The 57671-nt window shown below is 40.9% G+C and carries 53 protein-coding genes and 2 tRNA genes (1 of these 55 running past the window's edge); 9 read left to right on the top strand and 46 right to left on the bottom strand.

The window, feature by feature from the left end; all coding sequences use genetic code 11:
* The 19 genes from nusA to EKM65_RS00175 all read right to left on the bottom strand — a co-directional run.
* Positions 1-1020: the 5' portion of a transcription termination factor NusA gene (nusA, locus tag EKM65_RS00265; RefSeq protein WP_125604342.1), read on the bottom strand. The gene continues 99 nt to the left of window position 1, outside the view; only the first 1020 of its 1119 coding nucleotides appear in the window; it begins with the start codon at positions 1018-1020; its stop codon lies off the left edge, out of view.
* 20 nt (positions 1021-1040) lie between these two features.
* The gene (rimP, locus tag EKM65_RS00260; protein ID WP_125604340.1) at positions 1041-1514 is read right to left on the bottom strand and encodes a ribosome maturation factor RimP; all 474 of its coding nucleotides are present in this window, start codon (positions 1512-1514) and stop codon (positions 1041-1043) included.
* Positions 1515-1649: 135 nt separating this feature from the next.
* The gene (locus tag EKM65_RS00255) at positions 1650-5990 is read right to left on the bottom strand and encodes a PolC-type DNA polymerase III (RefSeq protein ID WP_125604338.1); all 4341 of its coding nucleotides are present in this window, start codon (positions 5988-5990) and stop codon (positions 1650-1652) included.
* Positions 5991-6093: 103 nt separating this feature from the next.
* A complete protein-coding gene (locus EKM65_RS00250) occupies positions 6094-7812 on the bottom strand; it encodes a proline--tRNA ligase (protein WP_125604336.1) in 1719 nt (572 codons plus the stop codon).
* A 24-nt stretch (positions 7813-7836) separates the two neighbouring features.
* Positions 7837-9105 carry an RIP metalloprotease RseP gene (gene rseP, locus EKM65_RS00245; protein ID WP_125604334.1) on the bottom strand — a complete coding sequence of 423 codons (1269 nt, stop codon included), beginning with the start codon at positions 9103-9105 and terminating at the stop codon, positions 7837-7839.
* A gap of 15 nt (positions 9106-9120) precedes the next feature.
* Positions 9121-9915 (bottom strand): phosphatidate cytidylyltransferase, encoded by a 795-nt coding sequence (locus tag EKM65_RS00240; protein ID WP_125604333.1) that lies wholly within the window; start codon positions 9913-9915, stop codon positions 9121-9123.
* A gap of 25 nt (positions 9916-9940) precedes the next feature.
* Positions 9941-10666, bottom strand: a complete 726-nt coding sequence (locus EKM65_RS00235; RefSeq protein ID WP_225420351.1) for an isoprenyl transferase — start codon at positions 10664-10666, stop codon at positions 9941-9943.
* Between the two features lie 10 nt (positions 10667-10676).
* Positions 10677-11234 carry a ribosome recycling factor gene (frr, locus tag EKM65_RS00230; RefSeq protein ID WP_125604329.1) on the bottom strand — a complete coding sequence of 186 codons (558 nt, stop codon included), beginning with the start codon at positions 11232-11234 and terminating at the stop codon, positions 10677-10679.
* A complete protein-coding gene (gene pyrH / locus EKM65_RS00225) occupies positions 11234-11962 on the bottom strand; it encodes a UMP kinase (protein WP_125604327.1) in 729 nt (242 codons plus the stop codon). The genes frr and pyrH overlap by 1 nt, the downstream gene beginning before the upstream one ends.
* Positions 11963-12117: 155 nt before the next feature.
* Positions 12118-12996 (bottom strand): translation elongation factor Ts, encoded by an 879-nt coding sequence (tsf, locus tag EKM65_RS00220; protein WP_125604325.1) that lies wholly within the window; start codon positions 12994-12996, stop codon positions 12118-12120.
* Positions 12997-13135: 139 nt separating this feature from the next.
* Complete coding sequence (gene rpsB, locus EKM65_RS00215; protein ID WP_125604323.1) at positions 13136-13924, bottom strand: 30S ribosomal protein S2; 789 nt, start codon at positions 13922-13924, stop codon at positions 13136-13138.
* A gap of 285 nt (positions 13925-14209) precedes the next feature.
* On the bottom strand, positions 14210-14785 hold the full coding sequence (locus tag EKM65_RS00210; protein WP_125604321.1) for a sigma-70 RNA polymerase sigma factor region 4 domain-containing protein: 576 nt from the start codon (positions 14783-14785) through the stop codon (positions 14210-14212).
* Positions 14786-14904: 119 nt separating this feature from the next.
* On the bottom strand, positions 14905-15819 hold the full coding sequence (rlmB, locus tag EKM65_RS00205; RefSeq protein ID WP_125604319.1) for a 23S rRNA (guanosine(2251)-2'-O)-methyltransferase RlmB: 915 nt from the start codon (positions 15817-15819) through the stop codon (positions 14905-14907).
* Positions 15806-16216 (bottom strand): Mini-ribonuclease 3, encoded by a 411-nt coding sequence (locus EKM65_RS00200; RefSeq protein WP_164506748.1) that lies wholly within the window; start codon positions 16214-16216, stop codon positions 15806-15808. The genes rlmB and EKM65_RS00200 overlap by 14 nt, the downstream gene beginning before the upstream one ends.
* The gene (cysS, locus tag EKM65_RS00195; RefSeq protein WP_125604315.1) at positions 16213-17619 is read right to left on the bottom strand and encodes a cysteine--tRNA ligase; all 1407 of its coding nucleotides are present in this window, start codon (positions 17617-17619) and stop codon (positions 16213-16215) included. Before cysS ends, EKM65_RS00200 begins: the two co-directional genes overlap by 4 nt.
* A gap of 140 nt (positions 17620-17759) precedes the next feature.
* The gene (gene gltX, locus EKM65_RS00190; protein ID WP_125604314.1) at positions 17760-19250 is read right to left on the bottom strand and encodes a glutamate--tRNA ligase; all 1491 of its coding nucleotides are present in this window, start codon (positions 19248-19250) and stop codon (positions 17760-17762) included.
* A gap of 113 nt (positions 19251-19363) precedes the next feature.
* Entirely contained in the window at positions 19364-20515 is a 1152-nt protein-coding gene (locus tag EKM65_RS00185; RefSeq protein WP_125604312.1) for a PIN/TRAM domain-containing protein, read from the bottom strand.
* 111 nt (positions 20516-20626) lie between these two features.
* A complete protein-coding gene (radA, locus tag EKM65_RS00180; RefSeq protein ID WP_125604310.1) occupies positions 20627-22018 on the bottom strand; it encodes a DNA repair protein RadA in 1392 nt (463 codons plus the stop codon).
* A 34-nt stretch (positions 22019-22052) separates the two neighbouring features.
* Positions 22053-22589 (bottom strand): dCTP deaminase/dUTPase family protein, encoded by a 537-nt coding sequence (locus tag EKM65_RS00175; protein WP_125604308.1) that lies wholly within the window; start codon positions 22587-22589, stop codon positions 22053-22055.
* Positions 22590-22843: 254 nt separating this feature from the next.
* Here EKM65_RS00175 and EKM65_RS00170 point away from each other — a divergent pair, with 254 nt between their 5' ends.
* The 3 genes from EKM65_RS00170 to EKM65_RS00160 all read left to right on the top strand — a co-directional run bounded on the left by EKM65_RS00170 (position 22844) and on the right by EKM65_RS00160 (position 25324).
* Positions 22844-23143: a GNAT family N-acetyltransferase gene (locus EKM65_RS00170; RefSeq protein ID WP_125604306.1), complete on the top strand. Its 300-nt coding sequence runs from the start codon at positions 22844-22846 to the stop codon at positions 23141-23143.
* Positions 23143-23829, top strand: coding sequence for a ribose-5-phosphate isomerase RpiA (rpiA, locus tag EKM65_RS00165; protein WP_125604304.1), 687 nt, complete (start codon positions 23143-23145; stop codon positions 23827-23829). The genes EKM65_RS00170 and rpiA overlap by 1 nt, the downstream gene beginning before the upstream one ends.
* 148 nt (positions 23830-23977) lie before the next feature.
* Positions 23978-25324: a C1 family peptidase gene (locus EKM65_RS00160; RefSeq protein WP_125604302.1), complete on the top strand. Its 1347-nt coding sequence runs from the start codon at positions 23978-23980 to the stop codon at positions 25322-25324.
* A gap of 1027 nt (positions 25325-26351) precedes the next feature.
* On the opposite strand, the gene EKM65_RS00155 is transcribed toward EKM65_RS00160, so the two are convergent.
* Both EKM65_RS00155 and EKM65_RS00150 read right to left on the bottom strand, forming a co-directional pair.
* On the bottom strand, positions 26352-27035 hold the full coding sequence (locus EKM65_RS00155; RefSeq protein WP_125604300.1) for a 2,3-bisphosphoglycerate-dependent phosphoglycerate mutase: 684 nt from the start codon (positions 27033-27035) through the stop codon (positions 26352-26354).
* Positions 27036-27048: 13 nt separating this feature from the next.
* Positions 27049-28752, bottom strand: coding sequence for a M3 family oligoendopeptidase (locus EKM65_RS00150; RefSeq protein ID WP_125604298.1), 1704 nt, complete (start codon positions 28750-28752; stop codon positions 27049-27051).
* 202 nt (positions 28753-28954) lie between these two features.
* Here EKM65_RS00150 and spxB point away from each other — a divergent pair, with 202 nt between their 5' ends.
* A complete protein-coding gene (spxB, locus tag EKM65_RS00145; RefSeq protein ID WP_125604296.1) occupies positions 28955-30691 on the top strand; it encodes a pyruvate oxidase in 1737 nt (578 codons plus the stop codon).
* Positions 30692-30803: 112 nt separating this feature from the next.
* Here spxB and EKM65_RS00140 read toward each other — a convergent pair whose 3' ends face one another.
* The 12 genes from EKM65_RS00140 to EKM65_RS00085 all read right to left on the bottom strand — a co-directional run bounded on the left by EKM65_RS00140 (position 30804) and on the right by EKM65_RS00085 (position 39810).
* Positions 30804-31037, bottom strand: coding sequence for a DUF2187 domain-containing protein (locus EKM65_RS00140; RefSeq protein WP_125604294.1), 234 nt, complete (start codon positions 31035-31037; stop codon positions 30804-30806).
* A gap of 89 nt (positions 31038-31126) precedes the next feature.
* The gene (locus EKM65_RS00135; RefSeq protein ID WP_125604292.1) at positions 31127-32851 is read right to left on the bottom strand and encodes an ABC transporter ATP-binding protein; all 1725 of its coding nucleotides are present in this window, start codon (positions 32849-32851) and stop codon (positions 31127-31129) included.
* A gap of 1 nt (position 32852) precedes the next feature.
* Complete coding sequence (locus tag EKM65_RS00130) at positions 32853-34601, bottom strand: ABC transporter ATP-binding protein (RefSeq protein ID WP_125604290.1); 1749 nt, start codon at positions 34599-34601, stop codon at positions 32853-32855.
* Positions 34602-34871: 270 nt separating this feature from the next.
* A tRNA-Gln gene (locus EKM65_RS00125) sits at positions 34872-34944 on the bottom strand.
* 5 nt (positions 34945-34949) lie between these two features.
* Positions 34950-35021 (bottom strand) — tRNA-Glu (locus EKM65_RS00120).
* 75 nt (positions 35022-35096) lie between these two features.
* The gene (locus EKM65_RS00115; protein WP_125604288.1) at positions 35097-35279 is read right to left on the bottom strand and encodes a hypothetical protein; all 183 of its coding nucleotides are present in this window, start codon (positions 35277-35279) and stop codon (positions 35097-35099) included.
* Positions 35272-35598 carry a hypothetical protein gene (locus EKM65_RS00110; protein ID WP_125604286.1) on the bottom strand — a complete coding sequence of 109 codons (327 nt, stop codon included), beginning with the start codon at positions 35596-35598 and terminating at the stop codon, positions 35272-35274. Before EKM65_RS00110 ends, EKM65_RS00115 begins: the two co-directional genes overlap by 8 nt.
* Before the next feature lie 210 nt (positions 35599-35808).
* Positions 35809-36438 carry a superoxide dismutase gene (locus tag EKM65_RS00105; protein ID WP_125604284.1) on the bottom strand — a complete coding sequence of 210 codons (630 nt, stop codon included), beginning with the start codon at positions 36436-36438 and terminating at the stop codon, positions 35809-35811.
* A gap of 167 nt (positions 36439-36605) precedes the next feature.
* Entirely contained in the window at positions 36606-36989 is a 384-nt protein-coding gene (locus EKM65_RS00100; RefSeq protein WP_125604282.1) for a DUF956 family protein, read from the bottom strand.
* A gap of 47 nt (positions 36990-37036) precedes the next feature.
* Positions 37037-37960: a PTS system mannose/fructose/sorbose family transporter subunit IID gene (locus EKM65_RS00095; protein WP_125604280.1), complete on the bottom strand. Its 924-nt coding sequence runs from the start codon at positions 37958-37960 to the stop codon at positions 37037-37039.
* 17 nt (positions 37961-37977) lie between these two features.
* Entirely contained in the window at positions 37978-38799 is an 822-nt protein-coding gene (locus tag EKM65_RS00090; protein ID WP_125604278.1) for a PTS mannose/fructose/sorbose transporter subunit IIC, read from the bottom strand.
* 39 nt (positions 38800-38838) lie between these two features.
* Complete coding sequence (locus tag EKM65_RS00085; RefSeq protein ID WP_125604276.1) at positions 38839-39810, bottom strand: mannose/fructose/sorbose PTS transporter subunit IIA; 972 nt, start codon at positions 39808-39810, stop codon at positions 38839-38841.
* A 567-nt stretch (positions 39811-40377) separates the two neighbouring features.
* Here EKM65_RS00085 and EKM65_RS00080 point away from each other — a divergent pair.
* From EKM65_RS00080 to EKM65_RS00070, 3 genes are all read left to right on the top strand, one after another.
* Positions 40378-41574 carry an aminotransferase class I/II-fold pyridoxal phosphate-dependent enzyme gene (locus EKM65_RS00080; protein WP_125604273.1) on the top strand — a complete coding sequence of 399 codons (1197 nt, stop codon included), beginning with the start codon at positions 40378-40380 and terminating at the stop codon, positions 41572-41574.
* 178 nt (positions 41575-41752) lie between these two features.
* Entirely contained in the window at positions 41753-42034 is a 282-nt protein-coding gene (locus EKM65_RS00075; RefSeq protein ID WP_125604271.1) for a type II toxin-antitoxin system Phd/YefM family antitoxin, read from the top strand.
* The gene (locus tag EKM65_RS00070) at positions 42034-42303 is read left to right on the top strand and encodes a Txe/YoeB family addiction module toxin (RefSeq protein WP_125604269.1); all 270 of its coding nucleotides are present in this window, start codon (positions 42034-42036) and stop codon (positions 42301-42303) included. Before EKM65_RS00075 ends, EKM65_RS00070 begins: the two co-directional genes overlap by 1 nt.
* A 302-nt stretch (positions 42304-42605) precedes the next feature.
* Here the strand turns inward: EKM65_RS00070 and EKM65_RS00065 are convergent, their stop codons facing one another.
* The 3 genes from EKM65_RS00065 to EKM65_RS00055 all read right to left on the bottom strand — a co-directional run bounded on the left by EKM65_RS00065 (position 42606) and on the right by EKM65_RS00055 (position 45897).
* Complete coding sequence (locus EKM65_RS00065) at positions 42606-43946, bottom strand: glucose-6-phosphate isomerase (protein ID WP_125604267.1); 1341 nt, start codon at positions 43944-43946, stop codon at positions 42606-42608.
* A gap of 325 nt (positions 43947-44271) precedes the next feature.
* Entirely contained in the window at positions 44272-45153 is an 882-nt protein-coding gene (gene fba, locus EKM65_RS00060; protein ID WP_125604265.1) for a class II fructose-1,6-bisphosphate aldolase, read from the bottom strand.
* A 129-nt stretch (positions 45154-45282) separates the two neighbouring features.
* Complete coding sequence (locus tag EKM65_RS00055; protein WP_125604263.1) at positions 45283-45897, bottom strand: VanZ family protein; 615 nt, start codon at positions 45895-45897, stop codon at positions 45283-45285.
* Positions 45898-46191: 294 nt separating this feature from the next.
* Between EKM65_RS00055 and EKM65_RS00050 the strand changes: the two genes are divergently transcribed.
* Positions 46192-48378, top strand: coding sequence for an LTA synthase family protein (locus EKM65_RS00050; protein WP_125604261.1), 2187 nt, complete (start codon positions 46192-46194; stop codon positions 48376-48378).
* Positions 48379-48494: 116 nt separating this feature from the next.
* Here EKM65_RS00050 and EKM65_RS00045 read toward each other — a convergent pair whose 3' ends face one another.
* From EKM65_RS00045 to EKM65_RS00035, 3 genes are all read right to left on the bottom strand, one after another.
* Entirely contained in the window at positions 48495-49991 is a 1497-nt protein-coding gene (locus tag EKM65_RS00045) for a sensor histidine kinase (protein WP_125604259.1), read from the bottom strand.
* Positions 49988-50725, bottom strand: coding sequence for a response regulator transcription factor (locus EKM65_RS00040; RefSeq protein ID WP_125604257.1), 738 nt, complete (start codon positions 50723-50725; stop codon positions 49988-49990). The genes EKM65_RS00045 and EKM65_RS00040 overlap by 4 nt, the downstream gene beginning before the upstream one ends.
* Before the next feature lie 98 nt (positions 50726-50823).
* Complete coding sequence (locus EKM65_RS00035; RefSeq protein ID WP_125604255.1) at positions 50824-51177, bottom strand: hypothetical protein; 354 nt, start codon at positions 51175-51177, stop codon at positions 50824-50826.
* Positions 51178-51354: 177 nt separating this feature from the next.
* On the opposite strand from EKM65_RS00035, the gene EKM65_RS00030 reads away from it, so the two are divergent.
* On the top strand, positions 51355-52131 hold the full coding sequence (locus tag EKM65_RS00030) for a Cof-type HAD-IIB family hydrolase (RefSeq protein WP_125604253.1): 777 nt from the start codon (positions 51355-51357) through the stop codon (positions 52129-52131).
* A 362-nt stretch (positions 52132-52493) separates the two neighbouring features.
* Here the strand turns inward: EKM65_RS00030 and EKM65_RS00025 are convergent, their stop codons facing one another.
* The 7 genes from EKM65_RS00025 to EKM65_RS00005 form a co-directional block, all read right to left on the bottom strand.
* Positions 52494-53330 (bottom strand): N-acetylmuramoyl-L-alanine amidase, encoded by an 837-nt coding sequence (locus EKM65_RS00025; protein ID WP_125604251.1) that lies wholly within the window; start codon positions 53328-53330, stop codon positions 52494-52496.
* Positions 53330-53533 carry a phage holin gene (locus EKM65_RS00020; protein ID WP_125604250.1) on the bottom strand — a complete coding sequence of 68 codons (204 nt, stop codon included), beginning with the start codon at positions 53531-53533 and terminating at the stop codon, positions 53330-53332. Before EKM65_RS00020 ends, EKM65_RS00025 begins: the two co-directional genes overlap by 1 nt.
* A 13-nt stretch (positions 53534-53546) precedes the next feature.
* Entirely contained in the window at positions 53547-53855 is a 309-nt protein-coding gene (locus EKM65_RS00015) for a dsRNA-binding motif domain-containing protein (RefSeq protein WP_125604248.1), read from the bottom strand.
* A gap of 48 nt (positions 53856-53903) precedes the next feature.
* Complete coding sequence (locus EKM65_RS11090; protein WP_164506747.1) at positions 53904-54047, bottom strand: hypothetical protein; 144 nt, start codon at positions 54045-54047, stop codon at positions 53904-53906.
* On the bottom strand, positions 54040-54171 hold the full coding sequence (locus EKM65_RS11515; RefSeq protein ID WP_263853594.1) for a CD1375 family protein: 132 nt from the start codon (positions 54169-54171) through the stop codon (positions 54040-54042). The genes EKM65_RS11090 and EKM65_RS11515 overlap by 8 nt, the downstream gene beginning before the upstream one ends.
* Entirely contained in the window at positions 54168-54482 is a 315-nt protein-coding gene (locus EKM65_RS00010; protein WP_125604246.1) for a hypothetical protein, read from the bottom strand. The genes EKM65_RS11515 and EKM65_RS00010 overlap by 4 nt, the downstream gene beginning before the upstream one ends.
* A gap of 8 nt (positions 54483-54490) precedes the next feature.
* Positions 54491-57671, bottom strand: a 3181-nt coding sequence (locus EKM65_RS00005) for a phage tail spike protein (protein ID WP_125604244.1), incomplete at its 5' end; no start/stop codon positions are given.

The following is a 57671-nucleotide window of genomic DNA, read 5'->3' as shown; positions in this document are numbered from 1 at the left end:
CTCTGGCTTAATATCGATTTTGTAGCCGGTTAATTTTGCAGCTAAACGTGCGTTTTGACCACGCTTACCAATTGCTAAAGATAATTGATAATCAGGAACAATTACCATGCACTCGCGTTGTGCTTCGTCAAATTGAACGGCAATCACTTGAGCAGGATTAAGCGCATTGGCAATATAGTCAGATGGATCTTCTTCCCACTTCACAATATCCATATTCTCACCATCTAATTCGTTGACAATGGCTTGAACACGTTGACCTTTAGGACCAACACAAGTACCGACTGGATCAACATTAGGATTAGTTGAGCGAACAGCAACTTTAGAACGATCTCCTGCTTCACGAGCAATCGAAACAATCTCGACCGTACCATCGTATACTTCAGGTATTTCTTGTTCAAACAAACGCTTGACCAGCTCAGGGTTGGTCCGTGAAACAAAGACTTGTGGCCCCTTCGTTGTGTTTTCAACTTTGCTAACAAACACTTTGATCCGATCGTGAGTTTGATAATCTTCATTAGGAATTTGATCTTGGCGACCCATAACTGCTTCAATATCACCTAAGTCGACATAAATATATTTATTATCCCGACGTAAAACGGTACCTTGAATGATCTCATGTTCATATTGCGTATATTCATTATAAACTTGTGAACGTTCAGCCTCACGCAAGCGTTGCATAATAACTTGTTTAGCAGTTTGTGCAGAAATCCGACCAAAGTTAGCTGGTGTGACTTCAACTTTAAAATCATCGCCAATTTCGTATGCGCGATTCTTAGCTAACGCTTCTTTTAAGCTAACTTCTAAACGTGCATCAACAACATCATCAACAACTTTTTTAACGGCATAAACATGGATGTTACCCGATTTTTGATCAAATTCAACTTCAACGTTTTGGGCTTGGTTGTAATTACGCTTATAAGCAGAGACTAACGCAGCCTGAATCGCATCAATGACAACTTCTTTTTTAATACCCTTTTCCTTTTCTAGTGCATCTAATGCACCTAACATTTCCTCATTCATGACGTGTTCCCTTCTCAATTCTAAAATTCAATTGCTAATCGCGCTTTGGCAACGTTTTTGCGTGGAATTGTAATCTGTTTAAGGCGACCTTTGTCCTTATAATCCAAAGTTAGTTCATCAGCAGAAAGCTGCCGTAAATATCCTTCGTAGAATTTCTTCTTAGCAATCGCCGCATACAGTGAAACGTGAATATATTGGTTAATAGCAGTTTGATAATCCGCTTCATTTTTTAACGACCGTTCTGCACCTGGTGAGGATACTTCCAACACGTAGGCTTGTGGAATTGGGTCAGGATCAGCCTGATCCAACTGTTCGCCTAACAGATCACTAACTAACGCACATTCTTCGATGTTGATACCACCTGGTTTATCAATATAAACGCGCAGGAACCAACTTTGTCCCTCTTTAACATATTCTAAATCGACTAGTTGAAAATGGTTAGTATTGAGAATCGGCATGACCAGCTCTCGAACGGTTTCAATGACTGAACTCAAAACCAAACCTCCCTTCAGTAAATCGGCCAATAAAAAGAGTGAGCATTTCTGCTCACTCAAACCAATTCTTATTGTCATTATAACATCTTTGCCACCCTTTGCCAAGTCAAGGCTAACCGGCTTAGCAACAGCAGATTAAAATAAAGATAATTGATTCTCATCGGGTAAATCATCTAAAACGCCGTTGACTGTCATATAATCAATAATTGTCTTCGAAACTTTACCGCGTGTCGCCAAATCTTCTTTAGATAAGAATGGTCGTTCAGCACGAGCCGCAACGATTTGTTTGGCAACGTTGGCGCCTAAACCTGGAATTGCATTAAATGGTGCTAGAATCGAATGATCATCAAGAATTTGGAAGTTATCAGAGTCAGACTTCTCAATATCAACCATCTTAATTTCGATTCCTCGTTCCAAACATTCATTAGCTAATTCCAAGACAGTCACTAAGTTTGCTTGTTTAACGGCACGGCCTTTGCCTTTTTCATTGATCTCATCGTTCAGCGCTTTAATACGCGCTTTAACGGCCTCTTTGCCATGAGCCATGGCGACTAAATCAAAATCATCAGCACGAACACTGAAGTAAGCCGTGTAATAAATGATTGGGAAGTAAACTTTAAAGTAAGCAATCCGTAAGGCCATTAAAATATAAGCTGTCGCATGAGCCTTCGGGAACATATACTTAATCTTCAAGCAAGAATCAATATACCAATCTGGCACTTGTTCATTGCCACGTAAGACTTCCTGCCATTCATCACGTATCCCTTTACCTTTACGCACACTCTCCATGATCTGGAAACTTAATTGGGAATCAACACCCCAGTGAATTAAATCCATCATGATATTATCACGACAACCAATGACATCTTTCAGCGTCACAATCCCTTGATTAATCATTTCTTCAGCATTACCCAACCAAACATCTGTCCCGTGAGACAAACCAGAAATCTGCAATAATTCGGCAAAGGTTGAAGGGTGGGTTTCTTCCAGCATGCCGCGGACAAAAGCCGTGCCAAATTCTGGAACACCTAACGTCCCCGTCTTGGAATTAATCTGTTCTGGGGTCACGCCCAGAGAATCCGTTCCTGAGAATAGGGCCATTACCCCCGGATCATCAGTTGGAATGGTAACAGGATCAATTCCGGATAAATCTTGTAACATCCGGATCATCGTCGGATCATCATGCCCCAGAATATCAATTTTCAAAATGTTATCATGGATCGAGTGGAAATCAAAATGTGTCGTTTTCCAGGCTGCATCAGTTTTATCAGCGGGAAATTGAATTGGTGTAAAGTCATAAATATCCATGTAATTAGGGACAACGATAATTCCGGCCGGATGTTGCCCAGTGGTGCGTTTAACCCCAGTTGCACCGGCAGCTAAACGATCCACTTCAGCACCACGTAACTGCGTGTTATTAACCTCTTCATAGTGCATCACGTAACCATAAGCAGTCCGATCAGCAACCGTACCAATCGTACCAGCTCGGAAAACATACTGTTCCCCGAATAAGACCTTTGTATAGTTATGGGCAATCGGCTGATAGTCGCCAGAGAAGTTCAGATCGATATCCGGTACCTTATCACCCTTAAAGCCCAAGAACGTTTCGAAAGGAATATCGTGACCATCTTTAACTAAATCAGTACCACAATTTGGGCAAACTTTATCCGGTAAGTCAAAACCCGAACCATACTCACCCTTTGTATAAAATTCACTGTACTGACACTTGGGACAACGATAATGCGGTGGTAAAGGATTGACCTCGGTGATACCGGTCATGGTGGCAACTAAACTAGAGCCGACCGATCCCCGCGAACCAACTAAATAACCATCTTTATTACTCTTAAATACTAACTTTTGGGCGATTAAATAAATGACCGAGAAACCATTCCCAATTACTGACTTCAACTCTTTTTGTAAACGTTCATCAACAATCCTGGGCAGTGGATTACCATATAATTCGTAAGCCTTATTCATTGCTAAAGAGCGAATTTCCTCTTCGGCACCCGGCATCTTAGGCGTGTATAACTTATCTTTGACTGGGGTAATGCCATCGTCAATCATCTCAGCAATTTTGTTGGTGTTTGTCACGACGACTTCTAGCGCCTTCTCTTCACCGAGGAAAGCAAAATCTGTCAGCATTTCCCCAGTCGAACGGAAATGGGCGTCAGGCAAGACTTGGCGATTCAACGGATTACCTTTATCAGCACGAATGAGAATTTCCCGATAAATGGCATCATGTGGGTCTAAATAATGAACATCACCAGTGGCAACCACTGGTTTATTCAAATCTTCACCCAGTTTAACGATATTTTGAATAATGTCTTCTAGAGCTTGGTCATCGTTAATCAATTCACGCTGAATCAACGGCTGGTAAATGGCTTTCGGCATAATTTCCAAATAATCATAGAACTGCGCTTTTTGTCGCGCCTCTTCGTAGCCTTTTTGCATCATCGCTGTGAAGACCTCACCAGATGAACAAGCGGAGCCAACTAAAATACCTTCACGATATTGGTTCAACAGCGAGCGTGGTACCCGCGCAATCCGGTAGAAATAATCAACCATCGATCCCGAAATGATTTTAAAGAGATTCTTCAAACCAGCCTGAGTTTCCGCTAACAAAATTGCATGATGAGGTCGCGACAACCGATAAGCGTTACCGCCACCGACATGATCATTCAATTCAGAAATGTTTGTTGTGTTAAACCGCTCATTAAATTCTTTGAGCAACGCATAGTACAACAAGCCAGTTGCTTCAGCATCAGCATCGGCGCGGTGATGATGTTCCAATACAATGTTGTAACGTTTCGCCAAGGTATCCAACTTATGATTCGTATTCTCCGGATGAAGCAAGCGTGACATTTCCAAGGTATCAATCACCGGGCTATGCACAGCGCCATGCCCCATTCGACCTAAGGCTGCGTTTAAGAAGCCGATATCAAACGTGACGTTATGACCAACAATATCGGCTTCGCCAGTGAATTCGATAAACTTATTAATAATTTCAGTTTCACTACCACCAGACTGCACCATGTCATCAGTGATATTCGTTAAATTGATTGTCGTTGCTGACAAGGGATGCCCCGGGTTAATGAACTCATCAAAGCGGTCCACGACTTGACCGTCTTTCATTTTAACCGCGCCAAGTTCAATAATGGTATCGTAAACAGCTGACAAACCAGTTGTTTCCACATCAAAAATTACATATTCGGCATCAACCGCATTTTCGTCGCGTAAGTTATAGGCAACTTGATTACCGTCATCAACTAAATTGACTTCAACACCGTAAATTAATTTTAGGCCAAACTTTTGACTGGCAGCATTGGCATCCGGAAATGACTGGGCGCCAACATGATCCGTTAACGCCAAAGCAGTCATTCCCCAAGACTTAGCACGCTTCGCAAAATCACCGATTGCATTAGTGGCGTCCATTTGACTCATATTGGTGTGCAAATGTAGCTCGACGCGCTTCTGCTCGCCTTGATAACTATCTTGTGGTTCTGGATGATTGAACTCTTCAACTTCATTAGCGTTTAAGGTTAATTCATGAGTGAACGTATCGTTTTGAACGCTCCCTTGAACGCGGACCCACATTCCTTTGTGGAATTGCTCAAATAACGGTGTATCTTCACCATTTTTTCGAGAGAACCGTTTAACAATCATTGATGACGTATAATCAGTGATCTTCAGTGTCAACAACGAACGACCAGAATTAAAGGTTTTAACTTCAGTGTCAAAGACATATCCCTGGACATAGACAGAACGCTCTTCTTGTTCAATCTTGTCTAACGTGATCATGTCAGTCTTGGGTTTCAATTGGCCACCAATTGTCAGCGGACCATCGGGAATAACTGCATCGGCTTTGGCGGCTTGATTCAATTGTTTCTGTTCTTGTTGTTTAGCCGCCTGCTGGGCAAATTGTTGCTCATGCTGAGCTTGATGTGCTTTCAAGTCTTTGATCTTCTCTTGAACTTGCGATTCATCCACATTGATTCGAAAGTCTAGCTTAGGAAAACCAGCGCGTTGATAAGCTTCCTCAATCGGGCCGAGTGCCTGTTTGACCATGAAACTTTTGACAATCTCGTTATCAACGTTTAAGAAGATTAAGCCATCTGCCAATTCTGGGGACTGATTGGCACAAACTTCAACAATCATTGGCGACTTAATCCCGGTGTCTTGAACGACCGAATGCCAATAAGCCTGTAAATCAGTCGCATTAAAATCAGCGTTAACTGCAGTTAGCACCAGATTAACCGTTGCAATTCCAGTAAACGTCTGATTTAATTGCTGCAAAAACTGATTATAAATTGCAAACGGTAAAATCTGGGCAATTTTAATCTTAAAGGTCCAACTTTGTGAGACTTGATGGACAACTAGTTCTGACAATTCGGCATCTTGGAAATAATCTTGCTGACTCTTCGGCCACTGAATCTGCTCTAAAAGCTTTTCTAATAAATTTTCTTCCGCCAAAAAAATCCCTCTTTAAACTAAATCACTGTTGATCTGCAACATGATCCGGACTAAATACTAAAAGAACTGGGACAAAAAATCCCGGTTCTTTCTTTAACGAACCATTTAATTAGTCGGTTGTTTTAGAAAGTAAAATTGGAATCACATTAACCAACTCATCTTTCTTAACTTCTAGCTTCTCGCCAGTTGCACGTAATTGTACTTCGACGATATCGTCAGCCGCCTTCTTACCAATCGTAACACGAACTGGCAAACCAATTAAATCTGAATCTGCAAACTTAACCCCTGCTCGTTCGTTCCGATCATCGGTTAAATAAGTCAGGCCGATTTTGCCAATTAACGCTTCAACTTCTGCGGTCACACGCGCCTGATCTTCATTTTTAAGATTAATTGGGACAATATGAAGATCAAAAGGTGTAATCGAACGTGGCCAAATAATGCCATGATCATCGGAATGTTGCTCAACAATCGCTGAAAGTAACCGAGAAACACCAATGCCATAGCAACCCATAATTAACGGTTGCTCACGGCCATTATCATTTAAGAAGTTGGCTCCCATTGCTTTGGTATAGCGAGTGCCTAACTTAAAGATATGCGCAATTTCAATGCCACGAGTGAATTTCAATTTACTCTTGCCATCTGGCGCAAGATCACCTTCACGAACTGTCCGCAAATCAGTAATATCTTCAGCGGCAACTTGGAAGTCACGACCAAAGTTAACGTTCAAGAAATGGAATTCTTGTTCATTAGCACCAGTGACACCGTTAATAATTTTAGTAACCGTCTCGTCTGCGACAATTCGCAAATCTGTGGGTGCATGAACAGGACCGATTGAACCAACTGGTGCGTTGAATAAATCTTTAACTTGTTCATCACTTGCTAGTTCCAAGAAATCAGCATGTAAGAAGTTCGTTAATTTAACTTCATTGATCTCATAATCACCGCGAATTAAAACCAAGACTGGTTCTTCATCAGCCATGAATAACACACTCTTAATTAATTTCTGTGGTTCAACTTTGAGGAAGTCAGTCACCGAATTAATTGAGCCAACATCAGGTGTGGCAATCTTTTTTAATTCAGACATATCTTCTTGAATTGAAATATAGTTGTCAATATTCTTAGCCATTTCCAAATTAGCAGCGTAGTCATTGTTGTCAGTGTAGGCAATCGTATCTTCACCAATTTCAGCGACGGCTGAGAATTCGCGAGAGTCATTACCACCCATCGCCCCAGCATCACCAACAATCGTTCGATAATCTAAATTCAAGGCATCAAAAATATTACGATAAGCTATTTCCATGTCATGAAAAATATCATCTAACTGGTCTTCATTAGCCGAGAATGAGTAACCGTCTTTCATCAAAAACTCGCGCCCACGTAACAAACCATAACGCGGACGATCCTCATCACGGAATTTCGTCTTAATCTGGTAAAGTGTCACCGGTAATTTCTTATAAGAATTCAATTCATGACGCACTAAATCAGTGATTGTTTCTTCGTGAGTTGGTCCTAACACAAAGTCACGATCATGGCGATCTTTTAATTTGAACAAGTTATCACCATAAGTAGCGTAGCGACCAGTTTCTTGCCATAAATCAGCAGGGATTAATTCTGGCAATGAAACTTCAACGGCACCGATTTGCTCCATTTCTTGACGAATAATTGCTTCGATCTTCTGTAACACGCGTACCGCTAATGGCAAGTATGAATAAATACCGGCAGAAGTTTGTCGAATATAACCTGCTCGCAACATTAATTGATGACTGCGTGCTTCTGCATCAGCCGGTGTCTCTTTTAAGGTTGGAATAAACATGCGTGATTGTTTCATTAAGTAGCTCCTCCAAAAACGAACTTATTTAAAAAAGTAGCGAGAAATATCGTTCCAAGTGACGGCGATGAAGAGTAACAACAAGAATCCGGCACCGATTAACGTAATGATGCCCTCTTTTTCAACCGGAATTGGTTTGCGCCGGATGACTTCGACGAGATTCAACAGGATTTTGCCGCCATCTAGACCAGGGATTGGTACCAAGTTGACGAGACCGAGATTGACAGACAACATTGCTAAGAACCAAACAATATTAGTAAACCCAGCATTAACAACTTCTGAAGTTCCCTTATAAATTCCCACCGGACCAGATAATTTATTCAAGCTAAAACCACCTGTGAAGAAAGAACCCAACACTTTTAGTATTTGTTGGCCAGTTGACCAAGTTGTCGTGAACCCGTATTTGATTTTACCTAACACACTATGGTCAACTTGATTCGTAATCCCAATTTGTCCATATTTCTGACCATTTGTCTTAACGGTTTTAGGTGTTAGCTTGACGGTAAAATCTTTAGACCCGCGTTTAACAGCCAATGTTGTCTCTTGACCATATTTAGCTTGCAACGCACTAACTAACGTTGTCCAATCAGTCGTCTTCTTTGAACCAACCTTGGTAATTTGATCATTAGTCTTTAACCCGGCCTTGGCAGCAACAGAATCAGGTTGCACACTACCAATGACATTCTTAGTCGATAAGACCCCGCCTTGCAAAAAAGCGACAATCATAAACCCAACGATAGCCAGTAAGAAGTTATTAAATGGGCCGGCGAAGTTCGTTAAAATCCGTTTACCAACAGAAACAGATTGAAATTGTACATCGCGAGGGGCAATTTGTACTTCCGTCCCATCAGTTTCAATAATCAACGCGTCGTGATCAACTTTAAACGTTCGTGCTTGATCAGGATCAGCATTCTCATTACCAGTAATTGTTAAGGCATCAACTAAATCGGCCTTAGCGATTTGAATTGGAATACCCGATAAACTGTTATTGTGCTCGCTAATATCAATTCTGTTGACAACACCAGCAGCATTAACTTGGAGCGTCCCCATTGTTCCTGGTTCAATTGTGGAATCATCGTCTTCTGCACCGGCCATCCGCACGTAACCGCCAATCGGCAGCCAACGAATGGTAAACGTTGTATGATGACGACGCCAACTAACCATCTTCGGTCCAAAACCAATGGCAAATTCACGCACCAAAATTCCCGACTTGCGTGCGACAATGTAATGTCCAAATTCATGAAAGACAACTAAAATACTAAAAATAATTAGGAACGAAATAACTGCTTTCAAATGGTTTCTCCTTAATTAGAGTAAGCCAAACCAATGCAACATTGGTAAGACAAATAATAAGCTATCAAATCGATCTAAGATACCACCATGTCCTGGTAAAATCTTACCAGAATCTTTGACACCATAGTAACGTTTATAAGCCGATTCAACTAAGTCGCCTAATTGACCGCTGATTGAGAATAGCAAGGTAATCATAATCATATAAGCGGTATGTGCATAGCCAACTGGGAAGAAATGCAAATAAATAATCGCACAAACTAACGCACTTAATGTTCCCCCAATACTACCTTCCCAAGTTTTATTCGGACTGATGACTGGCCAAAGTTTATGCTTCCCGAAAGAACGTCCGAATTGATAAGCACCAATATCCGTCGCCCAGATTACCACGAGAATATAGCCTAACAACGCTAAGCCATTTTCCGTGCCACGAACCGCGATCAAAGAATGAAAACCGTTGCCAATATAGACCATGGCCAACGTGTTTATCCCGATATCATCAACGTTGGTTTTGTTCTTAGATGTCACGGTTACTAACAATAACAAAGCAACCGTAATGGCAAAAATATCGAAACGAGTTAAGTAAGATGGTAAATTCGTAAAGAAGCCATCAGGTAAAACTAGCGCCGTGATACCTAAACAAGAAATGAAGAAATCAGGTGCGACAATGATTCGTTTGCGCATAATAAACATTTCGGACAAACCAATTAAAGCCAATACAATTGCTGCAATATCGAGCCAAATACCACCTAATAAGATGATGGGGATAAAAATCAGTAAGGCGACAACCGCCGTAATTACTCGTTGTCTCATAAAATGAACCTCAGCTTCCTAACCATTATTTTAAGCCACCAAAACGCCGATCTCGATGGTTATATGAATCGATCGCCTGATCAAATTCTTTCTCAGTAAAGTCAGGCCAGTGAACATCAGTAAAGAAAAATTCACTGTAAGCAACTTGCCATAACAAGAAATTAGACAAGCGTAACTCGCCACTCGTTCTAATCAATAAATCCGGATCAGCAAAATCACCGAGTGTAGCCGTCATTAAACGCGACGAAATTAAATCATCAGTTACTTGATCAACCGTCAATTCACCAGCTGCGACATCAGTAGCAATCGTCTGAACTGCCGCAGTGATTTCAGCACGCGAACCGTAATTTAAAGCAAAGTTTAAGACCATTCCCGTATTATGGGCCGTTTCTGCCATTGCTTTTTTCGTAACGGCTAAAGTTTTCTCCGGCAACGCATCTAAAAAGCCCATGACATTAACTTTAACATTTTGTGCCATTAATTCAGGAATAAAAGTGTTAAAGAAATCAATCGGCAATTGCATTAAATAATTCACTTCATCTGTCGGTCGACGCCAATTTTCTGTCGAAAAAGCATAAAGGGTCAAGACTTTGACCCCTAGTTTGCTCGCTACTTTTGTAATTGTCTTAACATTATTCATTCCCGCCTTATGCCCAAAAGCACGCGGGCGGTGATGAGCTTTCGCCCAACGTCCATTACCGTCCATAATGATGGCAACATGCTGAGGAATCACACGTTCTGTTTCTACCAAGTCGACGCCACTACCCTTCAGTAATTTCAGTTTCCTTAGTCTTGGCGATTGCATCGACTTCCTTGATTGCCTGATCAGTTACCTTCTGTAACTGACCTTCCAAATCATGCATTTCGTCTTCAGAAAGATCGCTATTCTTTTGTTGCTTGCGAATGACATCCAAAGCGTCACGGCGAATATTACGCACAGCAATTTTCGCACTCTCGGCATCTTTGCCAACTTCTTTGGCTAATTCTTGACGACGTTCACCAGTTAATTGGGGAATGACTAAGCGAATAACCTCACCATCATTAGCCGGATTTAACCCTAAGTCTGACGCTAAAATCGCCCGCTCAATATCATTTAAGGTCGTTTTGTCATAGGGTTTGATTAAAAGAACGCGCGGTTCTGGTACATTAACTGAGGCCATTTGCGTCAATGGTGTCGGTGCACCATAATAATCAACTGAAATTCTGTTCAATAAGCTAGCATTAGCACGTCCAGCGCGAATATTTGATAGATCGCGTTTTAAAGAATCCTGTGACTTGATCATATTCTCTTGTGCTTTAGCAATTATTTCATTAGCCATTATTTCTTACCTCCACTAATTGTGGTACCAATTTTTTCGCCTTCAACAACACGTTTGATATTGCCATTTTGTGCCATATTAAAGACAACAAAAGGAATATTATTATCCATTGACAAACTACTTGCTGTTGAATCCATAACTTTCAAGCCCTTGTTAATAATATCTAGCTGTGTTAATTCATCGAACTTCTTAGCATTAGGATCTTTATTAGGATCAGCGTTATAAACACCATCAACATTGTTCTTCGCCATTAAAATCACATCCGCATCGATTTCGGCGGCGCGTAATGCGGCAGCAGAATCGGTTGAGAAGTAAGGATTGCCAGTTCCACCGGCAAAAATAACGACCCGGCCTTTTTCCAAGTGATGAATCGCTCGGCGACGAATATAAGGTTCCGCAACTTGACGCATGTCAATCGAAGTTTGGACACGAACCTCTACACCCAAATGTTCCAAACCATCTTGCAAAGCTAAACCATTCATAATCGTGGCCAACATACCCATTGAATCAGCTTGAGCCCGGTCCATTCCTAACTCTGCACCAGTTTCACCACGCCAAATATTGCCACCGCCAACAACAACGCCAATTTGAACGCCCAAATCGTGAACTTGCTTGATTTGAGCAGCGATTTCTTTAATTACTGGGGGATGAATACCGAAGCCAGTGTCACCTGCTAATGCTTCACCACTTAATTTAAGTACAACTCGATGATATTTTACGTTTGTCATATTAGTTCCTCCGTTGTTTGCTAAGTATCATTCTACCATATGTTTGATTTCCACCAACGTTTTTTGGCTAAAAATAACGTAATTTTCACGTTAAAGTCCTCATTCGACTATTTCAAGGCACAAAAAAAGGGCCAAAAATGACCCTTTTATTTTGACTAGTCTTTGATTTGACTCATAACTTCTTCAACAAAGTTATCTTCTTGCTTTTCGATACCTTCGCCGACTTCATAACGAACAAAATCAACTAACCTGCCGCCCTTGCTTGCTACGAATTGGGCAACAGTTTGATCGGGATCTTTGACAAATTCTTGGTCAGCTAAGCTGATTTCAGATAAGAACTTGTTCAAACGGCCTTCGACGATCTTAGGAACGATGTTTTCTGGCTTACCCTCATTTTTGGTTTCTTCAGTCAATACTTGTGTTTCGTGATCAAGAACTGATTGAGGAACGTCATGCCGTGAAACATACCTAGGATTGATTGCTGCAACGTGCATTGCAACATCACGAGCCGTTGCTTCATCAGCACCTTCAAGTAACGTAACAGCAGCAATTGCACCACCATTGTGTAAATATGAGCCGAAAACTTGGCTATCAGTTTTTTCGATTAACTTGAAGCGACGTAATGTCAACTTCTCACCGATAATTGCAGTTAAGCCGGTAATCTTCTCTTGAATTGTTTCACCGTCAACATCTAAGGCTAAAGCGGCATCAACATCGGCAGGCTTGTTAGCAGCAATTGCAGTGGCAATTGTGTTAACTAAGGCTTGGAATTTATCATTTGATGAAACAAAGTCTGTTTCAGAGTTAACCTCAACAACAACGGCAACATTGCCGTTGACAGCAATTTGTGCCAAACCTTCAGCAGCAACACGATCGCTCTTTTTAGCGGCTTTAGCAACGCCTTTTTCGCGCAAGACGTCAATTGCTTTTTCCATATCGCCATCAGCAGCGACTAAGGCCTTCTTAGCGTCCATCATGCCGACGCTAGTCTTTTCACGTAACTCTTTAACTTGGGCTGCAGTAATTTTTGCCATTAGTAAAACCTCCTAATTGTTGTTTGTTTAGTTGGTCATCAACACTAACTAAACAAGATCTATTAGCTCTTATTACATAAAGAAAGAGTTTGTGACAAAACCAAGTTTTGCAACAAACTCTCTGATTGTCATTAATTAATTATTCAGCATCAGCTGGTGATTGTTCAACTTTCTCAGCAATTGCTTCGATTGATTCGTCGCCATCTTCTTTAGCTGGTTGTTGTTCTTCAGCAGCAACGTTATCTTCACCTTGACGGCCTTCAATGACTGCATCAGCCATTTTAGCAGTAATCAAACGTACGGCACGAATAGCGTCATCGTTTGAAGGAATGATAACATCAATATCATCTGGATCAGTGTTAGTATCAACCATTGCAACGATTGGAATGTTAAGCTTTTGTGCTTCTTTAACTGCAATCCGCTCTTTACGTGGGTCAACGATGAACATCACATCAGGGATACGTGGCATATCTTTAATACCACCCAAGAACTTCTCAAGCTTTTCTTGTTCCTTGATAAGCAAGGCAACTTCCTTCTTAGGAAGAACATCGAATGTGCCATCTTCTGACATCTTCTTGATGTCTTTAAGACGTTTGATACGGCTTTGGATTGTGTTCCAGTTAGTCAACGTACCACCTAACCAACGATGGTTAACATAGAATTGACCAGCGCGAGTAGCTTCTTCTTCAATAGCATCTTGTGCTTGCTTCTTAGTTCCAACAAACAAGAAGACACCACCATCTTCAGAAACGGCCTTAACGTAGTTATAAGCATCATCAACCATCTTAACTGTCTTTTGTAAGTCGATGATATAGATACCGTTACGTTCTGTAAAGATATAAGGCTTCATTTTTGGATTCCAACGACGAGTTTGGTGACCGAAATGAACGCCGGCTTCGAGCAATTGTTTCATTGATAAAACTGCCATGATAAAACCTCCTAGTTTTTATTCCGCCATTTTGCTCGCACTGCTACTCAACCATTGCTGGCAACAGAGTAACAATCACAAAATGTGTGAATTTGGTGTTTACACCGTTTATAAGTATAACGAATCTACCGTAGCCATGCAAGTATTTTTTAGAAAATCACCGCACAAAATCAGCCTTGATCATTTCTAAAACAATTGCAAGACAAAATGGCATAAAACTAAAAGGAACTAGAATTTTCATCCCAGTTCCTAACAACTCACCAAGCTATGAAATAGACGCATTGATCAGCACGTTGCTAAATACAATTGTAGTTTCTTCTTGCAACGAGCAATTGCCCGTTTAACTTGAAGCTGATCACAATCATATTCGTGACAAACATCCGCCGACGCACGTAGATTAAGAATCACTTGAAAACTTTGAAACTCAAAATTCGAAAGTGTCGTTAAATACGCCGCCAAATCAAATGCTGGCAAAGCTCGTGATTCTCTTTCTGCTGGAACGGTGAAACCAGGAAAGGTCTCAGAAATCAGCATTTCTTCCAACGAGAAATTATTACGATTGCTTTGCCGTTTGACTGCTAACTCATGACGAACGAGATTACGAACATGGTGGTCAAACCGTAGCTTGTAAAAAGCACCGAACTGACAATTGCGTTGTGTTTCATAGAGAAGGCAAGTTTCATAACAAACAATTCGCGCCTCTTGCTGCCAATCATCTTGATCAAACATTCGTAAATAAAAACGTTTGATTGTCGCTTGGATCATTGGTTGATATTTAGCAACCAATGCTTCCAATGCCAATGAGTCGCCATTATTTTGCACAGCACGAACTAATGTTAATTCTGTTTTATTAACTCCCATAAAAGATGCTCCTCTTCTATGGGCGACTTTTGACACTTTTAGTATACGGGATCGCTAGTTTTTTCTAAAGAGAACTAGTGTTTATTTCGAATGATTTTGTTGACAACAATATGCGTTTTTTATTCAGTAGCTATTTTTTTAATTTGCGGATGACGCTGATCAAAGACATGATAAAGCAAAATTGAAGTTGCAACACTCGCGTTCAAACTTTGAACATGACCAATCATCGGAATGGTGACCATGCCATCAACTTTTTTCGCGACTAATGTTGAAATTCCCTTTCCTTCATTGCCAATGACCAAGGCCATCGGTCCCGTACTATTCCAGCTTCGATAATCCTCGCCTGCCATTGCCGTACCAAAGATCCAGACACCAGCCGCTTTTAACTGATCAATCGTATCTGCTAAATTCGTCACACGAGCAACAGCAACGTGCTCCAATGCACCAGCCGCAGTCTTAGCCACAACGCCGGTTACACCAACGGCTCTGCGCTTGGGAATAATGACGCCATGGACACCAACAGCGTCGGCAGTTCTCAAAATCGAACCCAAATTATGGGGATCATTTAAATTATCGAGAATCAAAATCAACGGATCTTGTTCAAGTGCTTGCGCGTTGGCTAAAATATCGGCAACTTCCACATATTGGTAAGGCGACAATGTCAACAAAATCCCCTGATGATTCGCTTCATCAGTTAGATCATCAAGTTTTGCCTTGGGTACTTCTTGTAAAACTAAATGATTGTCGCGTGCAAACTTTTGCGCCGTATTAGCTAAATCGCCGCGCAACCCTTGTTGTAAAAAGATTTTATTGACGGTTTTAACATCGCCGCTAGTCATAAACTCGATTGCCGCATGCTTGCCATAAATAAATTCACCGTCAGATTCTGTTGTAGCATCTTCTTGACGGTCTGATTGTGGCCGGCGTGTACTTGATCGTTCAAACTTTCGCTCGCGATCGGATCGTTGGCGTTCATTTTGCCGCTTACCCTGGCGATTGCGATTATGATCTGAAAATTGTTTACGTGTTGCCATTTATGTGCTCCTTTTCAATTTCAGCGATACACCAATGAGCTAGTTCATCAATCCGCTGGCTTTGACCATCTAGCTTTAACGAACCAAAGACCGCTTCAAAACCCGTCGACATCCGATAAGTAATGACATCAGTATGTTTAGCCTTCGTGTAACTCTTAGCGTTACGACCCCGGTGATAAAAAAGCAGTTCTCGTTCTGTTAACTGATTACCATCTTGCAATTTTTGAATCAACTTAGCTTGGGCTTTCGCTGACACAAAAGCGACGGCCTGTCTCTGCAGTTGATTAGGCCGCGTCACGCCGCACGTTAATAAATGTTCACGAACGAAGACTTCATAAACACTATCTCCTAAGTACGCCAGCGCAATCCCATTTAATTGATCTGCTAATGAACTCACTTCAAGCGCCACCTCGTTCCTTGAGCAGTATCTTCTAGGACAACTCCCCGTCGTGCTAATTCATCACGAATGCCATCGCTGGTCGCATAATCTTGATGAGCTCGTGCAACATCCCGTTTGACAATTAAGTCTGCAACGTAGCTATCTAAACTTTCATTGGTTGTTAAATCAACCCCGAAGATTAACAAGAACGCTTCTAATTGCTGCACGAAATCAATAATACTTTCCAAGTAGACATGCTTTGCAACAGCATATTGATTCATCGCCCCAACGTACTCATGAATTACTGCTAAACCATTCTGCACATTGAAGTCATCATCCATTGCCGCCATGAATTTAGTTCGATAATCCGCAATCAGTTGCGTGAACAATGAATCTGCACCAGCTTGACTATCTTTACGACGATACAACAAATTAGCGCGCGCAATCTTAAAACGTTGTACTTCATTTTGTGCTTCGGCAATTGCGGCTTCTGTATATTGAATTGGCCGTCGATAATGAGTGGCTGACATGAAGAAACGTAAGGCCTGGTGATCGAATTTTTGCAACGCATCATGAGCACTGACAAAATTACCCAAGGACTTGCTCATCTTTTCGTCGTGCCGCCCGATTGTGACAAAACCATTGTGCAGCCAGTAGTTAACAAACTTTTGACCGGTATGAGCTTCACTCTGAGCGATTTCATTCTCATGGTGGGGAAAGGCTAAATCTTCACCGCCACCATGAATATCGATCGTGTCGCCTAAATATTTGCCCGCCATTACTGAGCATTCAATATGCCAACCAGGCGAACCAGCACCCCATGGCGAATCCCACGCGACTTCGCCCGGCTTTTGCCCTTTCCATAAAGCAAAGTCAATCGGATCCTCTTTACGAGCTGTTTCTTCATCAGCTATTCGTTCACTGGCACCAATTTCAAGTCGATCTAAGGATTGATGTGACAACTCACCATAAGCCTTAAATTGGCGCGCACGAAAATAAACATCGCCATCAGATTCATAAGCATAACCTTTGGCAATTAAGTCCTCAATAAAAGCAATGATATCAGGAATATTATCCGTTGCTCGTGGATGAAAAGTTGCAGGCTCAATATTTAAGGCAGCCGTATCTTCAGTAAAATAAGTAATATATTTAGCCGCGACTGCTGCCACACTAATGTCTTGACTGGTAGCGGTTCGCGCCAATTTCTCACCAATATCAGTGAAGTTAGAAATGTAGTCCACCCGATAACCACAAAATTCTAAATATCTTCTGATTGTATCAAAGGCAACGGCACTGCGCGCATTGCCGATATGAATATAATTATAGACAGTTGGGCCACAAACATACATTTTGACCACATTTGGTTCAATTGATTTAAATGTTTCCATTTGCCGCGTCATGGTGTTGTAGACTTGTAACAATTAAGAACCCTCCAAAAAATTCAGTGTTGTTTGTAAGTGTCTTAAAACAAATTAAGCTGGCGTCATTGATTGCTTGAGTAATAACTGGTAACAAAAAGCTCAAGAATCAGCGAGAGGCTATTCTTGAGCTATTGTATCATTTAAGCTTTCATTTGTGCTAATGTTTCATCAATATGGTGCAAAGCTTTTTTTTGACCTAACAATTCAACCGACTCACCTAATTGTGGACCATGCATTGAACGAGTCGTGGCAATTCGAATTGGCATGTAAAGTTTACGACCCTTAACGCCAGTTTCTTGACGAACTTCTTGGACAACCTTCATGATTTGAACAGCTGTGAATTGCGTAACCTGACTAATATGCGCGCGGAACGCATTCAAAACAGGCAATGCCTCATCATCAGCTAATTCTGTCATTGCGGCTTCATCAAGCTGATCTGGCCGTTCAAAGAAAATTGCTGACAGATCAACAATTTGAGCGGCATAACTCATCTGATCTTTATATAATGCCACTAATTGACGAGCCCATTCAATTTGTTCAACTGTTGGATTAGCAGGAATGCGACCCGCTTTAATCAATTCATACAAGCACAAGTCAGCAATGACGCTACTGTCAGTTTTTTTGACGTATTGATTATTAACCCATTCCAATTTCTTACCATCAAATGAAGCAGGCGACTTACTTAAGCGTTTAGGATCGAATTCTTTAATTAATTCTTTACGAGTAAAGATTTCGTTTGTACCGACGGGTGACCAGCCTAAGAGTGCGATAAAGTTAAACATGGCGTTAGGTAAATAGCCCAGCTCCCGATACTGTTCAATGAATTGCAAGACACTTTCGTCACGTTTACTTAATTTCTTACCTGTTTCAGTATTAATGATTAAAGTCATATGACCAAAAATTGGCGGTGTCCAACCAAAAGCTTCATAAACCATCAATTGCTTAGGTGTATTGGCAATATGATCATCGCCACGTAAAACATGACTAATTTTCATCATGTGATCATCAATCACAACGGCAAAGTTATAGGTTGGCATACCATCACGTTTTTGAATCACAAAATCGCCGCCAACACTTTCAGAATCAAAACTAATTGGTCCTTTAACTAGATCGTTAAATTTATACGTGTGGTTTTCTGGTACATGGAAACGAATAACTGGTTGTAAACCTTTAGCCTTAGCTTCAGCAATCTTAGCTTGCTTCTCTTCTTCAGTTAAACCAGCATATTCGTAAACGTAGTGAGGCATTTCACTGTTGGCGCGTTGTTGTTCACGTTCAGCTTCAAGCTCCTCTTCTGTCTTGTAAGATTCATAAGCTAAGCCTTCATCAACTAATTGTTGAATTAAAGGAAGATAAATGGACATCCGTTCAGATTGACGATAAGGACCGTAGTCACCACCGATATCTGGGCCTTCATCCCAATCCATTCCTAACCAGTCTAAGTTCTCTAACTGACTCTGCTCGCCGCCTTCAATGTTACGCTTCGTATCAGTATCCTCAATGCGGATAATGAACTTGCCCTTCATATGACGTGCGAATAAATAATTGAACAGCGCTGTCCGCGCATTTCCAATATGCAGATGTCCAGTTGGACTTGGTGCATAACGAACTCGAATCTCTTCATTTGCCATGATCGAAAAAACTCCCTTTATAAATAAAAAATATCAAGTTTAAGTGTACCGATTTTATGCTGATAAAACAAGTAATCATGTTGGAAAATCCAATTTAGATAACAACCAACCACCTATTTCTTAGGCTTAGTGTCATCTTTTTTAGTTTTTTCATCACTGGTAATTCCTCGTTGAGCGTGCTGCGGCCGTGCAAAAATCATACGACCAGCTGCCGTCTGCAACGCACTCGTAATGACAACGGTAATATGCTTGTTGAGATAGAATTGACCATCTTCAACGACAACCATCGTGCCATCTTCGAGATAAGCAACACCTTGCTGACGCTCGGTACCAGATTTAACAACCGTCACATCCATTGCTTCCCCAGGTAGAACCGCAGGCTTCAACGTATTCGCTAACTGATTGATGTTTAACACTGGCACATTTTGAAACTCGGAAACTTTGCTTAAATTGTAATCGTTGGTAACCACAATGCCATCGATGATTTTAGCAAGTTTAAGCAACTTGCTATCAACTTCAGTGAGGTCATCAAAATCACCATCATAATTCTCAATCTTAACATCAGGATCACTCTTCATATCATTCAAGATATCTAACCCTCGTCGACCACGAGCGCGTTTCAAACTATCTGCCGAATCAGAAATGAGTTGTAGTTCGTGAACAACGAAAACTGGAACTAACAAAACACCTTCGACAAAGCCGGTTTTAACAATATCGTGAATGCGCCCATCGATGATGACACTAGTATCTAGAATCTTATATTTGTGAAAGTTATCGTCCGGCTTACGATCATAAATTAAATTTTCGACATCATTACCACGTCGCGTTTTAAAAAGTTTACGCCAATCATCAGTTTGCGTTCCAACTCGAAAACCAAGATAGCCCAAGACAATCATCAGGACAACCGGCAAAATCGTACTCACGACAAAAATATTAATGCGATAAAGTGGGATCGCAATCACATTGGCCAGAATTAAACCCGCCAATAAAAATAACGAACCAAAAAGTAATTTCGTCGGGCTAATAGTTAACAACATTTTTTCGGTCTTGCGTAACAAACTTAAAATTGGGTCTAAGAAAATAAATGATAGCAGGTAGAAAATAAGTGCCCCAAGCAAAGTATTGGTGACAGGAAAGTTTAACCAATCAACATTAGCCAAACGCAAAATAAACCAAACAGCGGGTAAGACTGAATAACCGACGGCGAGACCAGTAATCACGAAAATAATCCGACCGAGTAACTTCCTACTTAATTTTTTGTTCATTGAAATTCACCTCCTCTCAAATTTTAATTCCAAATTCTGGTCGTCTCCATGCTTCAAAGTGCCTGACAACAAAACACAAAATTGCATTAATGAAAATAAGCGACACAGCAATTAATTTACTGACTTTTTACGACCTTTAAAAACTTTTTGAATTGCCTCACCGATTGTCGTTAAGCCAATAACCGTTAATCCTTGGGGAACCTTTACACCTGTTAAATTATTTTTAGGAATGAAGGCGCGTTTAAAACCAAGTTTTGCAGCTTCACTTAAGCGTTGATCAATCCGATTAACTCGGCGAATTTCACCAGTTAAACCAATTTCGCCGATAAAACAATCGTCAGGTGCAATTTCGCGGTCTTTGTAGCTAGAAGCAATCGCTAACGCCGTCGCTAAATCAATTGCCGGCTCGTTTAGTTTGACACCACCAGTAGCTTTCAAATAGGCGTCTTGATTTTGTAACATCAAATTAGCACGCTTTTCTAGAACGGCCATAATTAGCGCAACTTTATTGTGATCAATACCGGTTGAAGTACGCTTCGCATTACCAAACATACTTGGCGCCAGCAACGCTTGAATTTCAACGAGAATGGGGCGTGTTCCTTCCATCGAAACAACTACTGCTGAACCGGTGGCTCCGGCTAAGCGCTCCTCTAAGAATATTTCTGAAGGATTGGCAACTTCTCGTAAGCCATCCGTCCGCATCTCAAAAATACCAATCTCATTCGTTGAACCAAACCGGTTTTTAACAGAACGCAAAATTCGGTAACTATGATGTGTATCGCCTTCGAAGTACAAAACCGTATCCACCATGTGTTCGAGAATCTTCGGCCCAGCAATGGCGCCATCCTTCGTGACATGACCAACTACAAAAATTGTTCGTTGTTCGTTCTTGGCAATCTTCATCAACTCAGCAGTGACTTCGCGAATTTGCGAAACGCTGCCAACGACAGAACTTAATTCTGGTTCATTCATGGTTTGTACAGAATCAATAATGATATATTTAGGATCCAACGATTCAATTGTTTCCCGAATCGTTGCCATATTTGTTTCTGGATATAAGTACAGTTTATCACCTTTGACACCTAGGCGCGATGCCCGCAGTTTGATTTGCGAAGCGCTTTCCTCACCAGAAATATACAACACTTTTTCATTCGTCTTTTGCAATTGTCCGGAGACTTGCAAGAGTAAGGTTGATTTGCCAATGCCCGGATCCCCACCAATCAGAATCAATGAGCCCGACACAATTCCACCGCCCAAAACCCGATTTAATTCTTCCAAATCGGTTTTAACACGTGGTTCAGGTTGCATGTTAACTTGATTTAACAACTGTGGTGCATGACTGTTACCATCTTGACGACGACTTGGGGTCGCCTGAGTATTGATTGGTGTGGTGATTTCTTCGACCATTTGATTCCATGCCCCACAATTGGGACAACGACCAAAATTCGTCGATGACGTATAGCCACAATTTTGACAAACATACTGTGTCTTTGCTTTTGCCACAGAATTCTCCTTTCTGACAGCGTCTTAACTGAAACTACTTACCTGATGAACCAAATCCACCAACACGCTCTGCTGTGACTGGTACCTCATTATCAGCCTTTAAATACTTCATAAAGATTCCCTGACCAATTCGTTCACCTTTTTTGATGACTAAATCACGTGGTCCTAAATTAACTAACTGAAAAAAAATCTCGCCTTCATTAATCTGATTATTATAGTAATCAGCATCAATCACACCAACACCATTAGGCAACACTAAGAATCTTTTGAATGGATTACTGGAACGATTGACTAACAAGAGCACTTCATCATCAGCCATCTTTGCCTTAATTCCTGTTGGCACCAAGTATGGTCGAATTGTTGACTCAACTTTTAAATAATCTTTAGTTGTTAGCTCATGTTCATTATTGATTTTACGAAATAACTTAACGAAATGTAACTTCCAAATTGATGGCAGTACAAAGTCTTCAGCTGCAGCAAAATCATAACCCGCTGCATTTTTTGTTTGTCTCGCTGGCAAACTCACGCCTTGATCGGCATATTTTGAAACAACCTCGAAACCCCTTAACACGCTTTTTCAACCTCTCTTTCTATAGCATAATCATACCTTATTTTGCTGGATAAAAACGAACTTTTTAGTGAATTTATCCAAAATTCGGCGAAAGTTTAACTTTTTTCTTATTACGACCTAAATCTTTATTTTTTTAACGATCTTTTCGCCACGAAATACGAATTTTTTAGGTTAATCAATGGCTTGCCTGTTACATTTACGGTAAGATATAAGCATCAAGACAGAAAATACGATTAGACGGAAGGAAGATCAGGATGGAATTCCAATACGAACCTGGCAGATTTTTTAAATTAGACGATCAGCAAAACTTGATTGCCGAAGTAACATTTCAAACTGCGGATGATAAACCCGTTTATATTTTAGATCACACTTTTGTTGATCCATCTTTACGTGGTCAAGGAATCGCGGGACAGTTAGTTGCCGCCGTTGTGGAACTAGCCCGCACTAATCATCAGCAAATTATTCCTCTTTGCTCGTATGCGCGTCAGGCATTTGACACTAAACCAGAATATGCTGACGTTTACTATCACAATCCTGAAGGAGCAAATTATTAATGAACATGAATCAATTAAAGAAATCCGCCGCCGTTCAAGCCGCTAAATTTGTCGAAGATGGCATGATGCTTGGTTTAGGTACTGGTTCAACGGTTTATTATCTAGTCGAAGCCGTTGCCAAGCGCGTTCAAGAAGAGAAGCTACACATTGTGGCAGTTTCAACTTCATCACGAACTGCCAAACAAGCCAGTGAATTAGGAATTAAAGTGATTGATCTTAATGATGCACCAACGCTCGATTTAACCATTGACGGTGCCGATGAAATCGACGAAAACTTCCAAGGAATTAAAGGTGGCGGTGCGGCGCATCTCTTAGAGAAAATCGTTGCCACTAATTCTAAACGTAATATTTGGATTGTTGACCAGAGCAAGCTGGTTAAAAAACTAGGTTCGTTTCCCTTACCGCTTGAGGTCATTCCTTTTGGTTGTGAGAAACTTTTCCAACGCTTGACTGCTGAAAATCTCCATCCAGAATATCGTCTTGATGAAAATGGTCAACGCCTCCGCACACATAACAAAAACTTCGTCATTGATCTGCACATGAGTGCTATTGAGCATCCCCATATTTTAGCTGATTGGTTAGATCATCAAACTGGGATTGTTGAACATGGCCTTTTCTTAGATATTGTTAATCAAGTCGTGGTTGGTAAAGAAAACGGCGTTGAAATTATTAATGCACCGCGTTAATTTTAATGATGCCAATTAGTCAAGTTTATCGGTTAATAATGAGAAACTTTGGCGATAATTTGCTATTTTTATTAAAATATTATTAGACTATTTCTCAATAAAGCGTTAGGATATTATTTGTAACTATTTAGAATTTGGAGGTTCGTTTATGAGTAAAGAAATCACTACTGCAAACGTCGCGAAGTTTGCTAAAAACTTTGCCGACTCTGCTAAATCAAATGCAATCGCTAATACTGTTGCTCGCAATGGTATTGATGCATCAAGTCGCAACTTAGGCGCAGACGTTGCCATGACACCTAACTTCTCTGTTGAAATTCAGACTGGCGATGTTGCCAACCAGAAACAATCCGGTCGTTGCTGGATGTTTGCCGCATTGAATACAATGCGCCACCCATTACAAGATAAATTCTCCCTTAAAGGCTTTGAATTATCACAAAACTACACTAACTTCTGGGACAAATTTGAAAAATCAAACTTCTTCTTAGAAAATGTCATTGACACAGCCAACTTGCCACTAGGTGATCGTAAAGTTGATTTCTTAATGGCAACACCACAACAAGATGGCGGCCAGTGGGACATGCTCTGTGCCTTAATCGAAAAATATGGTTTGGTACCTAAGTCAGTTATGCCCGAAACTTACAACAGTTCTCGTTCAATGGAATTAAATGCAACTTTAAATACTAAATTGCGTAAAGACGCTGTTGAGTTGCGCGCTTTAGTTGCTGCTGGCAAGAGCGAAGCTGAGATTAACACTGCTAAAGAGACAATGTTAGACGATGTTTATCGTATTTTAGTATTCACTCTAGGTAAACCACCAGTTGAATTCGATTGGGAATACACTGATGATAATCATCAATATCACATTGAAAAAGGCTTAACACCCAAGTCATTCTACGACAAATACGTCGGTATGGATTTGGAAAACTATCTTTCAATGATCAACTCACCTACTGCTGACAAACCATACGATCACGTTTACACTGTTGATTTATTAGGTAATGTTGTCGGCGGCCGCCAAGTCCGCCACCTGAACTTAAAGATTGCTGACTTCAAAGCATTAGCTGTCAAACAATTACAAGCAGGTGAAACAGTTTGGTTCGGTTCTGATGTTGGTAAATCTTCTGATCGTAAAGAAGGTATTATGGCAACTGACGTTTACGAAAAAGACGACTTACTAGGTGTTGACTTATCACTGACTAAAGCAGAACGTTTAGACTATGGCGAAAGTTTAATGACACACGCCATGGTTTTAACTGGTGTTGATTTAGTCGATGGCCAACCAACTAAGTGGAAAGTCGAAAACTCATGGGGTGACAAGGCCGGTAACTTCAAAGGTTACTTTATCATGAGTGACGCTTGGTTCGACCAATACGTTTACCAAGTCGTTATTAACAAGAAATTCCTTTCTCCTGAACAATTAAAAGTTGAAGAAGCAGAAAAAGACAATCCAACTGTTTTGAAGCCTTGGGATCCAATGGGTGCCTTAGCACTTTAATTCAAAACTAATTTTGATCTAGTAATGAAGGTTAACCTTCATTACTAGATTTTTTTATTTGGTCGCGCATTGATTATCCCAGCGAAACGAAAACCAAAATTGTTTTGTTGTCGTTCTTCGCACTTACGCAAAGATTGCATATGGAACGTTGCGCGTTGCCGTGAGGAAAAATAAATACTTTCGCTGGAACGTGGTGGACACTGTGGATTAAGACAGTGGCAACTAAAACTGTTTTGTTGTCGTTCTTCGCACTTACGCAAAGGTTGCATACAAGTGTAACAAGTATCGTGAGGGAAAATAAATACTTTCGCTGGAACGTGGTGGACGCTGCTTGAAGCCAATTTTTTCAAAATTGTCTCCAAGACAGGTCTTGTTGTAACAGCTAAAGCTGCAACAACAATCTCACCACTGAGCGGTATTTATTTTCCCTCACTAAACAAACAAGCTGGCAACCTTTGCGCAAGCGCTGAATTAACATGTAGTTACACTACCATCCAATTTTTAGAAACACAAATTTGCAGTTAAATCACACCATATCTCGTTTATCAGTGCCGGAGGGAAATCGCGGTCAGCCGCGGAATTCTTGTTGGTGGTTTACCACTTACAAGAAAGTTTGTATTTGAGACAAATCGGGCTTTGATTTGGCTCAAATCAAACTCGCAGCGTTCCACCAGCGTATTTCCCGCAGGCACGGAGAACAGCAATATGACAGTTCTAGGGTTCACCGCTCTCAATAAAACTCACATTCAAAACAAATCGGGCTTTGATTTGGCTCAAATCAAACTCGCAGCGTTCCACCAGCGCATTTTCTGTAGGCACGAAGAAGCGCAACACAACAGTTCTAGGGTTTGCCGCTCTCAATAAAGCTCACATTCAAAGCGAATCGGGTTTGATTTGGCTCAAATCAAGCTTGCAGCGTTCCACCAGCGTATTTCCTGCAGGCACGAAGAACCACAACATCACAGTTTAGGGTTTTACTATCAAATCCAGTGCACAAAAAAAGCCTGCATTTCTGCAGACGATATTTTTAGACAGAACTGGTCAAAATTGTTTTGTTGAGAATACGTAAATGGGAATCGTAGTCATAAACAATGGGTTCGCCATTATCAACTTCAACGCCATCAATTTTATCATCAGGAATTGCTTCTAAATATTTCAACAATGCCCGTAATGTGCTGCCATGTGCCACAATCAATTGATCATGACCGTCTAAAAGTTGTGGTGCGATTTGATCTTGGAAGTATGGCATCACCCGCTGACTAGCCATCGCTAAACTTTCAGCAAGTGGTACACTGCGTGAATCTAAATTAGCATAACGCCGATCATGATCCGGTTTTGACAACGCGGGCGGAACGGCCGTGTAACTGCGACGCCACAAAGCAACTTGATGCGCACCATATTCTTGACGTGACTCATCTTTATTATGCCCTCGCAAAGCACCGTAATGCCGCTCATTCAACCGCCAAGTCTTATAGATCGGTAGATAAAGCCAATCCAAATCGTCACAAATAATATTGGCCGTTTTGATAGCACGTATTAAAACCGACGTATGCACCGCAGTCGGCTGAAATGAAATTTGCCGTAATAGTTGGGCCGCTTCATGAGCCTGCGCAATGCCACGTTTAGTCAAATCCACGTCACTCCAGCCGGTATAAACATTATCAGCATTGGCGGTACTTTCACCGTGTCGAACTAAAACTAATTTAACCAAAATAAAACCTCTTTTAACGTAACTGTTCTTCACTAATACCAGCTAATTGTGTCTTAATCTTCGCCACAACATTTCGAATCGTATCCGGTGCAAATGGACTTTGTAAGTGGCCTAAGTCAATTAATTCAGCAAAAGTTTGTTTGCCCCCTGCTTCAGCCATCGCCAAGTAATCTGGCCAAGCAGCCGGATCATGGTCAAGATTAAACCGTTGCCAGAATTCAAATGCCACCACTTGTGCCAAAGTGTAATCAACATAATAAAAAGGCACTTCAAAAATATGACTTTGACGATACCAATATAACCCTCTCTCCAACTCAGGAACTTCTGAATAATCACGATTAGGCAAATACATTTTCTCTAGACGTCGCCAAGTTGCTTTACGTTGTTCAGGTGTCATTTCTGGATTTTGATAAACTTCTGTTTGGAAATGGTCGACCAACGCCCCATATGGCAAAAACGTCAAAGCACTAGCCAGATGATTATACTGATACTTCAACGTTTGTTGACCGAAGAATTTATCCAGCCACGGATAAGCAATAAACTCCATGCTCATTGAGAAAATTTCGGCACCTTCATTGGTTGGAAAAATGCATTCCCAGGCATTAGTATCACGTGCCTGATAAGCTTGAAATGCATGACCAGTTTCATGAGTCAACACATCAACATCACCGGAAGTACCGTTGAAATTAGCGAAGATAAACGGTGTTTCAAATTGCGGAATAAATTCACAGTAGCCACCACTTTGTTTGCCATGATGACTTAATAAATCCAAATTATGATTACTGATCATCATTTGGAAGAAATTTCCCGTCTGCGGCGATAATTCATGATAAAAGTCATTCGCAGCTGCGACGAGTTCATCAGCAGTACCTTTGGGCGTGGCATTACCACTGGGAAATACAAAATTCTCATCAAAAAATTCTAACTTGTCCAAACCTAGACGTTGTTGCTGGCGCTGCTGAATTTCTGCAACCACCGGTACAACCTGTTCTAGAATTTGTTGCCGATAATTCGCAATTTCTGTCTCACCGTAATCAAAACGATTCATCAAATCCAAACTCATTTGCGCATAATCGCGATAATTGAGATTGTGGGCGATTTCAGTACGAACCTTAACCATTTGATCATAAATCTCATCAAGTTCAGTTTCATGGGCCACGTACCATTGGGTTGTTGCTAGCGCGGCTGCTTTGCGCTTAGCACGATCTGGATCACTACTAAACTTATTCATCTGTGGTAGTGTATAAGTTTCACCCGCAAATTCAACTGTGGCAGACGCAATCAACTTAGCGTAACGGCTTGTTAATTTATTATCGATCTGGTGTAAGGGAATATTCTTGGCACTAAAAGTTTTCACTTGATTCGCGGCAATTTTGAATAAGGTTGCCGGAAAAATACGCTGAAGTTCTTCTTGGAAAGGCGACGTTACTAACAATCGATAATAATCGGCTACTAGTTCATCATACTTAGGACCGTAATCATTCCAATAATCATTCTCAGCATTATAAAAGGCATCTAACGTATTCACACTGAAGCGAATCGTGGCTATCATCTGTTGTGAGGTTATGCGTTGATTAAGCTCGGCGATTAATAAGGCGGCTTGCGTAGCAGTTAGCGGATCATCTGCTCGTTCAAAGGCAGCCAACAACTGGCGATACTGATGCTTAACCCGATCGTATTCAGGTCGTTGATAAGGTAATTTAGAAAAGTCTGTCATGCTATTGCTCCGATCTTACCTAGAATTGGTCTTTTTTTACTCTTAACTATTATAGCGGATTTTAGAAACTGGTGCATCCCTGCCCAAATGCTTTCGGCCTAAATTAACTAATATTTAGTTAGTACCAAGTATAAACGTTTGCATTTTATTTTTACCGGCTCTTATACTGAAGATGATTTAAAAAGACATTGGAGGGATCATCATGGTTAAAACAATTAAGTCTGGTATTGCCATGGTTAAAGTACTTGAAGATTGGGGTGTCGATCATCTTTACGGCATTCCTGGCGGCTCATTTAATTCAACGATGGATGCTTTATTCGAACAACAAAATAAAATTAAATATATTCAGGTTCGTCATGAGGAAGTTGGTGCCATTGCCGCATCCGCTGATGCTAAAGTAACCGGTAAAATTGGTGTGGCCTTTGGATCAGCCGGTCCAGGTGCGACCCATTTATTCAACGGCCTCTATGATGCCAAAATGGATCATGTCCCTGTTTTAGCCTTAATTGGTCAAGTTGCGACGAATACGATGAACACCGATTACTTTCAAGAGCTAAACGAAAATCCGATGTTTGCTGACGTGTCTGTTTATAATCGAACCGTCATGACTGCAGATCAATTACCTAAAGTGGTCGATCAAGCGATTCGCCGTGCTTATCAAGCCAAAGGAGTTGCCGTCGTGACAATTCCAGTTGACTTAGGCTGGCAAGATATTCCGGATACATTTACCTCAACTGCTGCTGATTACCGCGTTAGCTATCCCCAACCTACTGATCAAGATGTTGACGAGACAATTCGTCTTATTAAAGCAGCCAGGCACCCTATTCTTTATATTGGCTTAGGTGCAACCGGTGCATCAGCAGAAGTTCAAAAATTTGCCGAGATGTATCAACTACCGATTACTTCTTCAGCATTGGCAAAAGGCATCGTGCCCGACAGCAATCCAGCATATTTAGCTTCCGCCGGCCGTGTTGCAACTAAACCAGCGGTGGAGGCGTTGCGTGCAGCTGACTTAATTCTATTCATGGGTAGTGATTACCCATTTGGCGATTACTTCTTCAAACCTGACGCAACTTTCATTCAAGTCGACATTAACTCGGCAGAATTTGGCAAACGTCACCGTGTCGATTTGCCAATCCTAGCAGATGTTAAAGCCACTCTGCAAAAATTAATCGCACACGGTGAGAAGCAACCAACTACGAATTGGTACAAGGCTAATCTGGCTAACAATCAAAACTGGCACAATTGGATCAAAGCGATGGGCCAAATTACGAAAGCTCCTTTGCGCGTTGAACCTATTTTTAAGGAAATCAATCGGATTGCCAAAAAAGACGCCGCTTTTATGATCGATGTGGGTAACGTCACCATTGATAGTTTACGTTTGTTAGAGATGAATCCTAAACAAATTTTCAAAACTTCAGGTTGGTTTGCCACTATGGGCTTTGCCTTGCCTGCTGGCTTAGCGGCACAATTAAGTTATCCGCAACGTCAAGTTTTTACGATTAGTGGCGATGGCGGTATGGCGATGGTCGCTCAAGATTTAATTACCATGGCTAAATATCACTTACCAGTTATTAACATTGTTTTGAGTAATGAATCGTTTGGCTTCATTAAGGCGGAGCAAGACGATACCCATCAGAGCCACTATGGTGTTGACATTGCCGGTGTTAACTTCGCTAAAGTGGCGGAGGGCTATGGTGTTAAAGGCTTCGAAGTTACCAACCACGAGCAATTAGTTGCGGCATTCGATTATGCTAAAACGACGACTGAACCAATCTTGATTGATATTAAAATTGCCGACGAACGGCCATTACCTGTCGAACAATTAAAACTTGATCCAGAACAATTCAGTGCTGCAGAAATTACAGAGTTCAACCGAACTTATCATTCCGAAGACTTAATTCCCTTTAGCCAACTTCTTAAGCAATATCAAGCTTAACCAATAAATCTGGCGTTAACAACAGCAACAGGAATGAGCACAGTAACATCAAAAAAGGAGCCGAGATTTTATGTCTCGGCTCCTTTTTGCGACGTATTTTATTCGATCGATCTTATTTGACAGCACGAATATGCTTGAACCCAACAACCGTTTTATTCTGTAAATCGGCGACAACTTCATCATATTTGTCTTCATATGAGTCAATTGAAACCAATGCAGAATTATCATAAAGTTTCGTAACCGTACCCTTAAAACTTAATGGCACTTCTGAGCTTTTACGAACGGAAATCTTCTCACCAATTGCAAAAGCTGGCTTTTCTTCTGGTACTTCTGTTTCTTGTGCCATTTAATCAACTTCCCCTGTTCAGAATTTTACCTAACAAGTTATAACATGTTTGGCCGCAAAACTCAATCAATCATCTCTGAAATGTTCCGCTAATCTTCAAACTGACTATGATATAAGCGCGCGTAATAGCCGTTCTGTGCTAATAATTGACGGTGATCCCCTTGTTCAATTACGTGACCATGGTCCATGACTAGAATTAAATCGGCTTGACGAATTGTCGACAACCGATGGGCAATCACAAAGCTGGTCCGTCCCTGAGTTAATTTGTTAAAGGCTTGCTGAATTTTCGCCTCTGTATAAGTGTCAACATTGCTCGTTGCTTCATCAAGAATTAACATCGGTGGATTAGCCAACATCACACGGGCAATGGTTAGTAGTTGTTGTTGCCCAACTGATAAATTATTATTTTCAGCATTGAGAACTGTTTCGTAGCCCTGTGGCAACTTATCGATAAATTCAGCGGCACCACTTTCTTGTGCGGCCTGTTTAATTGCGACCATACTGGCAGCGGGTCGTCCGAAAGCAATGTTATCGCGAATCTTCCCACTGAATAACCACGTTTCTTGCAGAACCAAACCATATTGTCGGCGCAAGTTTTCCCGTGTTAATTGACGAATATCGAGACCGTCTAACTTAATCGTGCCACCAGTAACATCGTAAAAACGCATCAACAAATTAATCAACGTCGTTTTACCCGCACCGGTTTCGCCAACAATTGCAATTTGTTGGCCGGCGTCAATCTTAAGATTTAGATCAGTAATCAAATGCTGCTGTGGTTCATAACCAAAGTCAACCTGATCAAACTCAATATTACCAACAACCTGATTGATTTGTTCTGGCTGCACTGGATCAGCAGTCTCTTCTGGGAAATCAATAATATGAAAAAGCCGTTTAGCCGAAGCAAAAGCAGATTGGAATTGGCTGGTCAAACTGGTTAAGTCACTGAATGGCTTGCCAAAAATGGTCGCAAAAATTAAAAAGGTTGAAATTTCACCAATCGTAATTTGGCCGCTGATTGCGCGCAACCCGCCAGTTAAGCCAATTAAAGCATACATCACGTTATTAATGAAACGTGCCGTTGGATTGGCAAATGAGGCAATAAATTGTGACAAGAAACCAGTTTGATAAAGTTGCTGATTGCGCTTTTGAAATTCTCCTTGAGCTTGCTCTTCATAATTGAATGCTTGAATCGTCTTTAAGCCAGCAATCGATTCTTCAGCAAAGCCGTTAAGATCACCTAAGTCATCGGCCTGCAATTTGAAATAATGCTGTGATTTCTGCGTTAGAATTTTCGCCGTGAGGTAGGACAATGGTGCTGTAATGAGCACCATTAGCGCCATCAGCCAATCCAAATCGAACATCACGATAATTGCCCCAACGATTGTAAAGATCGCTTGAATCGAAATTAACAACCCTTGAAGCGCACCATCTGAAATTGTTTCAATATCATTGACGAAGCGACTGGTAATATCGCCATGCGGATGTGTATCAAAAAAACGAATTGGTAAATAATTCAGTTTGGCGAATAAGTCATGACGTAATTGATTGACACCTTGATAAGCAATCTCGTTAGTTGACCAAGTCGCCAACCATAATGAAATATTACCCACCACGTATACAAAAATTAGTAACATTACATCCTGCGTCAAGACTGTGAAATCAACTTGACCGCGACCAACTAACTGATCAATTGTTCGTCCGACTAATACTGGTGCCGACAAATTGCTTAACACCGAAATAATAATCAAGACCGTTGCCAGAATTAAACGCGTTTTCTGATCAAAATAATTTAGTAAACGTTTGATAATTGCCATGCTACTCACCTGCCTGATCTTGGTCGAGCTGACTGGCAACCAACTCTTGATAATAATGATTGTTTTTTAATAAGACATCATGTTTATCAAACCCGACGACGCGACCATTCTTCAAGACTAATACCCGATCAGCGTGCATAACCGTACCAACCCGCTGTGAAATAATCAGGGTGCCTTGTAACCAACGTTGCTGCCGCAAAGCTTCACGGAAATGGGCCTCAGTCAAATAATCAAGTGCACTCGTCGCATCGTCCAACAATAACAGCGGTGCCTTTTTAGCAAGTGCTCGCGCAATGGCCAGACGCTGACGCTGCCCGCCGGAAAAATTCCGACCGTCACGCTCGACCGGTGCGTTTAAACCAGCAGCTTGTTGTGTCACAAATTCTGTTGCCTGTGCGGTAGCCAAGGCTGCCAATAAATCAGCCTCGCTCGCATTTTCATTACCAAACCGTAAATTACTAGCAATCGTACCCGAAAATAGTTGCACCTGTTGTGGTACCACACTAATTAAACCGCGTAACTGTTTCAGTGACAGTTCATTAATATCCTGTCCCAATAATTTAATCTGACCGGCAGAAGCCTGCTTCAAACGTGGTAATAAATTAATTAAGGTTGACTTACCAGCACCAGTACCACCAATAATACCGATGGTTTCACCACGATTCATAGCGAAACTAATATTTTCTAGAATGGCATCACTTTTTTGCATATCCGCAGCGTCGGCAAAAAACGAAACCGACTGATATGATAAAAGTGGCGCAACCGTTGTTGTTAAATTCTGATTGGTTGACCTTGTCGAGACAATTGCGGGTTGAGTTGCCATAATTTCGTTAACCCGAGCGGCCGAGGCCATCGCCTTAGTCAACAAGATTACCAAGTTAGATAACATTAAGACGGCCGATAAAATCATGTTGACATAATTAATAAAGGCTAGAACTGTTCCTTGATCAAGCGTCCCAGTATTAATCCTTGCACCACTAATCCAAAGAATGACCACTGTCATTAAATTAACCACAGTTGCAGTTAGCGGATTGTACAAGGCTGACAACCGGCCAATTTTTAAGCCTGTTGCCGTTTGGTCATCGTTACCTTGATTAAATTTAGTGGTCTCGGTATCAGTTTTGGCAAACGCACGAATGACCCGCACACCAGATAAATTCTCTTTAACAACTGCTGAGAGATGATCCAACTGTGACTGATAGCGACGGTACAGTGGTGACATGCGCGTCGTCAATAGGTAAACGACTAAACCCAAAGCTGGTGTGGCAATTAATAAGATCAACGCCAAATGCCAGTCCATGATAAAAGCCATTAACAATGAACCGATAATCATAAATGGTGCTCGCGAAACCTGGCGAATTGACATGGCAACCCATAATTGCATTTGATTGACATCATTCGTCAAGCGCGTGGTTAAAGTTGCTGCGCCAAACTCGTCTTGTTGCTGATAGGATAATTGCGTGATGTGTGCAAACAAACTTTGCCTTAAATCAGTTCCATAGCCTTGTGCGGATCTAGCCGCGAAATACTGACAAACTGATGCGGATAATAACCCTAAGACGGCCATTCCGACCATTAACAATCCGTGTTGCACGACAAATTGTGCCCGGTGCGCTTTTACCCCTTGATCGACAATCACCGCCATCAAACTAGGTAATAATAGTTCACAGACAACTTCCACAAATTTAAAGAGTGCGCCCAATGTTGCTTGGCGCCGATAAGGAATTAAAAATCGGCGTAACTTCCACATAGTATCCTCCCTTAAAATGAATGCTATTAATAGTTTACCGCCAATACCGATTAATTTCAGGCAATCATGAGCAATCCCACAGAACATATGGGAATTTTAAAGAAATAATACCGGTAGTGAAATTTACCGTCCGATAAAAAAAGCCATCCATTATCGGATGACTTCTACACCGTTTTCACACCATAGAATATTTTATGATGAAATATCATGATAGCAAAACGTTGATTTAACGGAATTTGTAATTCCACGCAACCCCATGAAACCTATCTATTGGGATACTAGGGTTCGAACCTAGAAATTATGGATTCAGAGTCCACCGCCTTACCAATTTGGCTATATCCCAATGAATCACCCGTACGAGAATCGAACTCGTAACTCCACCTTGAGAGGGTGGCGTCTTAACCATTTGACCAACGGGCAATATTAATAAGCACAAGAAATAGTTTAACGTATCTGAAAAAAATCGTCAAGTTATTTTTGTGTACACAACGAAAATTAGTGAATTAACCAAGCAAAAATAAGCATGATCAGTAACACCACGATGGTTATTATTAAACTGGCCAAAACAACATAGCGCAGCCAATTCCAATCAACTAAGCGTTGCAAAATCAACAACGAAATCGTCAACACAATCAGCGAAATTAACAATTGTTGAGACCAATGCCCCAATTTACTCAAACGAATACTCCACTAAATACAAACCTCGATCAGTCAAGTGTGAGCTCGTTAACCAAACATCTTGATAAGATTGTGGGGTTGGATCCTTAGTTTGCATGAATAAACGGTTCAATAATAACTGATTTTTTTGCACAAAACTTGGTGCCAAGCGAACTACATGCAAGCGCATCGGTGGAAATAAGTTTGCATCTTCAAAATCCACTAACTTATCCGAAAAAGCATAGGTAACTTGATTAGCATAGACACGCGGTTCGCGAACCACATTAGCATTATTTAAAACGAACGTGATTAATTTTTTGGCGATTTCTTGATTTTGCATATGATAACCTCTTTATTTTAAATTGTACCACGAATTAAAATCTGCGCCAAAAAAGAGACTAAGCTAACAGTTACGCCGCTGAGTTTAACCGTCAATTCCCTTTCTATGCGATTCAACTCAGCGGTACATCATACAAAAATAGCCCAGAACAGCTTTTTATTCTAGGCTAATCACGTTTAAGCGGTATTTTTTTCACTTCGACGCTGTCAATTATACCTGTAGATAAGTCATTTGTTGATCACGCCACGCTTCATCAACGAATTGCCAATTAATTAAGTGCCAAAATGCAGCTAAATAATCGGGACGACGATTTTGATAATTCAAATAATAAGCGTGTTCCCAAACATCGACACCTAAAATTGGCCGCACTCCAACACTGATTGGATTATCTTGATTAGCTGTGGAAATAACCTTGAGCTTGCCAGCACGATCAACAACTAACCACGCCCAACCGGAACCAAAACGCGCCAGCCCAGCATTAATAAATGCCTTCTTAAACTCATCAATGCTGCCAAATGTCCGACTAATTTCATCTGCCAATGCAACTGGGATCGTTTGATCTTGGGCAGGTGTCAACCATTGCCAGTAAAGGGTATGATTCAAATGACCACCACCATTGTTTGAGACGGCAGCACGAATTGCTTCCGGAACAGTATCTAGGTGAGATAATAATTCTATTAATGGTCGTTCGGCAGTCTGTGGATCTTGAGCCAATGTCGCGTTCAAGTTACTAATATAAGTTGCATGATGTTTATCATGGTGCAAATGCATTGTCTGCTCGTCAATCAAAGGATCTAAATCGCCATAACCATAGGTCAAATTTGGCAGTTGATAAACCATCTTTATTGCCTCCTTCTTATTGCTTTTTGATAAGTTAAGCATACCGAGATGTTTACAACTAGCGCAAACTTAATGCTTCACTACGCAGAAATCGGATTATTTTGAGCCGACATAAAAAACAGGGGCTGCAAAAATTGCAACTCCTGTTGACCAAACTAAATTTAGTTTTACGCTTTATGACGACGGTGTGTTAATCGAGCAAAACTGTTCTTCAACACATCCCACATACTCAACGACCGGACAATCCTTTTAGGATCAATGTATTGACGAATCGTTCGCAATACTTTTTTAGGATTCTTAGACGCGAATGAATATGTTCCATTTTTTTTGGTTCTGAGTGCATAACGAGGAATCCAACGACCACCAAAAACGAGGGAAACAATGACATAATCAACCTCATCCCAAGGTATCTGAATATATTTATTGAGGTTACGATTATTAAAAAATTCAAATCCTTTATCGCCAATCATAATCTTGCCATATTCAGCGGTGCCGAGAAAAGATGTTGCATCAACGACAAGATCTACTTTTGAATTAATTGATTCGACCAATTGAATCCCCCACTCTCAAATCTAGTACTAAATTTAAAGACGTTGTTTTACATGAAACCAATCACGTGGAAGACAACACCAAGTACGAACAGGCCCAAAATGATGACGATTGGTGAAACTTTCTTCTTCAATAACCACATGCAGAAAAAGGTTAACAATACGGCGGCAAGACCAGGAATTAAACTATCCAAATTATCTTGTAAAGTCGTCACCTTACTGGCAGTCAACGATAAACCAGAAGCTTGTTGTTGTAAGGCTTCTCTAATACCGGCAGTTCCCTTTGGCAGAGAATTCCAGTCGATATAAGCACCTTTAGCCAATTTAACCGTTGAAACGACTGGTGTAAACTTCACCGTCACCCAACGATTAATTAAAGCTCCCAACACGAACATACCAACAATCGAGGAACCTTTCGTCACGTTTTGCAACAATGTACCCGAAATATCATCAGAAATTGCGGATCCAGCACGATAACCAAACTCTTGTGTATACCACATGAAGGCCATCCGGATTAAGTTCCAAGCAACGAAATAAATGATTGGTCCTAAGATATTGCCGCTCATAGCCAAAGAAGCAGCTAAGGCACCAATAATTGGTTTAACCGTGAACCAGAATACTGGATCACCAATACCTGCTAACGGCCCCATCATACCAACTTTAACACCCTGAATTGTGACATCATCAACAGGTGCACCATTAGCGCGCTCTTCTTCAAGTGCCAGGGTAACACCAAGAATTGGTGAAGCTAAATAAGGATGCGTGTTAAAGAATTCCATATGACGCTTCAAAGCAGCAGCACGATCATCTTTAGTTGTGTAAAGTTTCTTTAACGCGGGAATCAATGAATAAGCAAAGCCCGCGTTTTGCATACGTTCATAGTTCCATGAACCTTGAAGAAAAGTTGATCGCCAGAAAACAGAGAGACGATCGCGTTTACTTAACGTGATTTTATTTTCATTTTTTTCAGCCATTATTTTTACCTCCCCTCTTAGTAATCATCTATAATGTCGCCGACGGGATCACCAACACCGCTGGTACCTTCGCCAGAACCACTACCACTATTATTAGAATTATTATTAGTTAAAGCAATATAAATCAATGCCAATGAAACAGCAATTACACCAAGTGCAATCAAGGTTAATTGCGAAACAGTCGCCAAAACAAAGCCTAAAGCAAAGAATGGCCAAACTTCACGGGTTGCAATCATGTTGATAACCATGGCATAACCAACGGCTACAACCATACCACCACCAATTGACAGGCCTTCTGTTAACCATGCTGGCATCATGCCAAGTAACGAACGAACAGAGCCAGCACCAACAGCTAAGATTAAAGCTGCAGGAATAGCAATTCGTAAGCCTTGCATGCAGATGGCAATCCATTGCCACATTTCAATTTTGCGGAAACTACCTTCTTCGGCAGCACGGTCCATGATATGAACAATACCTGTTGCTAATGTACGAGCAATGATTGTTAATAACAAACCGGCAATAGCTAAAGGTACGGCAATGGCGATAGCTGAACCAACGCCCTTAGTACCTTGACCGCCAAGAACAAGAATAATTGCAGAAGCAACGGCTGCTAAGGCAGCATCAGGAGCAACGGCTGCGCCAATATTAGCCCAACCTAATGCAAGCATTTGTAAAGAACCACCTAAGATCAGGCATGGCACTAAATTACCGGTAACTAAACCGATTAATGTACACGCGATAACTGGTTGATGAAAATGGAATTCATCAAGAATACCTTCCATACCAGCAAGGAATGCAACAAGAATAACTAAAATAACTTGAATGAAATTTAGTTGCATAAGTATTTTCCCTCCGATTAATTTGGGTTGTGTAGACGACTATTTTTGTTCGTTTAAAGCATCTTGTGCTTTTTTCAAAATAGTGTCCATGTTGTCTTTAGAATCAGTTGGCACTTTACGTACATCAAACTCAACACCATGAGCTTTCAGTTTTGCAAAAGTGTCGATATCGTTTTGGTCAAAAGCCAAAACCTTATTCGGTTGAACTTTGCCGACAGAGTGAGCCATCGAGCCAACGTTGACTGATTTCAAAGGTACACCGCCATCAACTGCTCGTAAGACATCTTGTGGTGTTTCAAAAAGTAACAATACTTTTTCACCGCCAAAATGTTGGTCGTCCTTGGCAATCTTAATCATTTGATCAACCGGGATAACATGGGCAATCACACCCGCAGGTGCCGCTTGAATGATCAAGTTTTTACGTAGCTTATCTGTTGCTACACCGTCAGAAACAACGATGATTCGCGTTGGCTTAGTTGACTTGGTCCACGCCGTTGCCACTTGTCCGTGTAACAAACGAGAATCGATTCGCGCTAAAACATATGCCATCTTACCAGGGCGACCACCATTGGCCTTCTTAGCCACTGGCGCAGCCTTTTGTTCTTGAGGCATTAATGTGTCGGGACTGACACGAACACCTTCACGTGCTGCTTCAACTAGATGTGTTGCCACCTCATGAGCTGAAGTCATTGACAAGCGAGAACCATATGCTTCAATCAACATTGGTAAATTAAGACCAGTGACGATGACCCACTTATCTTTGTGTTCTTCGAGGATGCCACTTGCTTGATTAAATGGCGAACCACCCCAAAGGTCAATCAAAAATAGGACATCATCTTCAGGATCAAATTTTTGCGTCGCATCTAAAAGATGTTGTTTTAAATCGTCTGGACTCTCACCGTTGACGAAAGTAACAGTTTCAACTTTTTCTTGTTCGCCAAAAATCATTTCTCCAGATTGTTTAATGCCAGCAGCGAATTGACCGTGACTGGCAAGAACTATTCCGATCATTGTTTTACCCCTCCTACTAATTATTTGGTTAGTATGTGATTTTTGATGACCTTAAAAATAAAATGAATTGCAGAATTATCACATGACTTCCATGCACAAATATAACACAATATAAAAGTTGAATGCAATAAAATCGAAAAACGTTTTCAAAAATTTTCAACTAAATTCAATAGTGCAAATTACTTGACAGAGCGCAATACATTAATATTGAGCAAAAAATATTAATGAAGGACTTGCATAAAAATGCTTTGTTCTTGAAAATATTTCCAAATATCGGTTGCTTAGCTAAACAGTTAATTCGTAAGATCACAATTTAAAAATGGTTTAACAAATTATTTTGTGCTCTGTTTGTTAATAAGATAACGAATATTTTTTTATGAAGCGCTATTATTTTGATGCTGCTTTTTACAACTTAAACTCACTATTAATCTGTCTGTTAGAATGAACCTCCCGTGCGATCTTTATTATTGGTTTTAGTATGGCAAACTCATATAATAAGCTAATCATCATGAAACGTCTTAATCATCAATGCTGACTTTTATTCTCTATTTAAAGGAGTACGCAACTATGCCACAACTCAAATCAAGTCTGAATCAACTTGGCAACCACGTCTTGGCAAATATTTCCCCGTCATTAATTCGCGAGATTGACAACCATCTTTCGCAAATTCCCGACATTATTAAATTGACGTTAGGTGAACCTGACTTCGAGGTTCCCCAACATATTAAAGATGCGGCTAAAAAAGCGATTGATCATAATTACTCACACTATGCACCATCAGCTGGCTTTTCAGAACTACGTCAACAAATCAGTGATTATTTATCAGATCGTTTTGCGGCACATTATCAAATTGAAAATGAGATTGTGGTCACTGTCGGCGCGACAGAAGGTATCTATGCGGCGATTCAAGGTATTTTTAACCCCGGTGATACAATCATCATTCCCACACCTTCTTTCCCATTGTATCAGGCGGTCGCACAGTTATGTGGTCTGAAAGTCGTGATCGTCAACACAGCGCCTGATTATCTCCTGACACCACAAAAATTGGCAACAACCATCGCGCAACATCCCGAAGCAAAAGGTATTATTCTGAACTACCCTAACAATCCCACCGGCGCAACCTATAGCCAATCACAAACACGCGCCGTGGCAAAATTATTGGCAAATACCGATTGGGTCGTTTTATCCGATGAAATTTATGCTGAATTAGTCTATGAAGAACCACACTTAAGCATGGCCACTCTTTTACCCGAACAAACGATTTTTATCAGCGGTTTTTCTAAATCACATGCGATGACTGGCTATCGAATTGGCTATTTGGCTGGGCCAGCCGCGTTAATGACACCGATTGGTAAAATGCATCAATTCATGGTGACAACAGCTGCAAGTCCAATGATGAAAGCAGCAGAAGAATGTCTACGTCATGGTCGCAACGACGCCCAACAAATGCGAGAAATTTATCAGCAACGTCGAGATCTACTTCTAGTCGCACTAAATAAGGCCGGGTTCACCGCAACTAGACTGGCTGGTGCCTTTTATATTTTTGCTAAAATTCCTGCGAACATGCAACAAGATGATCTTAAATTTGTTTACGACTTGGCAGAAGAAGCCCACGTTGGCGTTATTCCCGGTTCTGTTTTTGGCCCTGGTGGTGAGCATCACATTCGCATCTCTTATGCTGCTGCAACCGCCGATTTAATTGAAGCCGGTCAACGAATACAAGACTACGTCCAAAACTTGAACCGACAAAACTTTGCTGTTTAATTTTGGCCAGTGTTTAATAACTGAATTAGCATTTTGCTTCAAAAATAGCCACATCTAGTTTTTTCCTTCAAAAAACCTTTAATCTTTAGCCAGCTCATTTGACGTACAGCGTTAGGTACGTTATGATATAAATATACCTAGATAGGTATATTTATATCATTTACGAGGAGGCACTAGCATGGATATTTACACACCAACGAAAGCGCGCAAGGAGTTCTTCTCAATTATCAAAAAAACAAACGAGAATAGTGAACCCGTCACAGTCACCCGTGCTAATGGTGACGATAGCGATTCTGTTGTGATTGTCAGCAAGAAGGATTGGGAAGCCCAGCAAGAAACAATGGCATTACTTGCAAACGGTGAACTTCAATTTGCAATTGCGCATGAAAATGACGACGACAGTGACGATATTGACGTCGACGAGCTCACCAGACAAATCGACAGTGAGAATAACAAGTAATGGAAGAGAAATGGGCCGTTAAAGTCGCAGCATCTGCAAAAAATGATGTTCGAAAGGCACTACAAAGCTCTTACCGTGAAAGCTATTTAGCAATTGTGGCTGTCCTTAAAGAAGACCCATTTAAGCCCAATCAATTTTTCGAAAGACTAAACCCACCTGGCGATGGGAAATACTCGCGCAGAATTAATGTGCAACATAGAGTCATCTATACGGTTGATAAAGTGAATCGCAAAGTTCGCATTTTGGCAGCCTGGTCCCATTACGGATAGAAAGGCGCCTACAACGATCAACGATCCTGCTGAAAAAATGTTCTTTAAAGTAGTCTCTTATAAAAGTTAAATGGTCAAATTAAAAAGGGCTACTCAAAATAACTTAGATTCATTATTTTGAGTAGCCCTCTTTCTCTAATTGCTTTACTTTTTTGCTGACTAGTTTGTTAATTCAATTAAAGATATACATAAAAAAGCGGCCAATAAAACGGCCGCTTTTTTGTTGACTGTGTACCAAATCAATCTTTTTAAATTTTATAGCATCAATATTGCGTAATTAGTAAAGTGTCAAACGCCCACTCCTACAAGCGTGCGTTCAAATCTTTAGCTAAATCTTCAAAGCCGGGTTTGCCAAGTAATGCAAACATGTTCTTCTTGTATGCTTCAACACCTGGTTGATTGAATGGGTTGATGCCATTCAAGTAGCCAGAAATACCGACGGCAATTTCAAAGAAGTAAATCAAATAGCCTAAAGTATAAGCATCTTGTTGAGGAATTTTAACGGTCATAACGGGTACGCCACCATCAGTGTGGGCCAAAACAACACCATTGTATGCTTTGTCGTTGACGTAATCCATTGACTTGCCTTCAAGATAGCCTAAGCCGTCAAGGTCTTCTTTTTCTGAAGGAATTTCGACGTTAACCCGTGGCTTAGCAACTTTGACAACTGTTTCCATCAAGTTACGACGACCTTCTTGAATATATTGACCTAATGAGTGTAAGTCAGTTGAGAAGTTAGCTGATGAAGGATAGATACCTTTTTGGTCTTTACCTTCTGATTCACCCATCAATTGCTTCCACCACTCACCAAAGTATTGCAAAGTTGGTTCGTAGTTTTCTAGCAATTCAGTCGTATAACCTTTGCGATATAAAATGTTACGTAGTGCAGCGTATTGGTATGCTTCGTTCTTCTCCAAATCGGGATCACTGTATTGTTCACGAGCATCAGCAGCACCCTTCATCAAATCATCAATGTTAATACCAGAAACAGCGATTGGTAACAAGCCGACTGCAGAAAGTACTGAGAAACGACCGCCAATGTCATCAGGAACAACGAATTCTTCGTAGCCTTCAGCATCAGACTCAGTCTTTAAAGCACCTTTAGCGCGATCAGTTGTCGCATAAATCCGGCCACGTGCGCCTTCTTCACCATATTTAGCAACTAACTTGGCCTTCAAAACACGGAATGCAATTGAAGGTTCAGTCGTTGTACCTGACTTAGAAATAACGTTAATACTGAAGTCCCGATCGCCAATTAAGCTAACCACGTCAGCTAAGTAATTAGAGCTGATTGAGTTACCAGCAAATAAGATTTGTGGGCCTTTACGATTAGGATCCATGTTGTAGAAAGTTGTGTTCATGAAGTCAATTGCTGCACGAGCACCTAAATATGAACCACCAATACCAATTGCAACAAAGACTTCTGAATCACCTTGGATTTTCTTTGCAGCGGCTTTAATGCGTGCAAATTCATCCTTGTCGTAATCAACGGGTAAGTCGATAAAACCACGGAAGTCACTACCTGCACCAGTACCTTCGCGTAATTCAGTATCTGCTGCATTAACTAATGCTTGCATTTCACCTAATTCGTTTTCGTGAACGAATTTTGTCAATTTGCTACTATCAAATGAAATATGTGCCATTAGAATTTTCCTCCAAAATATAATTTAAGTCTCTTTCCAAGCATTTACTTTAGACGTTTTTCATAGCGATTGCAAGAATTCCGGCTAAATTGGTCTAATTATTTTTTGACTATTCGTGCTCGTGAAAATATCTATTAGTGCCGTTCTAATAGAACCTTAGACTTATCAACCAATCAGCAATAATCTCTGCAACTTTAGTTGTTTTCATTAATTTTTAAAAATTAATGATGGTAAATGAAAACAGCTTTCATCAACCGACCATTATTCACACGACGCTATCAAAAAAGCTGAAGTCAAAATGACTTCAGCTCGCTTAAAATTCAAATTAGATTTCTTCAGGAACCAATTTAACAGGACGAGTACCCATCCAGCCAATGATTTCTTTAACAGTATCAGAGATAGCTTCAGTACCAGGAGCAAGCAACTTACGAGGATCGTAACCCTTGCCTTCTTGATCTTTGCCAGCTTCGATATATTCACGCGTAGCTTTAGCAAATGCTAATTGGCATTCAGTGTTGATGTTCAACTTAGAAATACCCATTGAAATAGCTTTCTTAACTTGATCTTGAGGGATGCCTGAACCACCATGTAATACTAATGGTAAATCAACTGCATCAGCAATTTCTTGTAAACGGTCAAAGTGTAAGCCAGTCCAGTTAGCTGGATATTGACCATGAATGTTACCAATACCTGCAGCTAAGAAGTCGATACCAGTTGCAGCTAATTCTTTAGCTTCTTCAACAGATGCTAATTCGCCTTCACCAATAACACCGTCTTCTTCACCGCCGATAGAACCAACTTCAGCTTCAACAGAAATGCCTTTAGCATGAGCTAATTTAACAATTTCCTTAGTCTTTTCAACGTTCTCAGCAAATGGTAAATCATGACCATCAAACATAACTGAGTTGTAGCCAGCAGCAATTGCTTCTTTGGCAGCTTCAAAGTTACCATGATCCAAATGGATAATAACAGGAACAGTAATGTCCATGCTCTTAACAGTTGCTTCGATTAAACCTTTGCAAAGTTCGTAGCCGCCCATATATTTAGCAGCACCCATAGAAGTTTGGATCAGAACAGGAACGTTCTTTTCTTGAGCAGCACCTAAAATAGCGCGAGTCCACTCCAAATTGTTTGTGTTAAATGCGCCGACGCAATAATGACCCTTACGAGCAGCTTCAAAAATTTCTGTACCATGTACTAATGGCATTGTATACATCCTCCTGTACGTGAAAAAATATTTTTTACCTACAACAGATACTTTATCATTAATTCGGGAAAAATGGTAATGTTTTGTAAACTTTTTTGAAAAACGGCTTAATTTCTGAAAACTAGTATCTTAATGATGTGAATATTTACGATGGCAGCAAAGCCAGAACAACAAATAGCCAAGCAGCGCACCAGTCGTATTAAAAATCAAATCGTCAATATCAGTGACGCCAGTGCCAATAAAAAACTGAATGGTTTCAATCATTAATGAAAGCACCGCACCACTAAAAACCGTGATGAGAAATCCCCGCTTCCGCCGCAGCAAGGGTAATAAGAAGCCAAAGGGCACAAACCAGGCAATATTGCCGTAAAGATTGTAAATAAAGTCAAGATTGGATAATCCGTTTTGCAACTTGAGTGTTTCCACAAACGGCGTTAAGTTAATCTCACTTAACGATCGATGTAAATACAATTTGATTTGCCAAGGGAAATAAATGCCCCGAAAAACAGTTAGAGCTAATAATAGCAGCACATAAAACACAAATAGTCCTAATAATAATTCGTGCTGCCAATTAAAGCGACGTTTTTTTACCCGTAAATAAAGTCCACGCAAGACTGCAAAGATTAGAAAATAAATAATGGTCTTGTCTAAACTATAAAAAATTAGCCGAATTAAGGGGAAGTGATTAAAACTATTGCCATAGTGCTCATAAACGTATTGATAAATCGGTGTTAATAAATACAATTCAGCGCTCACCACTTTCCTGTCATCTATCCAGTCTACCAAAAACAAACCAGATGACCATTTCTTAAGTCAGGTCATAACTAAATTTTAAGTTTTTCATGATCAATGATTAAACGAGCTGGACTAACTTCTAAGTTTTCCTATCATTCGCCAGTAAAATTGCTTGTCTGGGTCATTTCGTTGTAAAATATACCAATAGCAAGTGACAGTTAGCAAGTTGTGTCCAATTTTGCTGACAAAATCATCCAACAAATCTTCAGTGATGATTGTCCTTTAAATGTGTGAGGTTAAATTTTGAAAAAACTAAAAATCGGTCAACGACTGCAAACACGATTGGGCCTCTTCGCCCTACTAACGATCGTTTTCTGGATCAAAACCGTTTTTGCATACTACATTGACTTTTCGCTTGGTGCAACGGATCCGCTACAACACTTTTTAATGTTCTTCAATCCAATTGGCACCACAATGTTAATCTTTTCGGCAGCATTATATATTAAGAAGCCTAAAATCAGTTACAGCGTCATGTTTATCATCTATTTGCTCAACACAGTTTTATTATTTGCCAATGTTGTTTATTATCGACAATTCACCGACTTTTTAACCTTTAATACGATTTTAAGTGTGGGTAAAGTCTCCAGCGGTCTTGGTAAAAGCACAATTTCTTTATTACAGTGGTATGACGCCTTCCTGTGGTTAGATGTGTTGGTTATTTTATTGGCGCTGGCACGTCACTGGCTTAAAGTTGATCTCAAACCTTTACCAATTAAACACGCCTTTACGGTCACGACCTTAGCTGTCTTCATCTTTCTTTTTAATTTAACCTTAAGCGAGTCAAATCGCCCCCAATTACTAACCAGAACTTTTGATCGCAATTATATCGTCAAATACTTAGGTTTAGATACCTTCATGGTTTACGATAGTGTCAAAACCGCCCAGAACAATCAAATTCGCTCTTCAGCAGACGGAACTGATATTAATAGTGTCTTGAATTACACTAAGGCCCATCAAGTTGCTGCCAATCCAGATTATTATGGCAAAGCTAAAGGCAAGAACGTAATTATTCTGCATTTGGAAAGTTTCCAACAATTTCTGATTGATTTTAAAGTGAATGGTCAAGAGGTTACGCCATTTTTAAATAGTTTGTATCACGATAAAAACACGTTGGCCTTCAGCAACTTCTATCATGAAGTTGGTCAAGGTAAAACGTCTGACGCCGAAAACATGTTAGAAACTGGTGTCTATGGCCTTCCAGAAGGCTCAGTCTTCACCTCGTTAGGCACTGATAATACATTTCAAGGTGCACCAGCAATTTTACAACAAAGTGCTGGTTACACTAGTGCCGTTTTTCATGGCAATGTTGGCAGCTTCTGGAATCGTAATCATGTGTATAAGAACTTAGGCTATGATTATTTCTTCGATGCCAGTTACTTCAATACCTCAACCGAAGCTAATATCGGATACGGATTGAAAGATAAACTTCTGTTTGCCGAAAGCATTAAATATTTAGAGCAATTACAACAACCGTTCTATACTAAATTTATTACGGTTACCAATCATTTCCCGTTCCCACTTGCTGATTCCGACACAGACTTTCAGCGTCCCGATACAGATGACAAAGCCGTTAACAACTACTTTGCTACCGCCCATTATCTCGATCAAGCCGTTAAAGAATTTTTCGAGTATTTAGACAAATCTGGTTTAGCTAAGAATACGCTGGTAATGATTTACGGCGACCATTATGGCCTCTCTGATAAAGATAACAAATCGTTGGCGACATTAATGGATCGCAGTGCTGACGACTGGACCGCATTTGATAACACCAACTTACAGCGAGTTCCCTTCATGTTGCATATGGACGGTTTAAAAGGCGGTATTCAAAAGCAATATGGTGGTGAGATTGATGTCTTACCAACCTTGTTACATTTATTAGGAATTAACACCAACAAATATGTTTTATTTGGTCAAGATTTAATGTCAAGTAAACTGCAACAACTTGTTGCTTTTCGTAATAACAATTTTGTTACCAACAAATACACCGTGCTCGGTGGCAATGGTGCGAAGGGTTCGGTCTATGATAATCAGACTGGTGAGCTTTTAACCGATCTCAGTCCGGCATTAACGGCGCAAATTAACAACTGGCAAGCAGAAGTAGATCGTTCATTATCGCTATCTGATTCATTAAACATGAAAAATTTACTACGCTTCTACACGCCGTCCGGATTTAAACCGGTCGATCCGAGCAAATTTAATTATTTGGATCAAGTCAATGAGTTAATCCAAACTCGTAAAGCCTTAAAGGGTAAATCCACATCGCTTTACAGTCAAAAGGGTAAATCGACGACACCACTTTATGTCACTGATGCGCCAGAGTTGACCGATCCAGAAACCGATATCGATTCACTGCCAAAATCTTCTCATACTGATAATGAGACGTCTTCAAGTAGTTCAAGTTCAAGCTCGGCTAGCAGTAGCACCAATTAGCGTCGTCATCATTAGAACACAACGATTAAGTCCAGCATCACTAAAAATGAGGAATCAGGGTTTTATCCCTGATTCCTCATTTTTAATTGATTTAGTTTAATTGGTAAAGCCGATAACTAATCTTGATCTGCCTTTGCTTTTTTCACCCGATTACGATTGGCTGTCTCTTCATCTGGGAAAAATACCGTAAAGGTTGTGCCATGTTTCAAACGACTTTCCAACTTGATTGTTCCATAATGTTGTTCAATTAAAGAATGGACGATCGCTAAACCTAAACCAGACTCACCATACTTCGTACTCTTACGTGACGGATCAGCCTTATAGTAACGCTCCCAAATGTTCTTCAATTGATCATCACTCATGCCAATCCCATTGTCGGCAATTTTGATTTGAACACCATGGGCAATTGCTTCGATGGCAATCTTGATTTGACCTTGCTCGGTGAATTGAATGGCATTTTGGGTAATGTTAAAAACCACCTGAACGAAGCGATCATAATCAGCATAAACCTGGACGGGCTGATCATCAGCTAAAATTAACTGATCACCAGCAGCTTCGGCCTTTTGCGTGAGTTGCTCGATAATGTTTTGGATTGCTTCTGTACCGTTAAATTGACGTTTACTCAAGAGAATTTGATTAGAACGAATTTTTTCGTAATCAAGATTTTCATTAACTAAGCGAATTAAACGTTGTGTTTCCTTTTGCATCAGTTCGATACTCTTGCCTTTAGCTTCTTCCGGAATAGCATCATATTCTAATCCCTCTAAAAGGCCATTAATGGTCGTTAGCGGCGTTCTCATCTCATGGGCAGCATTAGCCATGAATTCACGACGCCGTTGTTCTTGGCGCGCAATTTCACGATTGGAGTCATTTAAAGACTGGACCATCACATTAAAGTCACTAGCCAGATCATCAATTTCATCGCGACCATTTGAAACCAACTCCACGTCGAAATCACCATCGGCAACTGCACGTGTCGCCTGTCGTAAACGATTAATCCGCCGTACTAAGAAACGAGCAATCAAGAAACTGATTGCCATCGCCACCAGCACAGAAACGCCGAGAGCAATTAATAAATTCTGTTGCATTTCTCTTAACGTGGATTTAATCCGATTCACGCGTGAGGCAATAAACATTGCACCAACAAAATTATGATCTTGATCAAACCAAGGATAAACCACATAAGTTAATTCCACACCATTACCGATAGTTGGGCCTTGCGTTTGCATGCGATTGGTTTGCGCACGAACAATCTTGCCTTTTTTTAATTGTTTCCAAACAGACTTTCCTAAGCTGGAATTGCCAGCCGAACGTGTTGTCGTCGGATAGATTTGTTGATTTTTCTCATTATAAATCGCATAAACGACTTGATCATCGCTCAAGACATACTTAACCTCATCTAAAAAGCCCGAAGTCATGGCTTGATAATTGCCGGTTTCGGCGTCTGTTTGTGTGAACAACTGGCCGAATTTATCAGCGTAACCCTCAAGCTGATGCCAAGTTGCCTCATAAGTCTGGCGATTATTATAATTAATAATTGCCGCGCTAATAATCAATAGCGTCGTTAAGATAACGACGAAAAATCCCAACATTTGTTGATAAATTAATTTCATTCATTACCCGCTTCCGAATCATCAAACTTATAGCCGACCCCCCAAACTGTTTGAATAATTTGAGGACCGACCTTTTCAACTTTCTGACGCAACTTCTTGATATGAGCATCAACTGTTCGCTCATCACCATAATATTCGTAATCCCAAACAAGTTCTAACAATTGTTCACGTGAGAAAACTTGCCGCGGCTTTTTCGCTAACGTCTTTAACAAATCAAATTCTTTAGGTGTTAAACCAGGAATCTCTTTGCCATTTAGAAAGGCCTCGCGAGTTTTCGAGCTAAGTTTGAAATGATCTGTGAACACATCGAACTCACCTTGATCGATTGTGGGCGCGTTTTGCGCAGTCTCATTCACACTCGTACCAATATCAGCACGACGATGAATGGCCTTGATGCGGGCGATTAATGTAATTGGGCTGAATGGCTTGGTCACGTAATCGTCAGCACCTAGATCCAATCCTAAGACTTGATCACTTTCGCTATCACGCGCCGTTAACATAATAATCGGCACGGTTTTAGAAATTGCACGAATCTCTTTGGCAACTTGCATGCCATCTTTACCGGGCAAATTCAAGTCAAGCGTAATCATATCCCAGTCAGCGGGATCTGTTTTAAACTTAGCCATCGCTTCATTACCATCATAAGCAAAATCAACTTCCCATTGTTCCTTTTGGAAAAACATACCCATCATTTCTGAAACTGAGGTATTATCTTCAATCATCAATATCTTCATAAGTTAACCACATCCTGTTCAGTTTATTATACTGGCTCAAGTTGAAAAAAACTGCCTTTTCAACGAAAAAGCATAAAGGTTTCAAGATTTCACAATATTTACTTCTTGTTGGTCAAACCGATTGGTAATTGTCCCATGCGCATTAAATAATGCTTCAATTGCGACTCTGTATGTAAAATAATCAACGCAATTGAGAAAACAATGGTTACGAGCCACAAACTTGTATATTGATTCAAGTCAAAGTGATTCACCAATGCACCCAACATTAACTCTATCAAACCAATCGTCAAGAAAGCATTACGACACCAGCGTTGGGCATAATAAAACCCTTGCGGTGAAACCATTGCCAGCATTGAACTGTAACTGTGCAAATCATGAGACGTCTTTGCCGGTCGAATTGAATTTAAAATCCCGATTATTAACATGACCATACCACAAATAAGATAAACCATCGTTTAAGTCCCCCATCGTTACTTTCAGTATATCATGTTTGTATATTTATTAGCGCATAACCTGAAAATTTAGCGCCGTTATTACCGCCCTAAGATTTACTGGTCGTCTGACAATTCAACTGGTTGATTTTCAACTAATTTGTTAGAATGAACAAAGACAAAACTGGAGGTCCAATTATGCAAACTAATTATCAAGGCGTCGTTTTCTTCGACTTAGATAACACTTTATTAGATGATCATTCCCAAGTCACCGCTGAAGTAGCAGCGGCAATTCAACAACTACGGCACAATAATCTTTTACCAGTGATTAATACTGGCCGCGCGCCCCGAGAAATTCTTGAAACTCGCCAAGCAACCGGAATCGATACTTTTATTTCTTTAAACGGTAGCTATTTGGAACATGAACATCAATCTGTTTATCAAAGTCCGATTGCAACCGACTTAATCACTGGTGTGGTTGAATTGGCGAATCAATTAGATGATGGTGTTTCTTTTTATACCACATCAGAAATTCGGACGCTTAAAACGGATGAGAATGTTAACAGTGCCTACAATTTGATTCATACGGAAATTCCTGAAGTTGATCCCGACTTTTATCAAAACAACGTGATTTTAATGTTGCTGCTCTTAAATCGTCATCACGACCAAGCTTACGCGGAAAAATTTCCGCAGTTCACTTATTATCGCAACAGTCCTTATTCAATCGATACGGTTTTGGCTGGTAATTCAAAGATGAATGGCATCAAACAACTATTACACCGCTTAAAGCTCGAAGATGTCCCTACCTATGGTTTCGGCGATGGTCCCAATGATCTGAGCATGCTAGAATTCGTCGATCACGCTGTAGCGATGGGCAACGGCATCCCCGAAGCAAAAGCAGCCGCTGAATTTGTGACCACCGCTAATACTGACCATGGGATCGTTAATGGTTTGAGACATTTCAAGCTAATCTGAAGAAAGATTTAGAAGTAAAGACTAACGGTTTCACTGAAAAATAACTTTGAAGTCGTAAAATGAAGTTGAGCGCGATCATTAATTAAATTGTTCTGTTTGACCAAAATAATCTCACTTCTCTAATGCTAAATACAAAAATAGAAACCAGCTAAACATTGAGTTAGCAAGGTTTCTATTTTTTAAAAACATTCTTATTGTTACTGAAATGGAGGCGAGGGGAAATCTACTATTATATATAGCAGCATTTTAACACTACTTTGACCAAAATTTGTCCAAAATAAAAAAGCCCCACTCAATCAAGAGTGAGGCCAATCTTTTATGGGGGGGGCGGTGTGTGCTCCGCCTATCTTTAAATACACGTTTTACTTAAAGTTTCCCCAAGAATTTTTGCGTTTATTTCCAGACGCTTCACCCGTTGGCAGATAACCGTATTTACCACCACTTCGGGGTTGACGAATCCAAACATAACCGCCAGCATAACAGAAAGCATCATATTTGATCACACTACCTTTTTTTAACACTGCAATCAACGGTGATTTAGTGCTCGCTGAACCAGAACGCAATTTGATACCACCCGGTGTGGTGACTGTGAACGTACCGTTCTGCTTAATCCAGCCTGTTGAAGCCGGTTTAGCTGCCGGGATACCCGCTTTACCAGGGATACCGGGTTCATCATGAGTGCCGCCATAATAATAGCACTTGGCTAGTTGAACAACTTCATCAACGTTAATACCGCCGGGGCAAGCCGTGGAAGTAACTTCTTTATGGCCGAGTACGTGCTGTCTGTCTAGCGGAATACTGTATCGTTTACAGATATCCGCTACCAGTTTAGCGGTGTTAACGATTGTCCGATGGTCAACAGACCACTTAGGTGCACCAGATGAGTTGACGTTCTCAATGCCGATTGAACGCTGGTTAGGATTAGCCATCTTAGGCTTATCAGAGCCACCAGAGCCGCCACAATGCCATGCCGAGTACTGTTCACCCACACAACCAATGATTTCTGTTGGTGTGACTTCATAATGAGCAGACGTGTTAGCGCGGCCGCCTTTAACCCACGTGTTCATGGCAACTGTCTTGTTTGTTGTCGCGTTGTGGTGGATAACGATCCGGTCAATCTTAACACCATATCGTGAAGCTGAATTCATAATTTTCGGATTGACGCTGGTAATTAACTTGCTGAAAACTTCTCCAGACATTACTTGTCCTCCTTTTTATATTGAGTTGAGCTGATCATAAATAATGAACCAGCAAACGTTGCAACCGCCGCGATCGTGGCTGTGATTGCGTCTGTATCGAAGTGGTAAATTGCGCCTAATGCTTTGATCAAAACGATCGAAGCGGGTGCCACAATAGTTAGAGCCCATTTAAGGCTGTCGTAAACTTTATTTGGTAATTTCATAATTAACCTCTCCTTATTTAAATAACTTCACAATGACATCAATCACAACTGCAGCTAACCCACTAGCGCCAAAAATCATGCCAAACATTTTAAGCTGATTGCCTTTAGTTATTTTTTGAATTTCAAAATCATGTTGTTCAGCGCTATTGTTGCGTTTTAAAATTTCTTTCAAGATTTGATTGTTCTGCTCACGTAAATATTGATTTGAACTGTCAACTCGCTGTAATCCGGAGCGCAAATCTTCACGCAAGTTCTGAACGTCCTTCTCAACTCTATTAAGTCGGTCACCGTGATCTTTGACTTCTTCTTTTAAATCTTCCAAGTGCATCACTTCCTATTAATATGATGGATCCAGCTATCAATATGGCGACTATTCTGCGTCGCCGGTTGATAAACCCAAGATTTTCTCGACTTCTGGTCTGATAATAGCTGGGACTTCATCAATCGTCCGACCACCGTCCAATACGTTTGCAGCATATAAAGCTGCTAAAGAACTAAGTTTATATTTAAACATTGTCTTTTCTCTCCTTTATGATTGTTGATACTTGCTCACGCAATATTTCAGGAACAGACTCTAGCGTCCGTTCGCCTGATAGCACTGCATCTGCATACAGCTTAGTAATGAATTCTAGCTTCATGATAAGCCTCCTGATAGTAAAATATCTGACAACTCTAATAGTGCTGATTGTAGTTCATCATTCTGCTGTTTAAGTGCAGCTATCTGTTCAGCTGGTGACGGTTCTTGCTGTTCTGGTGGCTGCGATTCTTGATAGTCCGTGTCCAACACGAACTCGCCGTCAATTAAGTGAGTGTGGCCGCCAACTAATTGACTGATGTCATCGGCTTCATAAACGGTCAGGCCATCATGTTCTTCACCAACGACACGCTCATCACTGGCGTAACCCCAACCGACTAATAAATCATCTTCTACTTTTGCGTTTATTTTCATATACTCACCTACTTTGCGTCATTGTAAGGATAATCGTCATAAGTAACGTAACTGACAGACCCTTGAAATCCACCTTTGCCCTGCCCTACGCTTGGAATTAGACGCCAACCATCGCCGTTGGGGTATACGACACAAGAATAACCACTATACGATAGTGAAGGACATGTGATACCAACACTTGCTAGGCTTGCCGGTGTATAGCCTTTTGGAATTGCCGATAAGCCAACCCAACCGGTATCACTTAACAACATAAATGAAAAACCAACATTAACCTGCGTCCCTTTACGTGAATATCTGACCACAGCGTTTTTAAAATTAGCTGTATCATTTATGGTATCTTTTCGTTCATATGTGGCCGCGTCTCCAGCTCTAAAATAAGATGAAACAAAACCATCGTTTGCTGTAACATCACTATGCCATTCAGACAGAAATATTGATCCAAACGATATATCAGTTTGATACAGTGGTTTAGAAGCGTCCGGTGTTGAGATAATATTTGAAAACCCTTGTGGCGACACTAATGTTTTCACCCATTGCGGTGTCTTGTTTGTTCCATCAGTTAGGTTAGCGGAAATTTCCAAATTAGACGTTAGTTTAGTCGTGCCGCTAACTAGCTGTGCATAAGGCGAATCGGCTGGTTCATCAGGATTGGCTGTTACATTATTGAACGGAACACTGATATTCGGTGAGTTGATAGTTGAACCGTTGATCGTGATAGCGTTGAGTTCTTTGATATTCAGCACTGCTTGTGCAATCGTATCGTTGACCCAAGAAGAACCATCCCAACGCTTCATAGCACTAACTTCTGCCATCGTTGCCCCGACCCACCAAGTCGAATTCTTGACGATTGGGCCGGTAGGCTGAGTGGCTTGAACATACGTCATTGGCACGTCCTTACTACCGGGAACACCTTTCGGTCCAGGGTCACCCTTAGGGCCACGAATCAATACCCACTCATATTTTGTTGGGTCATCTGAATCTGCTTGCGTATAGTCTGTGTACTCGCCTCGATAACTTGGATAAGCGTTTATTGGGTCATCAGTCGGAGACGGATACCAAGGGGTTGCAGTAGAGCCTTTTTCCAATTTAATCCAATTTGTACCGTCAGATAGAGAATGATAACGAAGTCCAACTTTGACATTTCCAGTCGATGAAGTAATTAACGTTCGTCCACTACCGCTATTCACACCATTTATACCACTCGAAGGGGTTTCGTCGTCCTTAAAGAAAAAGACATCAAGATAAACGGCAGTTTGGCTTATATTTGTAGTAAGTGTATATGCGGTGTTGGGCTCAAGTTGAATATCCATATACGGAACGCCATTTGACTGTAAGACCGGCTTAGTATTCCAATCACGTACACTAATTAGGTTCTCTCCTGGATAAGAATTGCTGAACCCATTAACACCATCTGAACTCCGAGACCAAGCCGTATGAACATATGGCGTCCTGCCGTCTTTACCAGGCGTACCAGCGACACCGACACCCGTGTCACCTTTATCGCCCTTCTCACCCATCTTAGCTACCGAGTAACCAGACTCACTGGTCCCATCGGTATAACTCCATGTCGTTTTTGTCCAGAGAAAACTACCAGCTGCAACACTAGGAACAGTGGTTAACCAACCGCTTGTTGGCTTGTTAGTTCCGCTAGTCGACCCGACGTATTCAACCTTTGTAGCAGAAATACCCACACCATCCTTACCAGCAATTCCGTCAGAACCATTGTTTCCATCTTTAGCATTGTAACTAACAGTGTAACCAGACTCTCCAGTGTTATCTGTATAAACCCAAGTAGTCTGTGTCCACAGATACTGTCCCTTGATTAGTGTGGGAACTTGTGCAGTCCAACCAGTAGTAGGTGCTGTAGTGCCAGAAGTGCTTTGCGCATACATAATCTGTGTGGACTTAATGCCAATGCCATCTTTACCAGGTAAACCGTCACTACCTTTATCGCCTTTTACGAGTTGCCAAAGATATTTAGTCGGGTCAGTGGAGTCAGCCTTAACGAAGTCATTGTACGTACCCAAATAAGCCTTGCCTGTTGGGTCAGTAATACTGAAATTTGTCTTACCGTCCGAGCTGTTCGCATAGGCCCTGTGGAAGTAAGTCGTTTTACCATCCGCACCTTTAGGGCCTTCGATACCGTCTTGACCATCATTCCCCAGCGTTTTCTGCCACTTTCCAGCGTAATCAGACGGGTTATCCGACGGTGTGCTGACCTTGCCAAAGACGATTGCCATATAGGCTTTATCTTGTGGGAACATACTAAATCCATTGCCGTCTGCATCATCTGCATAGCGAACCCATGGATAGTATTGAACGACCTTAGGCATGTTCTTCAAGCTGTCAGCGAGTTCTTGTATCTTCTTGTTGACCGTACTTTGTTCGATTAGATAATCGCCGAGTGTGGCTGAATATTGCTCCAACACGTAGTCATATTTCAGTTCCAGCACACGTGCTGATAAATACAAGTCCTCGTTATCATCAACGATATGAACTGTGTCACCAACCGCAATATTATCGGGCATTACAGCGATATCGATTTCATAATTGACGGCTGGATTAGCAGCTTTCTTCAAACCACTTAATGCTGATTGCAATAGTGTTGCTTGCGTGGTGGCTTCATACGATTTAACACGTTGCAGGTGGTGGGCTTCTGGATTAGGGTTATCATTACTCTTAATCCGTGACCACAATCGAACCGCAACGGTGTCGCGTAAGATACCATCAGTGCCCAAGGTGTAGCGTCCGTCTGGGTCAGTCCATTTGTAGCCTTTGAGATTAATTGGCTTATCTACCCCTTCGGGTGTGCCACCAGACGCAATAACAGACGTGTATAAATCATAGATATCACCGGTGGTTACAATGTTGTTAATATCTTTATCAAGATATAACCTTACTTGATTATCATCACCCCGATGCTTATAGATATTGATATAACGTTTAACAACATTAGTCCCTGATATTTCAAACGAGAAATCTAACTCTGCGTCGAATTGAGTAGCTACTGATAAGACACGTGCCAAAGATGTTTCATCAGTGCTGTCCCACTGCAACTTGCGTGATAATGTACTGATTTCGTTAGTGCCAATTTCAAAACCACTGTCAACCATGAATTTCTCGATATAATAAGCAACGTTATAGGCTTTATCAGCTGTGTAAGCGCCAACCGTTTCATTGATTAAATCC

The sequence above is a fragment of the Lapidilactobacillus bayanensis genome, from assembly GCF_003946695.1.
Lineage (GTDB): Bacteria > Bacillota > Bacilli > Lactobacillales > Lactobacillaceae > Lapidilactobacillus > Lapidilactobacillus bayanensis.
Note: the sequence above shows the minus strand (reverse complement) of the source record. Positions and strands in the feature narration are given on the sequence as shown.

Excerpts from the sequence above, each read along its gene's own strand:
- EKM65_RS00250 (WP_125604336.1), bottom strand. The coding sequence starts at position 7,812 with ATGAAACAATCACGCATGTTTATTCCAACCTTAAAAGAGACACCGGCT.
- EKM65_RS00240 (WP_125604333.1), bottom strand. The coding sequence starts at position 9,915 with ATGAGACAACGAGTAATTACGGCGGTTGTCGCCTTACTGATTTTTATC.
- frr (WP_125604329.1), bottom strand. The coding sequence starts at position 11,234 with ATGGCTAATGAAATAATTGCTAAAGCACAAGAGAATATGATCAAGTCA.
- pyrH (WP_125604327.1), bottom strand. The coding sequence starts at position 11,962 with ATGACAAACGTAAAATATCATCGAGTTGTACTTAAATTAAGTGGTGAA.
- tsf (WP_125604325.1), bottom strand. The coding sequence starts at position 12,996 with ATGGCAAAAATTACTGCAGCCCAAGTTAAAGAGTTACGTGAAAAGACT.
- rpsB (WP_125604323.1), bottom strand. The coding sequence starts at position 13,924 with ATGGCAGTTTTATCAATGAAACAATTGCTCGAAGCCGGCGTTCATTTC.
- EKM65_RS00210 (WP_125604321.1), bottom strand. The coding sequence starts at position 14,785 with ATGGGAGTTAATAAAACAGAATTAACATTAGTTCGTGCTGTGCAAAAT.
- rlmB (WP_125604319.1), bottom strand. The coding sequence starts at position 15,819 with ATGGCAACACGTAAACAATTTTCAGATCATAATCGCAATCGCCAGGGT.
- gltX (WP_125604314.1), bottom strand. The coding sequence starts at position 19,250 with ATGGCAAATGAAGAGATTCGAGTTCGTTATGCACCAAGTCCAACTGGA.
- EKM65_RS00185 (WP_125604312.1), bottom strand. The coding sequence starts at position 20,515 with ATGAACAAAAAATTAAGTAGGAAGTTACTCGGTCGGATTATTTTCGTG.
- EKM65_RS00170 (WP_125604306.1), top strand. The coding sequence starts at position 22,844 with ATGGAATTCCAATACGAACCTGGCAGATTTTTTAAATTAGACGATCAG.
- rpiA (WP_125604304.1), top strand. The coding sequence starts at position 23,143 with ATGAACATGAATCAATTAAAGAAATCCGCCGCCGTTCAAGCCGCTAAA.
- EKM65_RS00160 (WP_125604302.1), top strand. The coding sequence starts at position 23,978 with ATGAGTAAAGAAATCACTACTGCAAACGTCGCGAAGTTTGCTAAAAAC.
- EKM65_RS00150 (WP_125604298.1), bottom strand. The coding sequence starts at position 28,752 with ATGACAGACTTTTCTAAATTACCTTATCAACGACCTGAATACGATCGG.
- spxB (WP_125604296.1), top strand. The coding sequence starts at position 28,955 with ATGGTTAAAACAATTAAGTCTGGTATTGCCATGGTTAAAGTACTTGAA.
- EKM65_RS00140 (WP_125604294.1), bottom strand. The coding sequence starts at position 31,037 with ATGGCACAAGAAACAGAAGTACCAGAAGAAAAGCCAGCTTTTGCAATT.
- EKM65_RS00135 (WP_125604292.1), bottom strand. The coding sequence starts at position 32,851 with ATGGCAATTATCAAACGTTTACTAAATTATTTTGATCAGAAAACGCGT.
- EKM65_RS00130 (WP_125604290.1), bottom strand. The coding sequence starts at position 34,601 with ATGTGGAAGTTACGCCGATTTTTAATTCCTTATCGGCGCCAAGCAACA.
- EKM65_RS00110 (WP_125604286.1), bottom strand. The coding sequence starts at position 35,598 with ATGCAAAATCAAGAAATCGCCAAAAAATTAATCACGTTCGTTTTAAAT.
- EKM65_RS00105 (WP_125604284.1), bottom strand. The coding sequence starts at position 36,438 with ATGGTTTATCAACTGCCAAATTTGACCTATGGTTATGGCGATTTAGAT.
- EKM65_RS00095 (WP_125604280.1), bottom strand. The coding sequence starts at position 37,960 with ATGGCTGAAAAAAATGAAAATAAAATCACGTTAAGTAAACGCGATCGT.
- EKM65_RS00090 (WP_125604278.1), bottom strand. The coding sequence starts at position 38,799 with ATGCAACTAAATTTCATTCAAGTTATTTTAGTTATTCTTGTTGCATTC.
- EKM65_RS00085 (WP_125604276.1), bottom strand. The coding sequence starts at position 39,810 with ATGATCGGAATAGTTCTTGCCAGTCACGGTCAATTCGCTGCTGGCATT.
- EKM65_RS00080 (WP_125604273.1), top strand. The coding sequence starts at position 40,378 with ATGCCACAACTCAAATCAAGTCTGAATCAACTTGGCAACCACGTCTTG.
- EKM65_RS00075 (WP_125604271.1), top strand. The coding sequence starts at position 41,753 with ATGGATATTTACACACCAACGAAAGCGCGCAAGGAGTTCTTCTCAATT.
- EKM65_RS00070 (WP_125604269.1), top strand. The coding sequence starts at position 42,034 with ATGGAAGAGAAATGGGCCGTTAAAGTCGCAGCATCTGCAAAAAATGAT.
- EKM65_RS00065 (WP_125604267.1), bottom strand. The coding sequence starts at position 43,946 with ATGGCACATATTTCATTTGATAGTAGCAAATTGACAAAATTCGTTCAC.
- fba (WP_125604265.1), bottom strand. The coding sequence starts at position 45,153 with ATGCCATTAGTACATGGTACAGAAATTTTTGAAGCTGCTCGTAAGGGT.
- EKM65_RS00045 (WP_125604259.1), bottom strand. The coding sequence starts at position 49,991 with ATGAAATTAATTTATCAACAAATGTTGGGATTTTTCGTCGTTATCTTA.
- EKM65_RS00040 (WP_125604257.1), bottom strand. The coding sequence starts at position 50,725 with ATGAAGATATTGATGATTGAAGATAATACCTCAGTTTCAGAAATGATG.
- EKM65_RS00035 (WP_125604255.1), bottom strand. The coding sequence starts at position 51,177 with ATGGTTTATCTTATTTGTGGTATGGTCATGTTAATAATCGGGATTTTA.
- EKM65_RS00030 (WP_125604253.1), top strand. The coding sequence starts at position 51,355 with ATGCAAACTAATTATCAAGGCGTCGTTTTCTTCGACTTAGATAACACT.
- EKM65_RS00025 (WP_125604251.1), bottom strand. The coding sequence starts at position 53,330 with ATGTCTGGAGAAGTTTTCAGCAAGTTAATTACCAGCGTCAATCCGAAA.
- EKM65_RS00020 (WP_125604250.1), bottom strand. The coding sequence starts at position 53,533 with ATGAAATTACCAAATAAAGTTTACGACAGCCTTAAATGGGCTCTAACT.
- EKM65_RS11090 (WP_164506747.1), bottom strand. The coding sequence starts at position 54,047 with ATGTTTAAATATAAACTTAGTTCTTTAGCAGCTTTATATGCTGCAAAC.
- EKM65_RS11515 (WP_263853594.1), bottom strand. The coding sequence starts at position 54,171 with ATGAAGCTAGAATTCATTACTAAGCTGTATGCAGATGCAGTGCTATCA.
- EKM65_RS00010 (WP_125604246.1), bottom strand. The coding sequence starts at position 54,482 with ATGAAAATAAACGCAAAAGTAGAAGATGATTTATTAGTCGGTTGGGGT.